Here is a 54,607-nt window from a genome sequence, read left to right on the forward strand (position 1 = left end):
AACGCAGCGAGAAGTCGATGGCGCTGCGCCTGGCAGGTGAGCTGCTGGAAGCTGCTGAAGGCCGTGGCGGCGCGATGAAGAAGCGCGACGAAGTGCACCGCATGGCCGAAGCCAACAAGGCGTTCTCGCACTTCCGCTTCTAAAGCGAGCGAAAACATTGTTGGTTGCCGGGCGGGCTGTGTTTTTACACATCTCGCCCGTTTGTGTTAGGGGCGCGGGCCATGAGATGCCGGCGCCTCACGGACGAATAGAGGATTAAAGTGGCTCGTAAGACTCCCATCGAGCGTTACCGCAACATCGGTATTTCGGCTCACATTGACGCGGGTAAAACCACCACGACCGAGCGCATCCTGTTCTACACCGGTGTGAACCACAAGATCGGTGAAGTGCACGACGGCGCCGCCACCATGGACTGGATGGAGCAGGAGCAGGAGCGTGGTATTACCATCACCTCCGCTGCCACCACCGCCTTCTGGAAGGGCATGGCCGGCAACTACCCCGAGCACCGCTTCAACATCATCGACACCCCGGGCCACGTGGACTTCACCATCGAGGTGGAGCGTTCCATGCGCGTGCTGGACGGCGCCTGCATGGTGTACTGCGCCGTGGGTGGCGTGCAGCCGCAGTCCGAAACCGTGTGGCGTCAGGCCAACAAGTACGGCGTGCCGCGTCTGGCGTTCGTCAACAAGATGGACCGTACCGGCGCCAACTTCTTCAAGGTCTACGACCAGCTGAAGACTCGCCTGAAGGCCAACCCGGTGCCCGTGGTGGTGCCGATCGGCGCGGAAGACGGCTTCCAGGGCGTCATCGACCTGCTGGAAATGAAGGCGATCATCTGGGACGAGGCCAGCCAGGGCGTGAAGTTCGAGTACAAGGACATCCCGGCCGAGCTGCAAGCCACCGCTGACGAATGGCGCGAGAAGATGGTCGAGTCCGCCGCCGAAGCCAGCGAAGAGCTGATGGAAAAGTACCTGGGCGGCGAAGAGCTGACCCGCGACGAGATCGTCAAGGCACTGCGTGACCGTACCATCGCCTGCGAAATCCAGCCGATGCTGTGCGGCACCGCGTTCAAGAACAAGGGCGTGCAGCGCATGCTCGACGCCGTGATCGACTTCCTGCCGTCGCCGGTCGATATCCCGCCGGTCAAGGGCGTGGACGAAAGCGACGACGAGAAGAAGCTCGAGCGCAAGGCTGACGACAACGAGAAGTTCTCGGCGCTGGCGTTCAAGATCATGACCGACCCGTTCGTCGGCCAGCTGATCTTCTTCCGCGTGTACTCGGGCAAGGTCAATTCGGGCGACACCGTGTACAACCCGGTGAAGCAGAAGAAGGAGCGTCTGGGCCGTATTCTGCAGATGCACGCCAACCAGCGCGAAGAAATCAAGGAAGTGCTGGCCGGCGACATCGCCGCCGCGGTGGGCCTGAAGGACGCCACCACCGGCGATACGCTGTGCGATCCGGCGGCCCCGATCGTGCTCGAGCGCATGGTGTTCCCGGAGCCGGTGATTTCGCAGGCGGTCGAGCCGAAGACCAAGGCCGACCAGGAAAAGATGGGCATCGCCCTGAACCGCCTGGCCGCCGAAGATCCGTCGTTCCGCGTGCGTACCGATGAAGAATCGGGCCAGACCATCATTTCGGGCATGGGCGAGCTCCACCTCGAAATTCTGGTCGACCGCATGAAGCGCGAATTCGGCGTGGAAGCCAACATCGGCGCGCCGCAGGTGGCCTACCGCGAAACCATCCGCAAGAAGGCCGAGGACGTCGAAGGCAAGTTCGTCAAGCAGTCGGGCGGCCGCGGCCAGTACGGTCACGCCGTGATCACGCTGGAACCGCAAGAGCAGGGCAAGGGCTTCGAGTTCATCGACGCCATCAAGGGCGGTGTGATTCCTCGCGAATACATCCCGGCGGTCGAAAAGGGTATCGTCGACACGCTGCAAGCCGGTATCCTGGCTGGCTTCCCGGTGGTGGACGTGAAGGTCACGCTGACGTTCGGTTCGTACCACGACGTGGACTCGAACGAAAACGCGTTCCGCATGGCCGGCTCGATGGCTTTCAAGGAAGCCATGCGCAAGGCCAGCCCGGTTCTGCTCGAGCCGATGATGGCCGTGGAAGTGGAAACGCCGGAAGACTACACCGGTACCGTGATGGGCGACCTGTCGTCCCGCCGCGGCATCGTGCAGGGCATGGACGACATGGTGGGCGGCGGCAAGATCATCAAGGCCGAAGTCCCGCTGTCGGAAATGTTCGGTTATTCGACCGCGCTGCGCTCGGCCACGCAAGGCCGCGCCACCTACACCATGGAATTCAAGCACTACGCCGAGGCGCCGAAGAACATCGCCGAAGCAGTGATGGCGGCCAAGGGCAAGTAAATAAGCTGTATGCCGCCGCGTTCACCGGAACGCGGCGGCGTGATGAATCGACAAGACTGCATTCCATTAGGAGCTGAAAAAAATGGCAAAGGAAAAGTTCGAGCGGACCAAGCCGCACGTGAACGTTGGTACGATTGGTCACGTTGACCATGGCAAGACCACGCTGACCGCAGCGATCGCCACGGTGCTGGCAGCGAAGTTCGGTGGTGCGGCCAAGAAGTACGACGAAATCGACGCAGCGCCGGAAGAGAAGGCGCGCGGTATTACCATCAATACCGCCCACGTCGAATACGAGACGGCCAACCGCCACTACGCGCACGTTGACTGCCCGGGCCACGCCGACTACGTGAAGAACATGATCACGGGTGCCGCCCAGATGGACGGCGCGATCCTGGTGTGCTCGGCCGCCGACGGCCCGATGCCGCAGACCCGCGAGCACATCCTGCTGGCCCGTCAGGTTGGCGTGCCGTACATCATCGTGTTCCTGAACAAGTGCGACATGGTGGACGACGCCGAACTGCTCGAGCTGGTCGAGATGGAAGTGCGCGAGCTGCTGAGCAAGTACGAATTCCCCGGCGACGACACCCCGATCATCAAGGGTTCGGCCAAGCTGGCGCTGGAAGGCGACAAGGGCGACCTTGGCGAAGAAGCCATCATGCGCCTGGCCGACGCGCTGGACACCTACATCCCGACGCCGGAGCGTGCCGTTGACGGTACCTTCCTGATGCCGGTGGAAGACGTGTTCTCGATCTCGGGTCGCGGCACCGTGGTGACCGGCCGTATCGAGCGCGGCGTGATCAAGGTCGGCGAGGAAATCGAAATCGTCGGTATCAAGCCGACCGTGAAGACCACCTGCACCGGCGTGGAAATGTTCCGCAAGCTGCTGGACCAGGGCCAGGCTGGCGACAACGTCGGTCTGCTGCTGCGCGGCACCAAGCGTGAAGACGTCGAGCGCGGCCAGGTGCTGTGCAAGCCGGGTTCGATCAAGCCGCACACCCACTTCACCGGCGAGGTGTACATCCTGTCGAAGGACGAAGGCGGCCGTCACACCCCGTTCTTCAACAACTACCGCCCGCAGTTCTACTTCCGTACCACCGACGTGACCGGCTCGATCGAGCTGCCGAAGGACAAGGAAATGGTCATGCCGGGTGACAACGTGTCGATCACCGTCAAGCTGATCGCCCCGATCGCCATGGAAGAAGGCCTGCGCTTCGCCATCCGCGAAGGTGGCCGTACCGTCGGCGCCGGCGTCGTGGCAAAGATCCTCGACTAAGCACTTCCTGGGACATGCCCGCGGGCGTGTCCCCATTCAACGGGCAGCTTTGCCCAATCGCTCTTTTAAGGAAATATCATGCAGAACCAGAAGATCCGTATCCGCCTGAAGGCTTTCGACTACCGCCTGATCGACCAGTCGGCCGCCGAAATCGTGGATACCGCCAAGCGTACCGGCGCGATCGTCAAGGGCCCGGTGCCCCTGCCGACCCGCATCCAGCGCTTCGACATCCTGCGTTCGCCGCACGTCAACAAGACCAGCCGCGATCAGTTCGAGATCCGCACCCACCAGCGCCTGATGGACATCGTCGACCCGACCGACAAGACCGTTGACGCGCTGATGAAGCTCGACCTGCCGGCAGGCGTGGACGTCGAGATCAAGGTGTAATCATGCTTCGGGCTGCTTGCGCAGCCTGCTGCAGCAAAACGGCGAACCTCGGTTCGCCGTTTTTGTTTTATGGCCTGGCATGAGCGGCCGCGCAGTTGCCCTGACCGGCTATCCCGCCCCGCGCCGCCGCAGCGTCTGCGCCGGACACTCCCCGAATACCCGCCGATACTCCGCGCTGAACCGCCCCAGGTGCGCAAAGCCCCAGCGCAACGCCGCTGCACTGACCGATGAAACCGATGCATCGTTCAGCAGATCCCGCCGTACCCGCTCCAGGCGCACCGCGCGCAGATAAGCCATCGGCCCGGTCCCGCGGTGCTCGCGGAAGCCGGCGAACAGGCTGCGCACGCTGACGCCGGCCACTTCCGCCAGCAGCGCCGGCGTCAGTTCCGCGCCGGCGTTGGCATGGATGTATTCCTCGACCACCTTCACATGGCGCGGCGCGAGCGGCTTGCCGTGCTCGCGCAGCGCGTCCGACAGGCTGTGCGGCTGTGCCGTCAGCAGCGTGCCGATCACCAGCTGCTCGAGCTGGCAGGCGGTGAGGGGATGGCGCGCGGTCTCCGGCGCCGCATCGAGCATCGCGGCGAGATATCGGATCAACTCATACCAGGCGCCGGTGCGCCACGCCATACCGAGTGCAAAGCGCAGGGCACGCTCGGGCCGGCGGCCCAGGTGGGCGGCGCAGATCCGGTCGAGCGCGCTGCGCTCGATGCGCACGATCAGCTGGTCGTTGTCCGCGCTCCAGCGCATCAGCAGCGGATCGCTGGGCGTCAGCACGGAAGCGCAGTCGGGTGTCGACACGATCTGCTGCCCGCCGCAGCGGATCTCCGCCTGCCCGCCGAGCGGCATCTGCACCAGCAGGAAGTCTCCGAGCGGACCCGGGTCGATGGTGACATCAGCCCCGTAGGCGAGCCGGTTCAGCGACACCGCGCCCAGCGGGGCGTGGTGCATGCGGGCCGACAGGCTGGTCCCGCGGATATCGAGCCGGTGTGGCTTGAAGACCCTGCCCACCGCCGCGCGCGTCTGCGCGAGGTCGGTCGAGGCGAACACCTGCCGCCCGGCATCGTGTAGCAGGGCATGCGCCAGCGGCGCCGGCGCGCGGGCAGTCGGGGGCAGCTGCAACATGGTCTCGCTCCTCTGGCGTGGCCGCGGCGCTGGCTGGCATCCACGGCGGCGGGCCGGGCGCCATGCGCGCAGCATGGTCCACGCAACCACTATAGCGGATCGACCCGCGCGACCCTGGCCCTGCGTTGACCGAAGCCGAACTTTCCTGCACTAATCGGATAGCCGCTGCAGCCAGCGGCTAGTTTGCTGCGGTGCGGAGCCACCATCATGGGATCCAGCACGGCAGCGCAACCCTCCACCAGCTGTCAGCCAACAGAGAACGACAAGGAGCGCAGGCCATGGGCCAGACTATCCAGATCCAGACCCCCGAAGGCAGTTTCAGCGGCTATCTCGCCACCCCGGCGGCGGGCAAGGGCCCCGGCATCGTGCTGTGCCAGGAGATCTTCGGCGTCAATGCCACCATGCGCCAGGTGGCCGACTATTACGCCGAAGAGGGCTATACGGTGCTGGTGCCAGACCTGTTCTGGCGCATCGCGCCCGGCATCGAACTGACCGACCGCGGCGAGGACTTCCAGCGCGCGCTCGGCCTGTATCAGCAGTTCGATGAAGCGAAGGGCGTGCAGGACGTGGGCGCGGCGCTGGAGACGTTGCGCGCGCGTCCGGAATGCGCCGGCCGGACCGGCGTGCTGGGCTTCTGCCTGGGCGGCAAGCTGGCCTACCTGGCGGCCTGCCGGCTGCCCGACGTCGCTTGCGCGGTGGCGTACTACGGCGTCGGCATCGAGCACGCGCTGGGCGAGGCCGCCAACGTGCGTGGCCGCCTGGTGCTGCATATCGCGGAGCAGGACGGCTTCTGCCCGCCGCAGGCGCAGGCCGCGATCCGCGAGGCGCTGGCCGGCCGGGACCACATCGAGACCTACGTCTATGCCGGCGTCGACCATGCCTTTGCGCGCGCCGGCGGCGAGCATTTCGACAAGCCTTCGGCGCTGATGGCGCACCAGCGCTCGATCGCCGCACTGCGACGCGAGATGGGGCCGCACTACGACTTCTCGGCGCTGTGGGACAAGCACTGCGAGTATGAATTCGCCACCCGCGATGTCGATGCAACCATGGCCACGATGGTGGCGCAGCCCTATGTGAACCATATCCCGACCATGACCGGCGGCGTAGGCCACACGCAACTGCGCCGCTTCTACCAGCACCACTTCGTGCACAGCAACCCGCCGGACACGACGCTGATCCCGCTGTCGCGCACGGTCGGCGCCACGCAGATCGTCGACGAGCTGCTGTTCTGCTTCACCCACACCCGCGAGATCGACTGGATGCTGCCTGGCGTGCCGCCCACCGGCAAGCGCGTGGAGATCCCGCTGATCGCCATCGTCAAGTTCCGCGGCGACAAGCTCTACCACGAGCATATCTACTGGGACCAGGCCAGCGTGCTGGTGCAGATCGGCAAGCTCGATCCGGCGGGTTTGCCGGTGGCGGGTGTCGAGACCGCGCGCAAGCTGCTGGACGAGACCCTGCCGTCGAACACGCTGATGGCGCGCTGGCAGCAGAGCGAAGGCAAGTAGGCCTGCTGCAGTGACCGGGAGCGGGCCCGCAGAGGCCCGCCCCGCACCAGAGACCGGTGACCAACAAGGAGACAACCATGAAGGGATTGCAGGACAAGGTGGCCATCGTCACCGGCGGCGCCACGCTGATCGGCGCGGCCGTGGCGCGGGCCTTCGTCGAGGCCGGCGCGCGCGTGGCGATTTTCGATATCGACGCCGCCAACGGCGAGCGCGTCGCCGCGGAGCTGGGCAAGGACGCGCTCTTCATCGCGGCCGACATCACGCGGGACGCGCAGGTCCGCGATGCGGTCGGCCAGGTCGCGCAGCGCTTCGGCGGCGTCGATTTCCTGGTCAACCTGGCCTGCACCTATCTCGATAATGGCTTCCGCTCGAACCGGGCCGACTGGCTGGCGGCGCTCGATGTCAACGTCGTCTCCGGCGTGATGCTGGCGCAGGCGGTGCATCCGCAGATGCGTGCCCGCGGCGGCGGCGCGATCGTCAACTTCACCAGCATCTCCGCCAGCGTGGCGCAGACCGGGCGCTGGCTTTATCCGGTGTCGAAGGCCGCGATCGCGCAGCTGACGCGCAGCATGGCGATGGACCTGGCGCCGGACCGCATCCGCGTCAATGCGGTGTCGCCCGGCTGGACCTGGTGCCGGCTGATGGACGAGGTCAGCGGCGGCAACCGCGCCCGCACCGATGCGGTGGCCGCGCCGTTCCATCTGCTCGGGCGCGTCGGCGAGCCCGACGAGGTCGCGCAGGTGGTGCTCTTCCTCTGCTCTGACCACGCCAGCTTCGTCACCGGCGCCGACTATGCCGTCGATGGGGGCTACTCCGCCATGGGTCCGGAACAGAACGTGCCCGCCATCGGCAAGCTGGCCGGCTGAACGCCCCGCAACCATCCTTCAGGAGACCACGTCATGCGCCAACGTATCGCCATCGTCGGAGCGGGCCAGTCGGGCCTGCAAATGGCCCTCGGGCTGCAGGCCCATGGCTACCGCGTCACGCTGCTGTCCAACCGCACCCCGGAACAGATCCGCGCCGGCAAGGTCATGTCCAGCCAGTGCATGTTCGATCGCGCGCTGCAGACCGAGCGCGAGCTTGGCCTGAACTGGTGGGACGATGCCTGTCCGCCGGTGCAGGGCATCGGCCTGGCCGTGCCGCATCCCGAGCAGCCCGGCGCCAGGGTGATCGACTGGGCCGCGCCGCTGGACCGGCCGGCGCAGGCGGTCGACCAGCGCCTGAAGATGCCGGCGTGGATGGAGGCCTTCGCTGCGCGCGGCGGCGACCTGCGCATCGTTGATGTCGGCGTCGACGAGCTGGAGGAACTGACCCGCGAACATGACCTGGTGCTGCTGGCCGCCGGCAAGGGCGAGATCGTCAGCCGCTTCGAGCGCGATGCGTCGCGCAGCCCGTTCGACCGGCCCCAGCGCGCGCTGGCGCTGACCTACGTGACCGGCATGCTGCCGCGCGAGCCGTTCTCGCGGGTCTGCTTCAACCTGATCCCTGGCGTGGGCGAGTACTTTGTGTTTCCAGCGCTGACGTTGTCGGGGCCGTGCGAGATCATGGTGTTCGAAGGCATCCCCGGCGGCCCGATGGACCGCTGGGCCGAGGCGCGCACGCCCGAACAGCACCTTGCCGAGAGCCTGCGCATCCTGCGCACCTATGTGCCCTGGGAAGCCGAGCGCTGCGAGCGCGTGGCGCTGACCGACGACCACGGCATCCTGTCGGGCCGCTTCGCGCCGACGGTGCGCAAGCCCGTGCTGACGCTGCCGTCCGGGCGGCTGGTATTCGGCATGGCCGATGCCGTGGTGGTCAACGACCCCATCACCGGGCAGGGCTCCAACAATGCCGCCAAATGCTGCAAGGTCTATCTCGATGCCATCCTCGGCCATGGCGAGCGGCCGTTCGACCGCGGCTGGATGGAGCAGACCTTCGCCGGCTACTGGCAATACGCCGCCGATGTGGTGGCGTGGACCAACTCGCTGCTGACCCCGCCACCGCCGCACATCCTGGCGCTGCTGGGCGCCGCGGGGCAAGCGCCGGCGCTGGCGGCCCGCATCGCCAACGGCTTTGACAATCCGCCGGACTACTTCCCCTGGTGGACGGATCCGCACGCCTGCCACCAGCTGATCGACCACCACCTGCCGCAGGCCGCCTGACATGGACACCACCCGCCATGCCGCCCCCGCGCTCGATCCGCGCGAATTGCGCCGGGTTTGCGGCCGCTACGCGACCGGCGTCGCGGTCATTGGTGCCTGTACGGCGCAGCGGCCGGTCGGCATCACCGTCAACTCGTTCGCGTCGCTGTCGCTGGCGCCGCCACTGATCCTGTGGAGCCTGGCCCGGCATTCGCCCAATGCCGGCCTGTTCGGAGCGGGCGCGCCGTTCGGCATCAGCATCCTGCGCGCGGGCCACGGCGAGCTGGCGCGCCGCTTTGCCACGCCGTCGCCGGACAAGTTCGCCGGCGTCGGCCATCGCCGCTGCGCGCACGGCGTGCCTTACCTGGACGAGGCGCTGGCGACGCTGTCGTGCCGGGTCGAGCGCGCCGACCCGGTGGGCGACCATCTGCTGATCGTCGGCGCCGTCGAAGCGTTCACGGCGGGGGAGGGCGAGCCGCTGGTATTCTATGGCGGCGATTTCGTCCGCATTGCCGCCTGACGCCCTGTTTTGCTGTGCCCGACCGGCCGCTCCGAGGCCAGTCCGTCGCCCCGACACCACAACCAGGCAGCGCAAGCGTCACTGCCGCGGCATTCCTGCCTACAGCATTGCAGGGAAATCCGCAATTCATATTGCCCTTTCCAAACTGCTGCGATATAGTGTAAGGCTACCCGTTTCCTCGGGTAGTGGGCTGGCCATTTTGGCCGCGCGCAGTCTTGTTTAGCGCAAGTCCATCCGCGCACAAGCGCAAGCACAGTTTTCGTGTATCAATCAGCCCCGGCCAATCGCAGCTGGGAATGGAGCAAACCATGAGCCTTGGCCTTGTAGGTCGCAAGGTTGGCATGACCCGTATTTTCACGGACGACGGTGAAGCGATTCCCGTGACCGTGGTCGAGGTCGGCGACAACCGCGTGACGCAAATCAAGACGGACGAGACCGACGGTTACACCGCGGTTCAAGTCACCTTCGGCGCACGACGCGCAAGCCGCGTCACCAAGCCGCTGGCGGGTCACCTCGCCAAAGCCGGCGTGGAAGCCGGCGAAATCATCCGCGAATTCCGTATCGACGCAGCCAAGGCTGCCGAACTGCAAGCTGGCGGTTCGCTGTCGGTCGACCTGTTCGAAGTCGGTCAGAAGATCGACGTGCAGGGCGTGACCATCGGTAAGGGCTACGCCGGTACCATCAAGCGCTACCACTTCGCCTCCGGCCGTGCCACCCACGGTAACTCGCGCTCGCACAACGTGCCGGGCTCGATCGGTATGGCGCAGGATCCGGGCCGCGTGTTCCCGGGCAAGCGCATGACCGGTCACCTGGGCGATGTCACCCGCACCGTGCAGAACCTGGAGATCGCCAAGATCGACGCAGAGCGCAAGCTGCTGCTGGTCAAGGGCGCCATTCCCGGCTCCAAGAACGGCAAGGTCATCGTTACCCCGGCCGTCAAGGCCAAAGCCAAAGCTTAAGGAGCGCATGTAATGGAACTCAAGCTCCTCCAGGACAATGGCCAAGTCGGTGCAGGCGTTGCTGCCTCGCCCGAAGTGTTCGGCCGTGACTACAACGAAGCCCTCGTTCACCAGATCGTCGTCGCTTACCAGGCCAACGCGCGCAGCGGTAACCGCAAGCAGAAGGATCGTGAAGAGGTCAAGCACACGACCAAGAAGCCGTGGCGCCAGAAGGGTACGGGCCGTGCTCGTGCCGGTATGTCTTCCTCGCCGCTGTGGCGCGGGGGCGGCCGTATCTTCCCGAATTCGCCGGAAGAGAACTTCAGCCAGAAGGTCAACAAGAAGATGTTCCGTGCCGGCATGCGCTCGATTTACTCGCAGCTCGCACGTGAAGGTCGTATCAACGTGGTGGACGGTTTCACTGTCGACGCGCCCAAGACCAAGCTCTTGGCCGACAAGTTCAAGGCCATGGGCCTGGACTCGGTGCTGATCATCACCGACAGCCTCGACGAAAACCTCTACCTGGCTTCGCGCAACCTGCCGCACGTGGCAGTTGTCGAGCCGCGCCAGGCTGACCCGCTGTCGCTCGTGCACTACAAGAAGGTGCTGGTGACCAAGGCGGCCGTCGCGCAGATCGAGGAGTTGCTGAAATGACGCAAGTAGCCAAGAACGATCATCGTTTGATGCAGGTGCTGCTCGCGCCGGTGGTTTCCGAAAAGGCAACCCTGGTCGCCGACAAGAACGAACAAGTCGTGTTCGAAGTGGCCCGCGATGCCAACAAGGCAGAAGTGAAGGCCGCCGTCGAACTGCTGTTCAAGGTCGAGGTGCAGTCCGTTCAGATCCTGAACCAGAAGGGCAAGCAGAAGCGCTTCGGCCGTTTCATGGGCCGTCGCAACCACGTGAAGAAGGCTTACGTGGCACTGAAGCCGGGTCAGGAAATCAATTTTGAAGCGGAGGCCAAGTAATCATGGCACTCGTCAAGACCAAGCCGACTTCCCCGGGTCGTCGCTCGATGGTGAAGGTGGTCAACAAGGACCTTCACAAGGGCACCCCGTACGCGCCGCTGCTGGAAAAGCAATTCCAGAAGTCGGGCCGTAACAACAATGGTCATATCACCACCCGCCACAAGGGCGGTGGTCATAAGCACCACTACCGCGTGGTCGACTTCAAGCGCAACGACAAGGACGGCATCCCCGCCCGCGTCGAGCGCCTGGAATACGATCCGAACCGCAGCGCCAACATCGCGCTGGTGGTGTTCGCCGACGGCGAGCGCCGCTACATCATCGCCACCAAAGGCATGGTCGCCGGCCAGCAGCTGCTGAACGGCTCGGAAGCGCCGATCAAGGCCGGTAACAACCTGCCGATCCGCAACATTCCGGTCGGTACCACGATCAACAACGTGGAAATGCTGCCGGGCAAGGGTGCCCAGATCGCACGCGCCGCAGGCGGCTCCGCCGTGCTGCTGGCCCGCGAAGGCCTGTACGCCCAGGTTCGCCTGCGCTCCGGCGAAGTGCGCCGCGTGCACATCGAGTGCCGCGCCACCGTCGGTGAAGTGGGCAACGAAGAGCACAGCCTGCGCGTCATCGGCAAGGCCGGTGCGACCCGCTGGCGCGGTATCCGCCCGACGGTCCGTGGTGTCGTGATGAACCCGGTCGACCACCCGCACGGTGGTGGCGAGGGCAAGACCGCTGCTGGTCGCGATCCGGTGTCGCCGTGGGGTACCCCGACCAAGGGTTACCGTACCCGCAGCAACAAGCGCACGGACAGCATGATCGTCCAGAAGCGCCACAAGCGTTAATCGGTAGGTAGGAGCTAAAGATATGACTCGTTCCGCTAAAAAGGGTCCGTTCTGCGACGCCCACCTGCTGAAGAAGGTGGAAGTTGCAAGCAGCGGCAAGGACAAGAAGCCCATCAAGACCTGGTCGCGCCGCTCGACCATTCTGCCGGAGTTCATCGGCCTGACGATCGCCGTCCACAACGGCCGTCAACACGTGCCGGTGTACGTTACGGAAAACATGGTTGGCCACAAGCTCGGCGAATTTGCGATCACCCGCACGTTCAAGGGCCATGCGGCTGACAAGAAAGCGAAGAGGTAAGGTGCCATCATGGAAGTGAAAGCGATTCATCGCGGTGCCCGCATCTCCGCCCAGAAGACGCGCCTGGTCGCTGACCAGATCCGTGGTCTGCCGATCGAGCGCGCGCTCAACGTCCTGACGTTCAGCCCGAAAAAGGCTGCCGGGATCGTGAAGAAGGTGGTCGAATCGGCCATCGCCAACGCCGAGCACAACGAAGGCGCCGACATCGACGAACTCAAGGTCAAATCGATCTACGTCGACAAGGCAACCTCGCTCAAGCGCTTCACGGCACGGGCAAAGGGCCGCGGCAACCGCATCGAGAAACAAACCTGTCACATCACTGTGACGCTCGGCAACTAAGGAGTCACGATGGGACAGAAGATTCATCCGACTGGCTTCCGTCTGGCTGTCAGCCGTAACTGGGCTTCGCGCTGGTACGCCAGCAACACGAAGTTCGCCGGCATGCTGAAGGAAGACATCGAAGTTCGCGACTTCCTGAAGAAGAAGCTCAAGAACGCATCGGTTGGCCGCGTCGTGATCGAGCGCCCCGCCCGCAATGCCCGCATCACCATTTACAGCTCGCGTCCGGGCGTGGTGATCGGCAAGAAGGGTGAGGACATCGAACTGCTGAAGGCCGAACTGCAGCGTCGCATGGGCGTGCCCGTGCACGTGAACATCGAGGAAATCCGCAAGCCGGAAACCGATGCTCAGCTGATCGCCGATTCGATCACCCAGCAGCTCGAGCGCCGCATCATGTTCCGCCGCGCCATGAAGCGCGCCATGCAGAACGCGATGCGCCTGGGCGCCCAGGGTATCAAGATCATGAGCGCCGGTCGTCTGAACGGTATCGAAATCGCCCGTACCGAGTGGTACCGCGAAGGCCGTGTGCCCCTGCACACCCTGCGCGCCGACATCGACTACGGCTTCTCCGAAGCAGAAACCACCTACGGCATCATCGGTGTCAAGGTGTGGGTCTACAAGGGGGATCACCTCGGCCGCAATGACGCGCCGGTGGTGGAAGAGCCGCAGGACGACCGTCGTCGTCGCCCGGGTCGTCCGGAAGGCCGCCGCCGTGAAGGCGAAGGCCGTCCGGGTGGCAACCGCCGCGGCGGTGCCGGTGCCGGTCGCCGCGCTGCGCCTGGCGCAGATGCGAAGAGTGGAGAATAACGATGCTGCAACCTAAGCGCAGAAAATACCGCAAGGAGCAGAAAGGCCGCAACACGGGTAAGGCTACCCGTGGTAACGCCGTGTCTTTCGGCGAATTCGGCCTGAAGGCCATGGGCCGTGGCCGCCTGACGGCTCGTCAGATCGAGTCGGCACGTCGTGCGATGACCCGCCACATCAAGCGTGGCGGCCGCATCTGGATCCGGATTTTCCCGGACAAGCCGATCTCGAAGAAGCCCGCCGAAGTCCGTATGGGTAACGGCAAGGGCAATCCGGAGTACTACGTGGCTGAAATCCAGCCGGGCAAGATGCTGTACGAAATGGATGGCGTGAGCGAAGACCTGGCACGTGAGGCGTTCCGCCTCGCCGCTGCCAAGCTGCCGATCGCCACCAATTTCGTGGTGCGCCAGGTCGGGACGTAAGGAGAGCAGGGATGAAAGCATCCGAACTTCGCGGCAAGGACGCCGCAGGCCTGAATCAGGAGCTCTCCGAGCTGCTGAAGGCCCAATTTAGCCTGCGCATGCAAAAGGCAACCCAACAGCTGCAGAACACCAGCCAGCTGAAGAAGGTTCGCAAGGACATCGCGCGCGTGCAAACCGTGCTGACTGAAAAGGCGAACGCGAAATGACTGAAGCTGCACAAACGGAAAAGTCGCTTCGCCGCACCCTGGTCGGCCGTGTCGTGAGCGACAAGATGGACAAGACCGTTACGGTCTTGGTGGAAAACCGCGTCAAGCATCCTCTGTACGGCAAGTACGTGCTGCGTTCCAAGAAGTACCACGCACACGACGAAGCCAACCAGTACAAGGAAGGCGACAAGGTCGAAATCCAGGAAGGCCGTCCGCTGTCGCGGACCAAGTCCTGGGTGGTTTCCCGGCTGGTAGAGGCTGCACGCGTCATCTAAGAACAACACGTTCTTAGCTTGACTTGCAAGTCCAGGATTATGTAGCTATAATCCTGGACTTCCGCTTTATTGCGTTCGCCTTAGCTGTACCACCCGGGCGGGCCTGTTGAGCGAGCCAGGGCCAGGCGGCTCCGATGTTTTTCAGTCGGAAATTGCCGGGCTCCTACCGACTTCAAAGTTGATCAACCCATACGGTGCTGGCGCAAGGCCGGAACCGACGGGACCAAGACTGACCGACGGGCGCTATCGCACCTGGCGGATTAAGTTGGGAAGACAAACACCATGATTCAGACAGAAAGCCGGCTCGAAGTGGCCGATAACACTGGTGCGCGCGAAGTGCTGTGCATCAAGGTGCTGGGTGGCTCCAAGCGCCGCTACGCAAGCGTTGGCGACATCATCAAGGTGACCGTCAAGGACGCAGCGCCGCGCGGTCGCGTCAAGAAGGGCGACATCTACAACGCCGTCGTCGTGCGTACCGCCAAGGGCGTGCGCCGCGCTGACGGTTCGCTGATCAAGTTCGACGGCAACGCCGCCGTCCTGCTGAACAACAAGCTCGAGCCGATCGGCACCCGTATCTTCGGGCCGGTGACTCGTGAACTCCGTACCGAGCGCTTCATGAAGATCGTGTCGCTCGCTCCGGAAGTGCTGTAAGGAGCCGCCATGAACAAGATTCGCAAAGGCGACGAAGTCATCGTGCTGACCGGCAAGGACAAGGGCAAGCGCGGTACCGTGCAAGCCGTCCTCGGCGACAAGGTTGCGGTGCAAGGCGTGAACATCGCCAAGAAGCATGCCCGCCCGAACCCGATGCTGGGCACGACCGGTGGTGTGGTCGACAAGGTCATGCCGCTGCATATTTCCAACGTTGCGCTCGTGGATGCCAATGGCAAGCCGTCGCGCGTCGGCATCAAGGTGGAAGACGGCAAGCGCGTGCGCGTGCTGAAGACCACCGGCGCCGTCGTGGCAGCTTGATTCTGGGCACGTATAGGAGTTGAGCATGGCAGCACGTCTGCAAGAGTTTTACAAAGAACAGGTTGTGCCGAAGCTGATCGAGCAGTTCGGCTACAAGTCGGTCATGGAAGTGCCGCGCATCACCAAGATCACCCTGAACATGGGCCTTGGCGAAGCCATCAATGACAAGAAGATCATTGAAAACGCCGTCGGCGACCTGACCAAGATCGCCGGTCAGAAGCCGGTCGTGACGAAGGCCAAGAAGGCCATCGCCGGCTTCAAGATCCGCCAGGGCTACCCCATCGGTGCGATGGTGACCCTGCGCGGCGAGCGCATGTTCGAATTCCTCGATCGTTTCGTCACCGTGGCCCTGCCGCGCGTGCGTGACTTCCGTGGTGTGTCGGGCCGTTCGTTCGACGGTCGTGGCAACTACAACATCGGTGTGAAAGAGCAGATCATTTTCCCCGAAATCGAGTACGACAAGATCGACGCACTGCGTGGTCTGAACATCAGCATCACGACGACGGCAAAGAACGACGAGGAAGCCAAGGCCCTCCTCGGTGCGTTCAAGTTCCCGTTCCGCAATTAAGGGGTAACCGTGGCTAAACTGGCTCTGATTGAACGTGAGAAGAAGCGCGCCAAGCTGGTGGCAAAGTATGCTGCCAAGCGCGCCAACCTCAAGGCCATTATCGACGACCAAGAGAAGTCGGAAGAAGAGCGTTACAGCGCGCGTCTCGAGCTGCAACAGCTCCCGCGCAACGCGAACCCGACCCGCCAGCGCAACCGCTGCGCGATCACCGGTCGTCCCCGCGGTACCTTCCGCAAGTTTGGCCTGGCGCGTAACAAGATCCGCGAAATCGCCTTCAAGGGCGAAATCCCGGGTCTGACGAAAGCCAGCTGGTAATTACGCACAGGCTACAGGAGAAACAGTATGAGCATGAGCGATCCTATCGCCGATATGCTGACGCGCATCCGCAACGCCCAGGGCGTGCAGAAGGCGTCGGTTGTCATGCCGTCGTCGAAGCTGAAAGTGGCAATCGCCAAGGTCCTGAAGGACGAAGGCTACATCGACGACTACGCCGTCCAGGAAGATGGCGGCAAGGCACAACTGACCATCGGTCTCAAGTACTACGCCGGCCGTCCGGTGATCGAGCGCATCGAACGCGTCTCGAAGCCCGGCCTGCGCGTGTACAAGGGCCGCAGCGACATTCCGCAAGTGATGAACGGCCTCGGTGTGGCGATCATCTCGACCCCGCAGGGTCTGATGACCGACCGCAAGGCTCGCGCCACCGGCGTGGGCGGCGAAGTTCTCTGCTACGTCGCTTAAGGAGAGAACCATGTCCCGTGTAGGTAAGGCTCCCATCGCGCTCCCCAAGGGCGCGGAAGTGAACGTGGCAGCTGGCGTGCTCTCCGTGAAGGGTCCGCTGGGTACGCTGTCGCAGCCGATTCACAGCCTGGTCAAGGTCAATGTCGAGAACGACACGCTGACCTTCTCGCCGGCTGACGAGTCGCGTGAAGCAAACGCCCTGCAAGGCACCATGCGCGCCCTGGCGGCGAACATGGTCAAGGGCGTGACCACCGGTTTCGAGCGCAAGCTGAACCTCGTCGGCGTGGGCTACCGTGCCCAGCTGCAAGGCACTGCGCTGAAGCTCCAGCTTGGTTTCTCGCACGACGTGATCCATGAGATGCCGGAAGGCGTGAAGGCTGAAACGCCGACGCAGACCGAGATCCTGATCAAGGGTGCGGACAAGCAGAAAGTCGGTCAGGTTGCCGCGGAAGTCCGCGCGTACCGTCCGCCCGAGCCCTACAAGGGCAAGGGTGTGCGTTACAGCGACGAGCGCGTCATCCTGAAGGAAACCAAGAAGAAGTAAGGGGTGCAATGATGAACAAGAAAGACGCTCGTTTGCGCCGTGCACGTCAGACCCGCGCCAAGATCGCGGAGCTGAAAGTCAATCGTCTGACCGTGTTCCGTACGAATTCGAACATTTACGCCCAGGTCTTCTCCGAGTGCGGCACCAAGGTGCTGGCGTCGGCTTCGACCGTCGAGGCAGAAGTGCGCAAGGAACTGGATGGCAAGGGCGCTACCGCCGCTGCCGCTACCGTCGTGGGCAAGCGCATCGCCGAGAAGGCGAAGGCTGCCGGCGTGGAAACCGTCGCGTTCGATCGCGCCGGCTTCCGTTTCCATGGCCGCGTGAAGGCCCTGGCAGACGCCGCCCGCGAAGCCGGCCTGAAGTTCTAAGCGCAGAGAGAGAGATACGTCATGGCAAAGATGCAAGCAAAAGTCCAACAGGACGAACGCGACGACGGCCTCCGCGAGAAGATGATCTCGGTCAACCGTGTCACCAAGGTGGTGAAGGGTGGCCGGATTCTCGGTTTCGCTGCGCTGACCGTGGTTGGTGACGGCGATGGCCGCATCGGCATGGGCAAGGGCAAGGCCAAGGAAGTGCCGGTTGCGGTTCAGAAGGCAATGGACGAAGCCCGTCGCAAGATGGTCAAGGTCGCGCTGAAGAACGGCACGCTGCAACACGAAGTCGTAGGCAAGCACGGCGCCGCCAAGGTGCTGATGATGCCCGCCAAGGAAGGTACCGGCGTGATCGCCGGCGGCCCGATGCGCGCGATCTTCGAAGTGATGGGTGTCACCAACGTGGTGACCAAGTCGCACGGCTCCACCAACCCGTACAACATGGTTCGCGCCACGCTGGACGGCCTTCAGAAGATGAGCACGCCGGGCGAAATCGCCGCCAAGCGTGGCAAGTCGGTCGAAGACATCCTGGGTTAAGGTGAACGCAATGTCGCAGAAAACCGTAAAAGTGCAACTCGTGCGCAGCCTGATCGGCACGCGCGAGGATCATCGCGCCACCGTTCGTGGCCTGGGCCTGCGCCGCATCAACTCGGTGTCGGAGCTGCAGGACACGCCCGCCGTGCGCGGCATGATCAACAAGGTCTCGTACCTGGTCAAGGTTCTGGCCTGATCGGGACTTGGAGAGCAAGATGCAACTGAACAACCTGAAACCGGCTGCCGGTTCGAAGCACGCCAAGCGTCGCGTCGGCCGCGGTATCGGCTCCGGCCTGGGCAAGACCGCCGGTCGCGGTCACAAGGGCCAGAAGTCGCGTTCGGGCGGCTTCCACAAGGTGGGTTTCGAAGGCGGCCAGATGCCGCTGTATCGTCGCCTGCCGAAGCGCGGCTTCACCTCGCTGACCAAGGCGTTCACCGCCGAAGTCACGCTGCGTGACATCGAGCGCCTGGAAGCGGCCGAAGTCGACCTGCTGGTCCTGAAGCAGGCTGGCCTGGTCGGCGACCTGGTCAAGAGCGCCAAGGTCATCAAGGCCGGCGAGCTGACCCGCAAGGTGACGATCAAGGGTCTGGGCGCCACCGCTGGCGCCAAGGCCGCGATCGAAGCCGCCGGCGGCCAGATCGCAGCCTGATACGGCAGCATTCATCGCAGCATAGGCAGTCATAGTCGGAGCATCGTTTGGCCACGGCGAAACCCAATGCAAGCGCGCAAGCCAGGAACACGGCGAAGTACGGCGACCTCAAGCGCCGGCTGATGTTCCTGGTGCTGGCCCTGATCGTGTACCGCATCGGCGCTCATATTCCGGTGCCCGGTATCGACCCGGAGCAGCTTGCGAAGCTTTTCCAGAGTCAGTCGGGTGGCATCCTCGGGATGTTCAACCTGTTCTCGGGCGGGGCGCTGTCGCGCTTTACCGTCTTCGCGCTCGGCATCATGCCGTACATCTCGGCGTCGATCATCATGCAGTTGCTGACGATCGTGCTGCCGCAGCTGGAGTCGCTGAAGAAGGAGGGGCAGGCAGGGCAGCGCAAGATCACGCAGTACACGCGCTACGGCACCGTGGTTCTGGCCACGTTCCAGGCGCTGTCGATCGCGGTCGCGCTGGAGTCGCAGCCCGGGCTGGTGCTGGATCCGGGCCTGATGTTCCGGGCCACGGCAGTGATCACGCTGGTGACCGGCACGATGTTCCTGATGTGGCTGGGTGAGCAGATCACCGAGCGCGGTCTGGGCAACGGCATCTCGATCATCATCTTCGGCGGTATCGCGGCGGGCCTGCCCAACGCGATCGGCGGACTGTTCGAACTGGTCCGCACGGGTTCCATGAGCATCATCGCGGCGATCTTCATCGTGGCGATCGTGATCGGTGTGACCTTCGCCGTGGTGTTCGTCGAGCGTGGCCAGCGCAAGATCCTGGTGAACTATGCCAAGCGTCAGGTCGGCAACAAGGTGTACGGCGGCCAGTCGTCGCACCTGCCGCTGAAGCTGAACATGGCAGGGGTGATTCCGCCGATCTTCGCATCGTCGATCATCCTGTTCCCGGCGACGATCGCGGGCTGGTTCACGTCTGACTCGACCGGTGCGGTCGGCCGGTTCATCAAGGACCTGGCTGCCACGCTGTCGCCGGGCCAGCCGGTCTACATCCTGCTGTACGCTGCTGCGATTGTATTTTTCTGCTTCTTCTACACGGCCCTGGTGTACAACAGCCGTGAAGTGGCAGACAACCTGAAGAAAAGCGGTGCCTTCATTCCGGGCATTCGTCCGGGCGAGCAGACGACGCGCTATATCGACAAGATCCTGGTGCGTCTGACGCTGGCTGGTGCGATCTACATCACACTGGTCTGCCTGTTGCCGGAATTCCTGGTGCTGCGCTGGAACGTTCCGTTCTATTTCGGCGGAACCTCCCTGCTGATCATCGTGGTCGTCACGATGGACTTCATGGCCCAGGTTCAGTCCTATGTCATGTCGCAGCAGTATGAGTCGCTGCTGAAGAAGGCGAATTTCAAGGGCAATCTGACCTTGCGCTGACTTCGGATCGGTACAGGCTAGGTATGGCTAAAGACGACGTCATCCAGATGCAGGGCGAGGTCCTGGAAAACCTGCCCAACGCGACGTTCCGAGTCAAGCTGGAGAATGGCCATGTAGTGCTGGGCCATATCTCCGGCAAGATGAGAATGAACTACATCCGGATTCTTCCGGGTGACAAGGTGACGGTCGAGCTGACCCCATATGATCTGTCGCGCGCACGAATCGTCTTCCGGACGAAGTGAGCGAACAGGAATTGAAGGAAGAGGAAAATTATGAAAGTGCTGGCTTCTGTTAAGCGCATTTGCCGCAACTGCAAAATCATCAAGCGCAACGGTGTCGTGCGCGTGATCTGCTCGTCGGATCCCCGCCACAAGCAACGCCAAGGCTAATCGGAAAGAGGATTGACGAATGGCACGTATCGCAGGGGTTAACATCCCGAACCACAAGCATACCGAAATCGGCCTGACGGCTATTTACGGTATCGGCCGCTCGCGCGCCCGCAAGATTTGCGAGGCCACCGGTGTACCGTTTGACAAGAAGGTCAAGGATCTGACCGACGCCGACCTGGAAAAGCTTCGTGACGAAGTGGGCAAGGTCACGGTCGAGGGTGACCTGCGTCGTGAAACCACGATGAACATCAAGCGTCTGATGGACCTTGGTTGCTATCGTGGCATGCGTCACCGCAAGGGCCTGCCGATGCGCGGCCAGCGTACGCGCACCAACGCCCGTACCCGCAAGGGTCCGCGCAAGGCCGGCGTGGCTCTGAAGAAGTAAAGCCGAAGGCAGAGGAAGAAACTAATGGCAAAAGGTCCGAATAACGCCGCTCGCGCGCGTAAAAAGGTCAAGAAGAACGTTGCCGACGGCATTGCGCACGTCCACGCTTCGTTCAACAACACCATCATCACGATCACCGATCGCCAGGGCAACGCCCTGTCGTGGGCGACCGCCGGTGGCCAGGGCTTCAAGGGTTCGCGCAAGTCGACCCCGTTCGCTGCCCAGGTTGCTGCCGAGAACGCCGGCCGCGTGGCGCAAGACCAGGGCATCAAGAACCTGGAAGTGCGCATCAAGGGCCCCGGCCCGGGTCGTGAATCGGCTGTCCGCGCGCTGAACGCGCTGGGCATCAAGATCGCGATCATCGAAGACGTCACGCCGATTCCGCACAACGGCTGCCGTCCGCCGAAGCGCCGCCGCATCTGATGCGTTGGCGTGTCCGCAGCCGGCGGGTTTACCTGCCGGTTTCGGATATGGTAGTATCGCGCGTTCACCTGCTGCATTTTAATGCGGCAGGTTTTCGTTTTGCGCCGGGGTAGTGTCTATCACTGCACATTGCAGTGCCGGCGTCTGTGTAAATGCTTGCAGCGACTCTCCGGTAACGGAGCGCGCTTAATAAGCCCACCGTCCGTCACGGTCTGGCGCGTGCCTCGCGGCACCGCGGCAGCACTGCGTTGGCGGACTCACGGCGCGTCCTGAAGGCGCCGTGATCGATCAAAGGAAGACAACGTGGCACGTTATACCGGCCCGAAGGCCAAACTTTCCCGCCGTGAAGGCACCGACCTGTTCCTGAAGAGCTCGCGCCGCTCGCTGGCCGACAAGTGCAAGCTGGACAGCAAGCCGGGCCAGCATGGCCGCACCTCGGGTGCTCGCACCTCCGACTACGGCAACCAGCTGCGCGAAAAGCAGAAGGTCAAGCGCATCTACGGCGTGCTCGAGCGCCAGTTCCGCCGCTACTTCGCCGAAGCCGACCGCCGCAAGGGCAACACCGGCGAAAACCTGCTGCAACTGCTGGAATCGCGCCTGGACAACGTGGTGTACCGCATGGGCTTCGGCTCGACCCGCGCTGAAGCGCGCCAGCTGGTGTCGCACAAGGCGATCCTGGTGAACGGCCAGACCCTGAACGTGCCGTCGGCGCAGATCAAGTCGGGCGACGTCATCACCATCCGCGAGCAGTCGAAGAAGCAGGTCCGTATCGCCGAGGCGCTGTCGCTGGCCGAGCAGTCGGGTTTCCCGACCTGGGTCGCCGTGGACGCCAAGAAGTTCGAAGGCACCTTCAAGCAAGTCCCGGATCGCGCCGATATCTCGGGCGACATCAACGAAAGCCTGATCGTCGAACTGTACTCGCGTTAATCCGCGAGCACCCGGCCCAGAGCTTGCGTTCGTCGCAAAGCTTCTCCTTCAGCCCGACGCGCTTCGCGCGCGTCGGGCTTCGCCCATCGTTACGATGGGATTTCCAGGTTCCAAACGTCAGCCTTATCGGTGTAACGAGCCGAGGGTATTGAAAAGGACAACCTAATGCAAACAGCACTCCTCAAGCCAAAAATCATCGCCGTCGAGCCTCTGGGCGACCATCACGCCAAAGTCGTGATGGAGCCGTTCGAGCGCGGCTACGGCCATACGCTCGGTAACGCCCTGCGTCGCGTGCTGCTGTCGTCGATGGTCGGTTATGCCCCGACCGAAGTCACGATCGCTGGGGTGGTCCACGAGTATTCCACCATCGACGGCGTGCAGGAAGACGTCGTCAACCTGCTGCTCAACCTGAAGGGCGTGGTGTTCAAGCTGCACAACCGCGACGAAGTCACGGTGTCGCTGCGCAAGGATGGCGAAGGCGTGGTCACGGCCGCCGATATCGAGCTGCCGCACGACGTCGAGATCATCAACCCGAACCACGTGATCGCCCATCTGTCGGCCGGCGGCAAGCTGGACATGCAGATCAAGGTCGAGCAGGGCCGCGGCTACGTGCCGGGCAACGTGCGCAAGTTCGGCGACGAATCCGGCAAGGTCATCGGCCGCATCGTGCTGGACGCTTCGTTCTCGCCGGTGCGCCGCGTCTCGTACGCGGTGGAATCCGCCCGCGTGGAGCAGCGTACCGACCTCGACAAGCTGGTGATGAACATCGAAACCGACGGCGTGATCTCGCCCGAGGAAGCGATCCGCCAGTCGGCCCGCATCCTGGTCGACCAGCTGTCGGTGTTCGCCGCGCTGGAAGGCACCGAGTCGGCCGCCGAGGCCGCTTCGAGCCGCACGCCGCAGATCGACCCGATCCTGCTGCGCCCGGTCGACGACCTGGAGCTGACGGTGCGTTCGGCCAACTGCCTGAAGGCCGAAAACATCTACTACATCGGCGACCTGATCCAGCGTACCGAGAACGAACTGCTCAAGACCCCGAACCTGGGTCGCAAGTCGCTCAACGAGATCAAGGAAGTCCTCGCCTCGCGTGGCCTGACCCTCGGCATGAAGCTCGAGAACTGGCCGCCCGCAGGTCTGGAGAAGTAATTGCGGCGCGGGGCATCCGTCCCGCATCGCAGCAACCGTCCCGGCTTCGGCCGGGGCATGTATGACTACCGGCCCGCGTCCAGCCGCATCGGACGATAGAAGAGCTGGTCAAACACTTAACTGAAAGGAATCATCATGCGTCACCGTCATGGTCTGCGGAAACTGAACCGCACCTCGTCGCACCGTCTCGCGATGCTGCGCAACATGTCCAACTCGCTGTTCCAGCACGAGCTGATCAAGACCACCGTGCCCAAGGCCAAGGAACTGCGCAAGGTCGTCGAGCCGCTGATCACGCTGGCCAAGAAGGACACCGTTGCCAACCGCCGCCTGGCCTTCGCCCGCCTGCGCGACCGCGACATGGTCACCAAGCTGTTCACCGAACTGGGCCCGCGCTACGCCACCCGTCCGGGCGGCTACACCCGCATCCTGAAGTTCGGCTTCCGTCAGGGCGACAACGCGCCGATGGCGCTGGTCGAGCTGGTGGATCGTCCGGAAATCACCGAAGCCCCGGCCGAAGAAGCCGCGGAATAAGTGCGTTTCCTGCCTGCGGCCGTCGCGCGACGGTTGCGGGTACACCGCTTACAATCGAGCCAGGCATGCGCCTGGCTCTTTTGTTTTGTGCGGGTCGGCGGCGGCCGGTCGAGGGAGAGTGTCGATGCAAAGCCATACTGAGCAGGGTGCCGGTCCGGACGAGGTGCTCGTCGTCGTCACCAATGCACCCGATGCCGATACCGCGGCGCGCTTGTCGCGGGCCGTGCTGCAGGCGCGCGCCGCGGCCTGCGTGAACCGTCTGGCGCCGGTCGAATCCGAGTACTGGTGGCAGGGCAAACTCGAGCAGGCGCAGGAATGGCCGCTGCTGATCAAGACCACGCGCGCACGCTACGCTGCGCTCGAGGCCGTGATCCGGCAACATCACCCCTATGACGTGCCGGAGCTGCTCGCGCTGCCGGCGTCGGCGGGCTACGGGCCTTACCTGGAATGGGTGCGCAGCGAGACCGCCGCGCCGGGCGGCGACGCCCGCGGCGCAGCACCGGGTACAGCAGCACCCCAGGATCCAAGCAAACAGGAATCGGCTTCATGAACATCGGGTTGGCACGGCGGGCGGACACGCCCGTGCAGAGATGGGCGCGGCATATTGCCGCAGCGCTGCTGGCGGCGCTGGCCTGGCTATGCCTGGCGGGCAGCCTCCACGCCGCCACCGAGGACGACTTCCTGCCGCCCGAGCAAGCCTTTCGCTTTGCCGCCAGCCAGCCCGACGACCAGACCATCGAGGTGCGCTTCGAGGTCGCGCCGGGCTACTACATGTACCGCGAGCGCTTCGCCTTTGCCGCGCAGCCGGCCGATGTGAAGCTGGGCGCGCCGGCCTATCCCCAGGGCAAGGTCAAGTTCGACGAGACCTTCGGCAAGGAGATGGAGACCTACCGCGACACCGTGGTCATCCGCATCCCGGTCGCGGCCGCGCCCGCCGACGGCAAATGGACGCTGACGGTGACTTCGCAGGGCTGTGCCGACAAGGGCCTGTGCTATCCGCCGATGGAAAGCGTCTACAAGGTGGGCGGCAGCGCACTGGCCGACCTGTTCGGCAAGCGCGGCCGCAGCGATGCAGCGGCGGCCGCGCCGGCGCCGGCACCCGCCCCGCAGGCCGCGCCGTCGGCATTGCGCGCAGACGATAGCGACCGCATCGCCGGCGCGCTGGCCAGCCGCAACTTGGGCCTGGTCGGCGCACTGTTCTTCGGACTGGGCCTGCTGCTGACCTTTACGCCGTGTGTGCTGCCGATGGTGCCGATCCTGTCGTCGATCGTGGTGGGCGAGCACGTCACGCGCGGCCGCGCACTGGTGGTCTCGCTGGCCTATGTGCTGGGCATGGCGGTGGTGTACACCGCGGTCGGCGTTGCCGCGGGGTTGCTGGGCGAAGGGCTGTCAGCCGCGTTGCAGACGCCGTGGGTGCTGGGCGCCTTCGCGGCGCTGATGGTGGCGCTGGCGCTGTCGATGTTCGGCCTGTACGAGCTGCAGCTGCCGCAGCGCTGGCAGACCCGGCTGACGGAATCGTCCAACCGCCGCCAGGGCGGCCAGGTGGCTGGCGCCGCGGCGATGGGGGCGATTTCCGCGCTGATCGTCGGGCCGTGCGTGACCGCGCCGCTGGCGGGCGCGCTGGCCTATATCGCGCAGAGCCGCGATGCCGTGATCGGCGGCGCGGCGCTGTTCGCGATGGCGCTGGGCATGGGCGTGCCGCTGGTGCTGGTGGGCGTGGGCGCGGGCAACCTGCTGCCGCGCGCCGGCCGCTGGATGGAGGTGACCAAGCGCTTCTTCGGTTTCCTGCTGCTGGGCGTGGCGCTGTGGATGCTGGCGCCGGTGCTGCCGGCGTGGACCACGATGCTGCTGCTGGCGGCGCTGCTGCTGGTGGCGGCGGTGTTTCTCGGCGCCTTCGACGGCCTGGGGCCGGATCCGCGCAACCTGGTGCGGGTGGGCAAGGGCGTGGGCGTGCTGTTTGCCATCGCCGCCGCGATCGTGCTGATCGGCGTGGCCTCGGGCGGGCGCGATCCGCTGCAGCCGCTGTCGCACCTGAGCGTGGCGCGCACTGGCGGCGAAGGCGCAGACGCTGCGCAGGCGGTGCGCTTCGAGCGCGTGAGCAGCGTGGCCGAGCTCGACGCGCGCGTGGCGCAGGCCGCCGCCGCGGGCAAGCCGGTGCTGCTGGATTTCTATGCCGACTGGTGCGTCAGCTGCAAGGAAATGGAGCGCATGACCTTCGTCGATCCGCGCGTGCGCGCGCGGCTGTCGGAGCTCGTGCTGCTGCAGGCGGACGTGACCGCCAACAATGCCGACGACAAGGCCTTGCTCAAGCGCTTCGGGCTGTTCGGGCCGCCCGGCATCATCCTGTTCGGGCCGGATGGGCGCGAGCGCCCGGTGCGCGTGATCGGCTACCAGTCGGCCAACCGCTTCTTGGAAAGCCTGGAGCGCGCGTTCGGCACGCGTACACGGACCTGAGGCGGACCTGAGGCGCACCTGAGGCGTACCCAGGGCTGCGGCTAGCGCTCCAGTTGCCGCGCCAGCGCCCACAGCGCCGCCAGTACCACCGCCACCGCGCCCATCAGGCCGATCGACCACCAGAAGCCCTGCGGCTCCTGCAGCCAGGGCATGCGCTCGAAGTTCATGCCGAAGACGCCGGTGATCAGCGTCAGCGGCATGAACAGCGCCGTGATCAGCGTCAGCGCGCGCATGGTGCGGTTGGTCCGGTGCGCCACCGCCGAGAAGTGGATCTGCACCGCCGATTCGATCGAGTCCTCCAGCCGCCGCGCGTGCGCCAGCACCCGCTGGATATGCTCCATTACGTCGTTGATGCGCACCAGTAGCACCTCGTCGCGCCCCGGCGCATTGGCCGCGCCGCCGGCCTGGTCGCTGCTGTAGCGGTTGTCGAGCAGGCTGTCGCGGAATTCCTGCAGCGCGTCGCGCTGCTCCTCGCTCAGGTGTTCCAGCTTGCGCAGCTGGATGCGCGCATCGAGCAGGCCCTCCCAGCTGGAGAAGCTGCGGCGCGAGTTCAGCAGCGCGCGCTGCCAGCGGTCGAGCTGGCGCGTCAGCGGCGCGCGCAGTTCCAGGTAGCGGTCGACCATGGCGTTGAGCAGCCGCAGCATCAGGTCTTCGGGCCGGCTCGGCGGACGGATGCCGTGCAGCAGCGACTGGCCGTTGCCACGCGCGGGCGCGGCTTGCGGGCGCGGGGCCTGGCACAGCTCGAGCAAACGCTGCCGCACCTGGTCGATGGTGCGCGACGGCCCCGAGCGCACCGTCACCAGCACGGTGTCGAACATGAAGAAGGTGACCGGCTGGGTGTCGATCTTTGCCAGCGCCGGCAGGAAGCCCGGCGCATAACGCTTCTGGCGGGCCGCTGCCTCGGCCGCGGCCGGCTTGGTGGTGCCGGCGGGGCCGGTGGTGCCGGCCGCGTCCTGCGGTTCGGCCTCGGCAATGGCGCGGCTGGTTTCGAAGGTCAGCTTGCGGAAGATCACCATGTCGTACGCATGGGTCGTATCGAAGTACGACGGATGCGCGGCGTTGGTGGCGTCGGCCAGGTGCAGGTCGAGGATGGGCGCGCCGGCAAGCTGGCGCACCTGCTCGCGCCATGCATCGGGCGCCGCGGTGACTTCGTCGGTGGAAAAATCCGCCCACACGAACAGCGACGCGGCATTGCCCGACAGAAAGCTGGCGGCCTCGGCGAGCGAGGCGAGCGGGTGTACCTGGCTGGCGGAGAACCCTAGCAATTCCATAGGCGCGCCATCCGTCGGCCGTCAGGCCTGCAGCAGCCGCGCGGCGTCGCGGGCGAAATAGGTCAGGATGCCGTCGGCACCGGCGCGGCGGAACGCCAGCAGCGACTCCATCATCACCTTGTCGTGGTCCAGCCAGCCGTTCTGCGCCGCGGCCTTGAGCATCGCGTACTCGCCGCTGACCTGGTACACGTAGGTCGGGAAGCGGAACTCGTCCTTGACCCGGCGCACGATGTCCAGGTACGGCATGCCGGGCTTGACCATCACCATGTCGGCGCCTTCGAGGATGTCCTGCGCCACTTCGCGCAGCGCTTCGTCGGTGTTGGCCGGATCCATCTGGTAGGTCATCTTGTTGCCCTTGCCCAGGTTGGCGGCCGAGCCCACCGCGTCGCGGAACGGGCCGTAGAACGCCGACGCGTACTTGGCCGAGTACGCCATGATGCGGGTATGGATGTGGCCGTTGTCTTCCAGCGCGGTGCGCACCGCGCCGATGCGGCCATCCATCATGTCGGACGGGGCCACGATGTCGACCCCGGCCTCGGCCTGCGCCAGCGCCTGGCGCACCAGGATCTCCACCGTCGCATCGTTGATCACGTAGCCGTTGTCGTCGAGCACGCCGTCCTGGCCATGGCTGGTGTACGGGTCGAGCGCCACGTCGCACAGCACGCCGAGTTCGGGGAAGCGGTCCTTGAGCGCGCGCACGGCGCGCGGCACCAGCCCGTCGGGGTTGGTGGCCTCGATGCCGTCGGGCGTCTTCAGCGACGGGTCGATCACCGGGAACAGCGCCAGCACGGGAATGCCGAGCTTGACGCAGTCCTCGGCCACCGGCATCAGCAGGTCGACCGAGACGCGCTCCACCCCCGGCATCGACGCCACGGCCTGGCGCTGGTTCTGGCCGTCGAGGATAAAGACCGGGTAGATCAGGTTGTCCGGGGACAGGCGATGCTCGCGCATCATGCGGCGGGAGAAATCATCGCGGCGCATGCGGCGCGGGCGGAACTCGGGGAAGGTGGACATGGCGGCTTCTTGACGGAAGAGGACGAGATGCAGGGCCGGCAAGCACGACGCGCGCGGCGTCAGGCGGCCGGCCGAAGAAAAACTAAACTTTTGTGCGTGCCCGCCATCATACTCGCGGACACTTTGCGTTGCGCGCTGCGTGGCGCGGTGTCCCCCGCTACTCCTCCCTGAGCGGGTACCCGCCGCACCGGCGGGAAAGTTTGTCCCCGTTGCTCGCGACGGGGCTTTTTTTTGCGCGCGCCGTTCGGGATCAAGCGGCCGGATCGGAAGCGGGAGGCACGGCGTTCGCGGCGGCGGGCTCGCGTTGCGCCTTCTGCGCTTCCGGCAGGTTCAGCCAGCTCGCGATCACGCCCTGCGCCTCCTCGATGCCGCGGCGCTTCAGGCTCGAGAACAGCTGCGCCGTCATCGGCACCGGCGTTTCCAGCTGCTCGGCATAGCCCTGCAGCATCTTGCGGGTTTCGCGCAGGGCCTTGGCGTTGTCGCTGTTGGTCAGCTTGTCGGCCTTGGTCAGCAGCACGTGGATCGGACGGCCGGTGGGCAGGAACCACTCGACCATCTGGCAATCGAGATCCGTGAACGGCCGGCGCGCGTCCATCATCAGGATCAGGCCGGCCAGCTGCTGGCGCGTCTGCACGTAATCGCTCAGCAGGCCCTGCCAGTGGTACTTGGCCGAGCCCGAGACCTCGGCATAGCCGTAGCCCGGCAGGTCGACCAGGAACGCGAGCGGGTCCGGCGCCTTGACCGGCGCCACCGAGAAATAGTTGATGTGCTGCGTGCGCCCGGGCGTGCGCGACGAGAACGCCAGCCGCTTCTGGTTGCACAGGATGTTGATGGCGGTGGACTTGCCGGCGTTGGAGCGGCCGGCGAACGCGACCTCGGGCACGGCCGTGGCAGGCAGGTCGCGCAGGTGGTTCACGGTGATGAAGAAGCGGGCCTGGTGAAGAAGGGACATGCGCTAGAGCGGTAGGGCGGGCCGCGGAGGCCGCGCAAGCGCGTGCCGGGGCCGGGGTCTCGCCAGGGTGGGATGGCTGCGGCCTGGGCCGCCCGCCGGGGTTGATCTGGCGCAGCCGCAAGCAGGCACGACAAGGCGCAAGGCATCAATCCGGCACTTAACTTATTGTACAATACGCCGGTTTACGGTCTCCTGAGCGGGTGACGCGTGGCATCCATGCCGCGTGCCTCGGCTGCCGTCGTCCGGGCGGGAAGCCTAGTGTGTCGTTCCATCGTGGGCAAGGCCTTGCCCCGCGTTGCGCGTTTGCACCGGACGGTGCGGCGGCCGCGGGAGCGGGCTGGCGGGGTCTGCCGCCACGGCCAGCGTTGCGCGGATCGGTCAGCCGCACGCGGGTCGCCACGATTCCCAGCCTTTTGCACCGGCGCGTCCTCACCGCCGGCAAAGCGCCGGAGCGGCACGCATCACGGTATCCAAAACAATTCAGAGAAGGTGTGCGAATGAACCGCATTGCGAAGATTCTGGGTGTCCTGGCTCTGGCCGTTCCTGCCGCCGCCCTTTCCGGTCTGGCATCTGCCGCAGAGCAGGCCGCCGCGAAGGCGGACCCGGCCAAGGGTGAAACGCTGTACACGCAAGGTGCCCCTGATCGCAATGTGCCCGCCTGCCTGAGCTGCCACGGTGCCGCCGGCAACAGCGCGGCCGCCGCCAACCCGAAGCTGGCCGCGCAGCATCCCGAGTACGTCCACAAGCAGCTGGCCGACTTCAAGGCCAAGACCCGCAACAATGCAATCATGGTGCCGATGGCGTCGGTGCTGACCGACGAGGAAATGCGCAACGTCGGCGCCTACCTGGCCAAGCAGTCGCTCAAGCCGGCCACCGCCAAGAACAAGGACAGCATCGAAGCCGGGCAGAAGATCTACCGCGCCGGCATCGCCGCCAAGGGCGTGCCGGCCTGTGCCGCCTGCCATGGCCCCGCCGGCGCAGGCATTCCGGCGCAGTATCCGCGCATCGGCGGCCAGTGGGCCGACTATACCGAGGCACAACTGGTGGCATTCCGCCAGGGCACCCGCAAGAACAACCCGGTCATGACGACCATCGCCGCCAAGATGTCGGATGCCGAGATCAAGGCGGTGGCGGACTACGTCGCCGGGGTTCGCTGACGATCCGGGATTCCGCGACGCTGGCGCCTGCGCGCGCCGGCGCACCGGTTGAGCGGCCGCCGCCGGATGGCGCGGCCAGGCATGCAACCGAACGCGCTTGTCACAATCGAAAAGGGTGGCCTGCTTGCCAAAGCATGTCCACCCTTTATTCATTTCCAGGCCGTACGCTGTTTTAGGTTTCACTGCACATGTCGACCGCTTCCACTTCAGGGCTGCACCTGAAGACCTCTCACCGCGTGCTGCGCGACGCGGTCGAATTGTTGTCCTCGATGCGCTTTGCGATCGCGCTGCTGACGGTGATCTCGATCGCCAGCGTGATCGGCACCGTGCTCAAGCAGAACGAGCCGTATCCGAACTACGTCAACCAGTTCGGCCCGTTCTGGGCCGAGGTGTTCCACACGCTGTCGCTGCAGAAGGTCTACGGTTCGTGGTGGTTCCTGCTGATCCTGGCCTTCCTGGTGGTGTCCACCAGCCTGTGCCTGGTGCGCAACGCGCCCAAGATGATCGCGGACATGCGCTCGTGGAAGGACCATGTGCGCGAGCGCAGCCTGCGCGCCTTCCATCATCGCGGCGAGTTCGACGGCGCCCGCCCGCGCGCCGAGGCCGTGGGCCGGCTGTCGGCGCTGCTGCGCAACCGCGGCTACCGCATCAAGGCGGTCGAGCATGACGGCGCCACGCTGCTGGCCGCCAAGGCCGGCGCCGCCAACAAGGTCGGCTATATCCTGGCGCACACCGCCATCGTGGTGATCTGCATCGGCGGCCTGCTCGACGGCGACCTGCTGATCCGCGCGCAGATGTGGCTGGGCGACAAGACCCCGCTGCGCGGCAACGCGGTGATCAGCGAGATCCCGCCGCAGCACCGGCTGTCGGTGAACAACCCGGGCTTCCGCGGCAACGCCTACGTGCCCGAGGGCTCGACCGTCTCCACCGCCATCCTCAACATTGCCGACGGGGCGCTGGTGCAGGACCTGCCGTTCGCGATCACGCTCAAGAAGTTCAAGGTCGATTTCTACGAGACCGGCATGCCCAAGCTGTTTGCCTCGGACGTGATCGTGACCGACCGCGCCACCGGCAAGCAGACCGAGGCCACCATCAAGGTGAACGAGCCGCTGATCGTCGACGGCATCGCCATCTACCAGTCCAGCTTCGAGGACGGCGGTTCGCGCCTGAAGTTCGTCGGCTATCCGATGCAGGGCAGCGGCCACGCCACCTTCACCCTCGACGGCGCGGTGGGCGGCAACAAGCCGCTGGCCGGCACCGGCACCAGCGCGGACAGCGACGGCCTGACGGTGGAGTTCAGCGACTTCCGGCTGATGAATATCGAGAACGTCACCGATGCCTCGGGCAAGCCCGATGCGCGCGGCGTGGCGCGCAAGTCGTTCAACGAAACGCTGGAAAAGCACCTTGGCGCCGCCGCCAGCACCGACCGCGCCAAGACCCTGCGCAATGTCGGCCCGTCGGTGCAGTACAAGCTGCGCGACCGCACCGGGCAGGCGCGCGAGTACAACAACTACATGGTGCCGGTGCAGATGGACGGCCAGTCGGTGTTCCTGGCCGGCATGCGCGAGTCGCCGAGCGAGCCGTTCCGCTACCTGCGCATTCCCGCCGACGACCAGAGCAGCGTGGCCGACTGGATGCGCCTGCGCGCCGCACTGCAGGACCGCGCCCTGCGCGGCGAGGCCGCGCGCCGCTTTGCGCTGGCATCGATGCCTGGCGACGACAAGGCCGAGCTGCGCCGGCAACTGGCCGAAAGCGCGCTGCGCGCGCTCGACCTGTTCGCGGGCGCGACGCGCCCCACGCCGGATTCGCCGCCGGGCGGCTTTACCGCCATCGCCGCCTTCCTGGAAAAATCGGTGCCGCCGGCCGAGCAGCAGAAGGCCGCCGACGTGCTGCTGAAGATCCTGAACGGTTCGATGTGGGAGCTGTGGCAGCTTGCGCGCGCGCAGGACCAGTTGCCGGTGGTGGCCAACAGTGCCCAGAGCGGCGCCTTCCTGCAGCAGGCCATCAATGCGCTGTCGGATAGTTTCTTCTACGGCGCACCGGTGTTCCTGCAGCTCGACGACTTCCAGGAAATCAAGGCCAGCGTGTTCCAGCTGACCCGTGCGCCGGGCAAGAACATCGTGTATCTTGGCTGTCTGCTGCTGGTGCTGGGCGTGTTCGCCATGTTCTATATCCGCGAACGCCGGGTCTGGGTCTGGGTGAAAGACCAGCCCGCCACGGGCGACACCGACGCCGCCAGCCATGTGCTGATGGCGATGTCGACCCAGCGCCGCACCATGGATTTCGAGAAGGAATTCACCGCGCTGCGCGATGACATCGGCCGCGCCGCCGGAGGCCGCAACGCCGCCCGCGAGCCCGCCGGCACTTCCCACTGAATCGAGCAGGTACGCTATGTCCTCAAACGTGAACCAGGCCGGTCCCGCCATGCGCGGCACCCCGCGCGCCGACACCGGCGCCGACGAGGCCTACCTCGAACCTTCCTTCCTGCGCCGCCTGAGCTGGGTGGACTGGCTGTTCGCGCTGGCGCTGGCCGCGGGTGCCGGCGTGGCGCTGTCGCAATACGGGCAATGGATGGATGGCTACGACAAGGCCGTGCTGATCGGCGCCGTGCCGACGTTTGCACTGCTCGGCTGGCACTGGAAGCCGGTGCGGCCGCTGATGGTGGCGCTGGCGGTGCTGTCGCTGTTCGCGATCCAGCTCTACCAGGGCCAGCTGGCGCGCGCCGACCAGGCCTTCTTCCTGAAGTACTTCCTGTCGAGCCAGTCGGCCATCCTGTGGATGAGCGCGCTGGTGTTCCTGTCCACGCTGTTCTACTGGGTCGGGCTGGCCACGCGCTCCGAGACCGGCTACAGCATCGGCAGCAAGCTGTGCTGGGGCGCGGTGGTGCTGGGCTTCACCGGCATGCTGGTGCGCTGGTACGAGTCGTACCTGATCGGCACCGATATCGGCCATATCCCCATCTCGAACCTGTATGAAGTGTTCGTGCTGTTCACGCTGATCACTTCGCTGTTCTACCTGTACTACGAAGGCCGCTATGCCACCCGCGCGCTGGGCCCGTTCGTGATGCTGGTGGTGTCGGCCGCGGTCGGCTTCCTGCTGTGGTACACGGTCAGCCGCAACGCGCAGGAAATCCAGCCGCTGGTGCCCGCGCTGCAAAGCTGGTGGATGAAGATCCATGTGCCGGCCAACTTTATCGGCTACGGCACCTTCGCGCTCGCGGCGATGGTCGCGGTGGCCTACCTGCTCAAGCAGCGCGGGGTCATGGCCGAGCGCCTGCCGTCGCTGGAACTGCTCGACGACGTGATGTACAAGGCGATCGCGGTCGGCTTTGCCTTCTTCACCATCGCCACCATCCTCGGCGCGCTGTGGGCGGCCGAGGCCTGGGGCGGCTACTGGAGCTGGGATCCCAAGGAGACCTGGGCGCTGATCGTCTGGCTCAATTACGCGGCCTGGCTGCATATGCGGCTGATGAAGGGCCTGCGCGGCACGGTGGCGGCCTGGTGGGCGCTGGTCGGCCTGCTGGTGACGACCTTTGCGTTCCTCGGCGTGAACATGTTCCTGTCGGGGCTGCACAGCTACGGCGAACTCTGACGCGCGCCTGCTGCGCAGCAAAAACCTGCCTTCGGGCAGGTTTTTTTTCGACTTTTTTCAAATTTTTCGGGCGCGGCGGGAATAAACAGATCACATCCGGTGTTTACTTGAGGGACGGTGCCGGCTGGCGGCACCGGTTTGCATGGAGAACAAGATCATGGCAAGTCTGCGTCGTAACGCTGCTGCATCCCTCGTTCGTCCCGGCGCGCTCGCGCTTGGCTGCGCGGCCGTCCTGCTCGCCGGTTGTGCCGGCATGGGCATGGGTGGCGGCAGCGCCGGCAATATGCCGCCCACGGTGAAGGTGACCAACGGCGTGCTGACCGATCCGCAGGGCCTGACGCTGTACACCTTTGACCGCGACACCGCCGGCAGCGGCAAGAGCGCCTGCAACGGCCCCTGCGCCACCAACTGGCCGCCGCTGATGGCCGCCCCGGGCACCAGTGGCTCGGGCCAGTACACCATCATCACGCGCGACGACGGCAGCAAGCAGTGGGCCTACCGCGGCCAGCCACTGTACCGCTTCGCCAAGGACGCCAAGCCGGGCGACCGCACCGGCGACAACGTCAACAACGTCTGGCACGTGGCCAAGCCCTGAGGCGGCGGCAGCCATCCCCATAGCCACCACAGTCCCGACAGCCACCGGCATGGATGGGTTTGACGGCCAGCTCGTTGCGCTGGCGCCGCGGTTGCGGCGCCATGCGCGCGGCCTTACCGGCGACGCGGCGCTGGCTGACGACCTGGTGCAGGACACGCTCGAGCGCGCGCTGCGCTACCGCTGGCGCTTCCGCCTGCGCCCCGGTGCCTGGTGGGGCGACGGCGCCGACGGCCTGCTGCCGTGGCTGCTGACACTGATGCACCGCCTGCGCCTGAACGCCTTGCGCAGGAAGGACCTGGTGGTGGCCACCGATACCCTGCCCGAGGTCAGCGCGCCCGCGGAAGACCCGGGACTGCGCCGCGACCTGTCGCAGGCGCTGGCGCAGCTGCCCGAGCCGCAGCGCGCGGTGCTGCTGCTGGTCAGCCTGGAACAATTGACATACGCCGAGGCCGCGCGCGTGCTCGACATCCCGCAAGGCACGGTGATGTCGCGGCTGGCGCGGGCGCGCGAACAGATGCGGCGGCTGCTTGACGGCGCGGCGCCGAACCGGACTGCCACGGCCGCCAATCCGCTGCAACGGGTGAAATGATGCCGGGCATCCACGAAGCCGATCTCCACGCCTACGCCGACGGCCAGCTGGCCGGCGCGCGCCGCGCCGCCGTTGAGGCCTACCTGGCGCAGCACCCGGACGCGGCGGCACAGGTGGCCGCCTGGCGCCGGCAGGCCGAGGCGCTGCACGGCGCGCTCGACCCCGTACTCAATGAGCCGGTGCCCCTGGCGGCCTTGCCGCCGGGTTTGCACGGCGATCGTGGCCGCCGCAGCGGCCGCGACGGCCGCCGCGATGGCGACCTTCCCTGGCCGCGCTGGACCATGGCGCTGGCGGCCACGTGCGTGTCGGTGGCGTTGCTGGCCGTGGGCGGCACGCTGGGCTGGCTGGCGCACGGCCGCCTCGGCGGCGGCACGCTGGTGCTGGCGCCCGGCGAGCGCTTTGCGCGCGAGGCGCTCGCCACGCACGCGGTCTACGCCCCGGAGATGCGCCACCCGGTAGAAGTCGCGGCGACCGAAGAGGCCCATCTTGTCGCCTGGCTGTCCAGGCGGCTGGGCACGGCACTGCAGGTGCCGGACCTGCGCGCGCAAGGCTTCCACCTGATCGGCGGACGGCTGGGCGTGGCCGAGGGCGGCCCGTCGGCGATCCTGATGTATGAAGCGGACGACGGCACGCGCCTGTCGCTGCAGCTGCGGCGCATGGCGCAGGGCACGCCCGATACCGGCTTTCGCGTCGAGCGCATGACGGGCGAGGGCGCGCGCCGGCGGGCGCCGGGCCGCGACCCGATGATGGCGTTCTACTGGATCGACCGCGACCTGGGCTTTGCGCTGGCAGGGCCGCTGGAACGCGCCCGGCTGCTGACGCTGGCGCAGGTGGTGTACCAGCAATACCAGGGCGGATAACGCACCCGCAGCGCGCTTGCGGCACATTGGCAGGCGCAGGCCTGCGTCATTTCGACGCCATCACAAAAAACTGTCAGGACTGGCCCGCACTCCACGACCAAGCCCGGAGTCCAATCCTGCAAGCACGCGGCGCCGCCGGCGCCGGCACGATCAGGCAATCGAGGAAAACCATGCTGATTCCTTCCCCCAAATGGCTGCGCGGCGACGACATTGCCGCCAGCGAGATCACGCCGCGCCATGTCTTCGAAGCGCGCCGCCGCATGCTGGCGCTCGCTGCCGCGGGTGCTGCCGGCGGCACGCTGGCACCGTGGTTCGCGCGCCAGGCCTTCGCGCAAGGCCAGCATGGCGCCAGGCTGCCCGCCACGCCGAACAACACCTACGTCATCACCGAGAAGCGCACGCCCTACGAAGAGGTGACCACCTACAACAACTTCTACGAGTTCGGCACCGACAAGTCCGACCCGGCGCGCCACGCCGGCACGCTGCGTCCGCGCCCGTGGCAGGTGGCGGTCGAAGGGCTGGTGAAGAAGCCCAAGGTCTATGACCTGGACGAGCTGACGAAGCTGGCGCCGATGGAGGAGCGCGTCTACCGGCTGCGCTGCGTCGAGGGCTGGTCGATGGTGATCCCGTGGATCGGCTATCCGCTGGCCGAACTGATCCGCCGCGTCGAGCCGCAGCCGGGCGCGAAGTACGTGCAGTTCATCACGCTGGCGGACAAGAAGCAGATGCCCGGCCTCAGCAGCGGCGTGCTCGACTGGCCGTACAGCGAGGGCCTGCGCATGGATGAAGCCATGCACCCGCTGGCGCTGCTGACCTTTGGCCTGTACGGCGAGGTGCTGCCCAACCAGAACGGCGCGCCGGTGCGCATGGTGGTGCCGTGGAAATACGGCTTCAAGAGCGCCAAGTCGATCGTGAAAATCCGCTTCGTCGACAAGCAGCCGCCGACTAGCTGGAACCTGGCGGCACCGCAGGAATACGGCTTTTACTCGAACGTGAACCCGGATGTCGACCATCCGCGCTGGAGCCAGGCGACCGAGCGCCGCATCGGCGAAGAGCGCGGCAGCGGCTTTGGCGCGCTGTTCGCGCCCAAGCGCAAGACCCTGCCGTTCAACGGCTATGGCCAGCAGGTGGCGGCGCTGTACCAGGGCATGGACCTGAAGAAGTTCTTCTGATGCAGGGCGAACGCATGGCCACCTCTTCTCCCGCCGCCGCGGCCGCCGCGCGCAAGCCGGCTGGCCTCGCCACGCTGGCGCCGCAGCGGGTGCGCGCGCTCAAGCTCGCGCTGTGGCTGCTGGCGCTGCTGCCGTTCGTGCGGCTGCTGTACCTGGGCGCGACCGGACAGTTCGGCGCCAATCCGCTGGAATTCGTCACGCGCTCGACCGGCACCTGGACGCTGGTGATGCTGTGCCTGACGCTGGCGATCACGCCGCTGCGCCGCCTGACCGGCTGGAACTGGCTGATCAAGCTGCGGCGCATGCTGGGGCTGTTCGCGTTCTTCTACGGCCTGCAGCACTTCCTGCTGTGGATCGGCGTGGATCGCGGCTTCGACCTGGCCTACATGATCAAGGACGTGTACAAGCGCCCCTTCATCACGGTCGGTTTCACCGCCTTCATGCTGATGGTGCCGCTGGCACTGACCTCGACCAACGGCATGGTGCGCCGCCTCGGCGGCAAGCGCTGGCAGGCGCTGCACCGGCTGGTCTATGCCATTGCGGTGCTGGCCATCCTGCACTACTGGTGGCACAAGGCGGGCAAGAACGACTTCGGCGAGGTCTCGATCTACGCCGCGGTGGTGTTCGTTCTGCTGGGGATGCGGGTGTGGTGGCGGCTGCGCAAGCCAGCCGCCGGGACGCGCCAGCCCGCCGCATAAGCAGCGGCGGACCGGGCTGTGGGAACTCAGTCCTGCAGCAGGCGCTCGTCGCGGAACAGGTCTTCGACCAGCTCGCGCTCGCGCACCAGGTGCACCTTGCCGCCGTCGACCATCACTTCGGCGGCGCGCGGGCGCGTGTTGTAGTTGGAGCTCATGGTGAAGCCGTAGGCGCCGGCCGACATCACCGCCAGCAGGTCGCCGGGCTGCACCGCCAGCGCGCGGTCGCGGCCGAGCCAGTCGCCCGATTCGCACACGGGGCCGACGATGTCGTAGGTCACCGCCGCGCCGTCGCGCAGCGCCACCGGCTCGATGCGGTGGTAGGCCTCGTACATGGCCGGGCGCGCCAGGTCGTTCATGGCGGCGTCGACGATGCAGAAGTTCTTGGCCGCGCCCGGCTTGAGGAACTCGACCTGCGTCAGCAGCACGCCGGCGTTGCCCACCAGCGAGCGGCCCGGCTCGAACAGCACCTCGCGGTGGCCATGGCCGCGTGCGGCGACGCGCTCCAGCAGCGTGGTGGCGAAGCCGGTGATGTCCGGCGGAGTCTCGTCGGTGTAGGTGATGCCGAGGCCGCCGCCCACGTCGATGTGTTCCAGGCTGATGCCTTCGCGCTCGAGCGCCTCGACCACGTCCAGCACTTTGTCCAGTGCTTCCAGGTAGGGCTCGACCTCGGTGATCTGCGAACCGATATGGCAGTCGATGCCGGTCACTTCCAGGTGCGGCAGCGCGGCCGCGGCGCGGTAGGTCGGCAGCACGTCTTCGAAGGCGATGCCGAACTTGTTGCCCTTGAGGCCGGTGGAGATATACGGGTGGGTCTTGGCATCGACGTCGGGATTGATGCGCAGCGACACGCGCGCACGCTTGCCGACGCGGCCCGCCACCTCGTTGAGGCGGTCCAGTTCGGGGATCGATTCGACGTTGAAGCAGCGCACGTCCTGCGCCAGCGCCAGCTCCATTTCGGCCGCGCTTTTGCCCACACCCGAGAACACCACCTTGCGCGGATCCCCGCCGGCGGCCAGCACGCGCTTGAGCTCCCCGCCCGAGACGATATCGAAGCCCGCGCCCAGCCGGGCGAATACCTGCAGCACCGCCAGGTTCGAATTCGCCTTCATCGCGTACTGCACCTGCGCCTTGCGGCCCGCGCAGGCGGCGGCATAGGCCTGGTACGCGGCGGTCAGCGCCGCGCGCGAATAGACGTAGGTAGGCGTGCCGAACTCGGCGGCGATGCGCGCCAGCGGCACTTGCTCGACGGCAAGCGCGCCGTCCTGGCGGTGGAAAAATGCGGTCATGGTTATCGGGTGGTGGGGGCGGCGGGGGACGATGCCGGGGCCGGCGCGGTCGGGGTGGCCGGCACGGCATCGGCACGGCCCAGCCCCGGATCCGGCACGGTCGGCGGAGTCGGCTCGGGCGGCACCTTGGGCAGGGTCAGCGGCCCGCGGATACCGCATCCGCCCAGCAGGGGCATCGCAAGGGCGGCGGCAAACGCCGATACAATCGCAACACGACGCAGCATCGGGTCGTCCTTTTGGCTGTTGGCAAGGCGTTGGATGACGCGGCGCGATGGCCAGGCATCCGAAGGATTCTTAACAAAAAAAGCCGTTCGCGCCACGTACGCCCGGTCCGGGCAGCGGCGGCAACGGCGGTCTCGGAGTTTAGCATGCCCCCCTTGAGCGAAAGCGAGTTCCTGGCCCTGGCCACGCGGGAGCTGGACCGCATCGAAGCCGCGGTCGAGGCGGCCGCCGATGCGGCCGATGCCGATATTGAAATCAGCCGCACCGGCAACGTGATGGAACTGGAATTCGAGAACGGTTCCAAGATCATCATCAACAGCCAGGCGCCGATGCAGGAACTGTGGGTGGCCGCGCGCGCGGGCGGCTTCCACTTCCGCCGCGAGGGCGAGCGCTGGGTCGATACGCGCAACGGCGGCGAGCTGTACGCGGCGCTGTCGGGCTATGTCAGCGAGCAGGCGGGCGCCAATCTCAGCCTGCAGTGACGCCAGCCTCCCGCGGCGTACACGGGAGCGCAAAAAGTAAAGCCGGCCTCGCGGCCGGCTTTCCGTTGTCTGGAGAGCGCGCTCAGGCGCCGCCGAACATCTCCAGGATCTTGCGTTTCTCGGTCTCGGTATCGACCGACGGGGTCGTCGATTCCTCCGGCTTGCCCGGCCACGGATCGCCCAGGCCCACCGACGCCACGCCGGCGCCGCCGGCGTTCTCTTCGAAGGTCCAGTCGCCGCCCACCATCAGCACGCCTTCGGGCGCCGGCCGCTCCGGCGACTCCGGCACGCCCTTGAGCGCCTTGCTCATGTAGCCGACCCAGATCGGCAGCGCCAGGCCGCCGCCGGTTTCGCGCACGCCCAGGCTCTTGGGCTGGTCGTAGCCCATCCAGGCGATTGCCACCAGGTTGGGGGTGTAGCCGGCGAACCAGGCATCGACCGCGTCGTTGGTGGTGCCGGTCTTGCCGGCCAGGTCGTTGCGGCCCAGGCGCTGCTTGGCGCTGTTGGCGGTGCCGTAGCGCACCACGTCGCGCAGCATGGTGTCGGCGATAAAGGCGGTGCGCGCGTCGAGCACGCGCACGGCATCGGTGCCGGCGCGCTGCGGGTGGGTTTCGGAGATCACGTTGCCGCGCGCGTCGACCACCTTCTGGATCAGGTACGGGTTGACGCGGTAGCCGCCGTTGGCGAATACCGAATAGGCGCCGGCCATCTGCAGCGGCGTCACCGCGCCCGAGCCCAGCGCCATCGGCAGGTAGGCGGGGTGCTTGTCGGCCTCGAAGCCGAAGCGGGTGATGTAGTCCTGCGCATATTGCGTGCCGATCGCGCGCAGGATCCGCACCGAGACCAGGTTCTTCGACTTGGCCAGCGCGCGGCGCATGGTCATCGGGCCCTCGAAGCGGCCGTCGTAGTTCTTCGGTTCCCACACCTGGCCGCCGGTATCGGGACCGATCGACAGCGGCGCATCGTTGATCACCGTGGCCGGCGAGAAGCCCTTTTCCAGCGCGGCCGAGTAGATGAACGGCTTGAAGCTGGAACCCGGCTGGCGCCAGGCCTGGGTCACGTGGTTGAACTTGTTGCGGTTGAAGTCGAAGCCGCCCACCATCGAGCGGATCTCGCCATCCTGCGGGTTGATCGACACGAACGCCGCCGCCACTTCCGGCAGCTGCGTCACCGACCAGTTGCCCTTCTCATCCTGCGTCACGCGGATCACCGCGCCGGGGCGCATCTTCATCTTGGGCTGGGCGTTGGCCGACAGCGACGGCGAGATAAAGCGCAGCGCCGAGCCCTCGATGGTCGCCACCTCGCCGGACAGCAGCGTCGCCTTGACCTGCTTGGACGACACGCTGGTGACCACCGCCGAGCGCAGGTCGCCGCTGCCCGGGTGCTCCACCAGCGCATCGTCGATGGCCTGCTCGCGCTCGGCCGGGTCCGAAGGCAGGTCGATGAAGGCCTCGGGACCGCGGTAGCCGTGCTTGCGCTCGTAGTTCATGATGCCGGTGCGCACGGCTTCATAGGCGGCGTCCTGGTCGGTCTTGGTCAGCGTGGTGTAGACCGTCAGGCCGCGCGTGTAGGTTTCCTCGCGGTACTGCGCATACATCAGCTGGCGCACGATCTCGGCCACGTATTCGGCGTGGGTCGAAAACTCGTTGCCCTCGGTGCGCACCTTCAGTTCGGCCTGCACGGCCTGGTCGTACTGCTCGGGGGTGATGTAGCGCAGGTCGCGCATGCGCTGCAGGATGTACTCCTGGCGCACCTTGGCGCGGCGCGGGTTGACCACCGGGTTGTATGCCGACGGTGCCTTGGGCAGCCCGGCCAGCATGGCGGCCTCGGCCGGCGTCACGTCGCGCACCGACTTGCCGAAGTACACGCGCGCGGCGCTGTCGAAGCCGTAGGCGCGCTGGCCCAGGTAGATCTGGTTCATGTACAGCTCGAGGATCTGGTCCTTGCTCAGGTTGGCCTCGATCTTGTACGCCAGCAGCATCTCGTAGATCTTGCGGGTGTAGGTCTTCTCGCTGGACAGGAAGAAGTTGCGCGCCACCTGCATGGTGATGGTGGAGGCGCCCTGCGACAGCCCGCCGCGCAGGTTGGCCAGGCCGGCTCGCATCACGCCGACGAAGTCGACGCCGCCGTGCTCGTAGAAGCGGTCGTCCTCGATCGCCAGTACTGCCTTTTTCATCACGTCCGGAATTTCGGCGATGGGCACGAAGTTGCGCCGCTCCTCGCCGAATTCGCCGATCAGCACATTGTCCGCGGTGTAGATCCGCAGCGGAATCTTGGGCCGGTAGTCGGTGATGGTGTCCAGCGACGGCAGGTTGGGCGCGGCCACCAGCAGTGCGTAGCCAAGCAGCAGCGCAATCACGACGGCACCGGCGACAACCAGTCCGACCGCCCAGAACATGAGCCGCGTCCAGATCGAACGGCGGGCAGGGTGGGGCGGCTTGTGTTGTGCTGTGGCCATAAGGGAAATACCTAGTCAGGGGTGCCCGCGATTATATCTTCCGGCATCGGCCCGCCCGGGCGCACAGTGGCGGGGGCGCCGCTATCGCGCTGTTACAAGATGTAAGGCCGCGGATGCCGGCGTGCAGGGCGACGTTGGCGGTGACTACGGGGGGAAGCGCGCGGCACAGGCAGGCATGGAAGGGAACCCGACGACCGTGGGGTTTTGGCAACGGATTGATGAGGGCCTTCTCAAAAACAAGTTCGGCCCAGTTCGGCACGTTGCCACCGATGCTGGTTTTTGTGAGAATCGGCCAACATAAAAAGCACACGTTTCATTCAAGAAACTAGGCTCGCCCGATTAGAGCGTTCAAGCCAGGGGCGAGTTCAAAAGTCAGGGGGTCACCTTGCGTCGGGGCATTTTGTCGGGGCTTCTGCGCCGGACTACGGTCGGCGTGGATATCGGGTCGTCCAGTGTCAAGGTAGTCGAGCTCTCCGTGGGGGGCAGCAGGCAAGACTACCGGCTGGAAAAATGCGCCAGCGAACTGCTGGACCGCAATGCCGTTGCCGATGGCAACGTCATCAACATCGAGGCAGTCGGGATCGCGCTCAGGCGTGCGCTCGGCAAGGCCGGCATCCGCTCCAAGGACGTGGTGCTGGGCGTTCCCTCCATGCTGACCGAATCGCAGACGGTCAGCCTGCCGGACAACCTGTCCGAAGACGAACTCTATTCCCAGGTCGAATCCGAGGCGCACCGCCTCTATCCGCCGTCGCAGGCGGTCAATTTCGACTTCGCCGTGATCGGCCCCAGCGAGACCGAAGGCGGCATCGGCGTGCGCGTGACCGCGGCCAACAGCGATCGCGTGCAGGAGCGCGTGACCGCGGCCGAAATGGCGGGCCTCAAGCCGCAGGTGATGGACGTCGAGGAATACGCGGTGCAGCGCTCGATCGTGCAGATGCTGGGCGTACCGCAGGAGATGTCCGAGGCCGACGCGCGCGCGCTGCCGGTGGTGGCGGTGGTGCACCTGGGCGGCAGCCGCTCCAAGGCGATCTTCTACCAGGGCTGGAAAGAACTCTACGAACAGCCGCTGAACAGCTACGGCGACCAGCTCACGCAGAGCGCGGCACGCATGTTCACGCTCGACGCGCTCAAGGCCGAGATCAAGAAGCGCAAGAACACGCTGCCCGAGGCCTGGCGCGCCCAGTTGCTCAAGCCGTCGCTCGACGCCCTCGCCATGGAGGTGCAGTCCGCGATCGGCAATTTCATCGCCAGTTCCAGCCTGGGCCGCGTCGACGAGATCCTGCTGTCCGGCGGGCATGCCTCGCTGTTCGGGGTGCAGGCGGCGATCCAGCACCAGACCAAGATCACCACCACGCTGGCGAATCCGTTCGCCAACATGGCGACCAACGCCAAGGTCAATGAGCGCTACCTGCAGCGCGACCTGCCGGCGTATATCGTCAGTGCCGGCCTGGCCCTGCGCGGCCTGCAATAACGCTCCGGAGGCAAGAGATGTCAACGAACACGCTGCCTTCGGTCAACCTGCTGCCCTACCATGAAGCCCGCAAGGCGGCGCGGCGCAAGAAGGTCTACACCATGCTGGGCGCTGCGGCCGCCGCCGGTGCCGCGGTGGTGCTGCTGGGCGGCCTCTACATCGACGGGCGCATCGCGTCCGTGGTGGCGCTCAACCAGGTGCTGAGCGCGGAAAACGCCAGGCTCGATGGACAGATCCGCGAGGTCAACAGCCTGAAGAAGGATATCGACGCGCTGCTGCAGCGCCAGAAGGCCGTCGAAAGCCTGCAGACCGAGCGCAACCGCCCGGTGCAGCTGCTCGAGGAACTGGTGCGGCAGGTGCCCGAAGGGGTCTACCTGACCAGCCTGAAGCAGGCCGGCGAGGCCTTCACCATCGCCGGCGTGGCGCAGTCCAACGAGCGCATTTCCGAGCTGCTGCGCAACCTGGGCGGAGTGGCCTGGCTGGACAAGGCCGAGCTGGTCGAGTCCAAGGCGGTCACCATGACCAACAACCTGCGCGAGCAGCGCCGGCTGTTCGATTTCTCGATGCGTTTCGCGTACCGCGCGCCCGAAGCCCCGGCCGACGGCAAGAAGGCTGCCGCGGGCGCGTCGGCGCCATCCGCGGCCCCCGCACCTGCACCCGCCCCTGCGGCCGGAAAGGCCTGACCATGGCGCTCAATACCGAAATCAACCTGGCTGACCTGACTAGCCAGTTCCGCGGGCTCAACCTGAACGAGCCCGAGACCTGGCCGGCCGCGCCGCGCGTGCTGTTCGCGATCCTGGCCGCGGCGGTGGTACTGCTGCTGGGCTGGCAGTTCTACTGGAGCGGCAAGTTCGATGAACTCGAGCGCCAGCGCCAGGAGCAGGAAAGCCTGAAGCAGGCGTACCAGACCAAGGTGGCGCAGGTGGCCAATCTCGACGCGCTGCGCGAGCAGAAAAAGCAGGTCGAGCAGCGCGTGGCACTGCTGGAGCGGCAGCTGCCCAACAAGACGGAAATGGACGCCCTGCTGGCCGACGTCAACCATGCCGGCGTGGCGCGCGGGCTGCAGTTCGAGCTGTTCAAGCCGCAGGCGGCGGTGATCAAGCCCTACTTTGCCGAGATCCCGGTGAACCTGCGGGTGACCGGGCGCTATCACGAGGTGGCGCAGTTCAACGCCGACGTCGCGGCGCTGTCGCGGATCGTGTCGATGCAGAACCTGCAGCTGGCCAATACCAAGGACGGCGGGCTGTCGATGGAAGCGGTGGCGATGGCCTACCGCGCGCTCGACGCTGAAGAACAGGCGGCGCAGCGCAAGGCTGCCGCGGCCGCTGCCGCCGCCAAGGCAGGAGGTGCGAAATGAGCCGCGCCGTTCGCACTCGCGCCCTGGCATGGGCCGCGTCCCGGCGAGCGCTGGCGGCGCTGGCGCTCGGCTTGCTGAGTGCCTGTGGCGCCAGCGATGAAGACGCGCTGCGCCAGTGGATGGAAGCCACCCGCAGCGCCCGCGCCAAGCCGCCCGAACCCGTGCCTGACGCCCGGCCCTACGTGCCGCGCGAATACGCCGCGGCCAGTGCGCCCGAGCCGTTCGCACAGGCCAAGATCGGCGAACTGAACAAGACGCTGGCGGATTCGCCCGAAGCCGGCCGGCGCCGCGAGCCGCTGGAGGACTACCCGCTCGAAAACTTCAAGATGCTCGGGATGATGAAGAAGCAGGGGGAAACCTTCGGCATCGTCCGTGTTGATAACAAGATCCACCATGTGAAGGTGGGTCAGTATCTCGGCCAGAGCTATGGCCGGGTGGTCCGCATCACCGATCAGGAGATCGTGCTGCGCGAATTGGTCCGGGAGGGGGTATCCGAGTGGAAAGAGAAAATGACCAGCCTGAAGCTGGACGCGGCGGCATGACCCCCGCGCGCTGGTACCGTGCGCGCGCGGGCGCCGTGATGAGGACCATGGCCACGGCGCTGGCGCTATGGCTTGCCATGGCCGCGCCGGCTGCCCTGGCGCAGAGCAACCGGATCAAGTCGGTGGACGTCAGCACGACCGGGGAGCAGACCGTGCTCGTGGTCGAACTGGAACGGCCGCTGGCGCAGAAGCCGGCGGATTTCACCACGCAGAACCCGGCACGGCTCGCGATCGATTTCTTCGATACCGGCTTTGCCGAGCGGCGCGCGCAATATGACTACGGCGGCAAGCTGGTCAAGGCCGCCAATGTGATGCAGATCGGCGACCGCACGCGCGTGATCCTCGACCTGACGCGCAACGCCACCTATCGGACCGACCAGCGCGGCAATGTCTTCGTGGTGTCGCTCGATAATGTTGCGCCGGCGGCCAAGAGCGCTGCGCCGACGTTCGCGCCGGCCGCGACGCCGCCCGGCGCTGCCGCGGGGCGGCCCTCGGTGCGCAATATCGACTTCCGCCGCGGGGCCGACGGCGCGGGACGCGTGGTGGTCGACCTGTCGTCGCGCGAGTCGGGCATCAATATCGCGCAGCAGGGCAAGAACGTGGTGGTCGATTTCCTCGGCACCACGCTGCCGGAAAACCTGCGGCGGCACTTCGACGTCAGCGACTATGGCTCGCCGGTGCAGGGCATGCGCGCCTCCGACGCCAACGGCAATGCGCGCCTGACCATCGAGCCGCGCGGCAACTGGGAATACAGCTCGTACCAGACCGACACCCAGTTCGTGGTCGAGGTCCGTCCGGTCAAGGAAGACCCGACCAAGCTGATCAGCGGCCCCGGCTATCGCGGCGAACGGCTGTCGCTGAACTTCCAGAACATCGACATCCGCTCGCTGCTGCAGGTGTTTGCCGACTTCACCAACCTGAACATCATCACCAGCGAAAGCGTGCAGGGCAACATCACGCTGCGCCTGAAGGACGTGCCGTGGGACCAGGCGCTGCAGATCGTGATGGATGCGAAGGGGCTGGCCTCGCGCCGCAACGGCAATGTGCTGTGGGTGGCGCCCAAGGCCGAGCTGCAGACCAAGGAGAAGCTGGAGCTGGAGTCGCAGCAGCAGATCAACGATCTGGAGCCGATCCGCAGCCAGGTGTTCCAGCTCAATTACCAGCGCGCCGAGGACGTGCGCCGGATGCTGCTGGGCATGGGCGCCGGCGGCGGCGCAGCCGCCCCCATCGGCGCCGCGGGGGCGGCCGGCGCCAGCACGCGCATGCTGTCCAAGCGCGGTTCGCTGACGGCCGATGCGCGTACCAACCAGCTCTTTGTGTCGGATATCGCCTCGAAGCTGGAAGAGGTGCAGAACTTTATCGGCAAGATCGACATCCCGGTGCGCCAGGTCATCATCGAGGCGCGCATCGTCGAGGCGACCGATACCTTCAGCCGCAACCTGGGCGTGAAGCTTGGCTTTGCCGGGCAGTACAACAATGCCCGCGTCGGCAACACCTACAACAACGTGCTGCCGGGCTCGACCTCGGACAACGGCCCGTTCCTGAGCCTGCCGGCCGGATCCATCAACGGCACCAACCCGGCCAATATCGCGGTGAGCCTGTTCAACAGCGCCGCCACGCGCTTCCTGGCGCTGGAGCTGTCGGCGCTGGAGGCCGACGGCAAGGGCAAGATCATCTCCAGTCCGCGCGTGGTCACGGCCAACAACATCAAGGCGCTGATCGAGCAGGGCACTGAATTGCCTTACCAGGCGGCCACTTCCAGCGGCGCCACCTCGGTGCAGTTCCGCAAGGCCAACCTGAAGCTTGAGGTGACGCCGCAGATCACGCCCGAAGGCAATGTGCTGCTGGACGTCGACGTGAACAAGGACAGCGTGGGCATCCAGACCACGTCCGGCTTTGCCATCGACACCAAGCACGTGCAGACCCAGGTGCTGGTCGAGAACGGCGGCACCGTGGTGATCGGCGGCATCTACACCCAGACCGAGTCCACCGATGTCGACAAGGTGCCGCTGCTGGGCGATATCCCGGTGCTCGGCTACCTGTTCAAGAACAACGCCAAGGTGCGCAACCGGACCGAGCTGCTGGTGTTCCTGACGCCGCGCATCCTGAACGAAAGCGTGTCGCTCAGGTAGGGCCGGGGCGCCGGATACAGTAGACTGGCAGGCCGCATCGACCGATGCGGCCTTTTTTTGCGCCGCGCGCCGCAGCGGCCGGGCCGGCAATGCCTGCGCCACGGCGAGAAATGCGGTCTATGCCGCATTCGGCACTTGCCGGCCGCGCCACAACATAAGAAGATGATGCAGTTCCCAACCGGGGAGGACGGCCCGCATGCCGCACTCCCGAACCACAGTCCCGTGACAGCCTCAGCGACAGGGCCGGCGGCGCAGCGCCAGGCGCCGGATCGGCGCGAAGCCGAACGATCCGGTGCCGAGCGCCCGGAATCCGATCGCCCCAACCTCTTTTTCGTCGGCCTGATGGGCGCCGGCAAGACCACCGTGGGCCGCACCGTGGCGCGGCGCCTGCACTATCCGTTTTTCGATTCCGACCACGAGCTGGAGGCGCACTGCGGCGTGCGCATCCCGGTGATCTTCGAACTCGAAGGCGAGGCCGGCTTCCGCGACCGCGAGGCCGCGATGATCCGCGAACTGGCGCAGCGCCAGGGCATCGTGCTGGCCACCGGCGGCGGCGCGGTGCTGCGCGCCGAAAACCGCGAGGTGCTGAAGGCCCGCGGCACGGTCGTGTACCTGCGCGCCAGCCCGCACGACCTGTGGCTGCGCACCCGGCACGACCGCAACCGGCCGCTGCTGCAGACCGAGGATCCCAAGGGCAAGCTCGAGGCGCTGTACGCCGAGCGCGATCCGCTGTACCGCGAAGTCGCCGACTTCATCATCGAAACCGGCAAGCCCTCGGTGGCGCAGCTTGCTAATATGGTGTTGATGCAACTTGAAATGGCCGGTTTCCGGATCGATCCCCCGCAGCCGGCGTCCCCGCCCGCGGGCGACGCCGGGCCGCCGGCGCAGGACCCCAATCCATGATTACCCTCGAAGTCGACCTGGGCGAGCGCAGCTACCCCATCCATATCGGCACCGGCCTGCTCGACAACGCCGAGCTGCTGCGCCCGCACGTGCGCGGCCAGCACGCCGTCATCGTCACCAACGAAACCGTCGGGCCGCTTTATGCGGCGCGCGTCGAGGCGGCGCTGGCCGCGCTGGGCAAGACCGTGCGCACCGTCACGCTGCCGGATGGCGAGGCCTTCAAGCACTGGGAAACGCTGAACCGGATCTTCGACGCCCTGCTGCAGGCGGGCGCCGACCGCAAGACTACGCTGGTGGCGCTGGGCGGCGGCGTGGTCGGCGACATGACCGGGTTTGCCGCCGCCTGCTACATGCGCGGCGTGCCGTTCATCCAGATGCCGACCACGCTGCTGGCGCAGGTGGATTCGTCGGTGGGCGGCAAGACCGGCATCAACCATCCGCTCGGCAAGAACATGATCGGCGCGTTCCACCAGCCCAACGCGGTGATCGCCGACATCGACACGCTGCGCACGCTGCCGCCGCGCGAACTGGCCGCCGGCATGGCCGAGGTCATCAAGCACGGCGCCATCGCCGACGCCGATTACTTTGGCTGGATCGAGCGCAACATCCAGGCGCTGAACGCCTGCGACCCGGAGCTGATGGCGGTCGCCGTGCAGCGCTCGTGCGAGATCAAGGCCGGCGTGGTGGCACAGGACGAGCGCGAGGGCGGGCTGCGCGCCATCCTCAATTTCGGCCATACCTTCGGCCACGCGATCGAGGCCGGCATGGGCTACGGCGCGTGGCTGCACGGCGAAGCCGTCGGCTGCGGCATGGTGATGGCCGCTGACCTGTCGCACCGGCTCGGCTTTATCGATATCGAGACGCTGGCCCGCGTGCGCACGCTGACGCAGGCGGCGATGCTGCCGGTGGTGGCGCCGGAACTGGGTGCCGACCGCTATATCGAACTGATGAAGGTCGACAAGAAGGCCGAGGCCGGCAGCATCAAGTTCATCCTGCTGAAGAAGCTCGGCGAGGCGTTCATCACCAGCGTGCCCGACGCGGATCTGCGCGCGACGCTGGCGCACGCCGTGCTGAAACCTCCCACCGAGGCGCCGGTCGCCTGACCGATCGGTTATGCCTCGCCACCCCGACCCAGCCACCGGACGCGCTGCATGACCGACTTTGAAAGCCACCTCGCCCCGTACGCCGCCCGCTCCGCGCAGACGCGCGGGCGGGTCCACGCCGAACCCGCGTCGCTGTCGCGCAGCGAATTCCAGCGCGACCGCGACCGCGTGATCCACAGCACGGCGTTCCGGCGGCTCGAGTACAAGACCCAGGTCTTCGTCAACCACGAGGGCGACCTGTTCCGCACGCGGCTGACGCACAGCCTGGAAGTCGCGCAGATCGCCCGCTCGATCGCCCGCAACCTGCGCCTGAACGAGGACCTGGTCGAGGCGATCTCGCTGGCGCACGACCTGGGCCACACGCCGTTCGGCCATGCCGGCCAGGACGCGCTGAACCAGTGCATGAAGAACCACGGTGGCTTCGAGCACAACCTGCAGAGCCTGCTGGTGGTGGACGAACTGGAAGAGCGCTACGGCGGCTTCAACGGCCTGAACCTGACCTTCGAGACGCGCGAGGGCATCCTCAAGCATTGCTCGCGCGTCAATGCCTCGGCGCTGGGCGAACTGGGCCGGCGCTTCCTGGAAGGCACGCAACCGTCGCTCGAGGCCCAGCTGGCCAACCTTGCCGACGAGATCGCCTACAACAACCACGATATCGACGACGGGCTGCGGTCAGGGCTGTTGACGCTGGAACAGCTCGACGAGGTGCCGATGTGGGGCCGCCACCGCGCCGAGGTGGCCGAGGCCTTTCCCGGCATCAATGGCCGGCGCGCCATCAACGAGACGGTCCGGCGCATGATCAACACGCTGATCGTCGACCTGATCGAAACCACCAGCCGCAATATCGCCGACACCAACCCGCGCAATATCGACGCAGTGCGTGCCGCCGGACCGCTGGTCGGCTTCAGCCCGCAGATCCACGAGGAAGCCGCCGCGCTCAAGCGCTTCCTGTTCCGGCACCTGTACCGGCATTACCTGGTGATGCGGATGTCGGCCAAAGCGCAGCGCATCGTCGGCGACCTGTTCCAGGCCTTCATGTCCGACTCGCGCCTGCTGCCGCCGCAGTACCAGGCCAGCCACGGCGGCGACCAGTCGCGGCTGATCGCCCATTACATCGCCGGCATGACCGACCGCTACGCCATCCGCGAGCATCGCCGCATCTTTGCCGTCAGCGAGGGAACTGCTCCCTGAAAAATAGGGACGGATCAGGCTATGATGCGGGCATCCCAGCCCGCACCACCTATCATGGCCCGCCTTCCCCGTTTTTCCCCCACCGGACTGCCCGCGCTGGTGTTGCAGCGCGGCAACAACCGCCAGCCCGTCTTCCTGGGCGCTGACGATTACCTGCATTACCTGGACTGCCTGCGCATGGCCGCGCGCGAGCACGACCTGGCCGTCCATGCCTATGCCCTGCGGCCCAACCATGTGCATCTGGTGGCGACGCCAAAAAGTGAGGACGCGCTTAGCCTCACCATGCAGGCGGTCGGACGCCGCTACGCGCGCTACTTCAACCGCGTGGCCGGGCGCACGGGCACGCTCTGGGAAGGCCGCTTTCGTTCCGCTGTATTCGATCCGGCGCAGTGGATGCTGCCGGCCATGCTCTATGTCGAGGGCAACGCGGTGCGCGCGGGCGAGGTCAACACCCCGGAGGCCGACCGCTGGAGCAGCTACCGCCATCACGCCGGCATCGAGGCCAGCCCTTTCATCAGCGATCACGCCGCGTACTGGGAACTGGGCAATACGCCGTTCGAGCGGCAGTCGAACTACCGCATGCTCAGCGCCGAAGGCCTCTCCGGCAAGACGCTGGACACGCTGCGCACACATGCGCATAGCGGCTGGCCGCTCGGGGACGACGCGTTCCTGGCGCAGCTGGAAAGACATGCCACACGCCGGGTCCAGCCGTTGCCAAAAGGGCGCCCCAAAAAGGTGCAAAGCCAGCCTAAAGGCGAGGCTAAATCGTCACAAAATTAATGTGTCCCTATTTAATTGATTCACCGAAACGGTGCGTCTTTTAATGTGTTCCGACCCCGTTTAATTTTTTTGCGAGCCGCAGGCGATTCCCATATAGTTGCTCCACCCACAGTCATTGTGCGGCGCGTCACGCTCGTGTACGCCGCTGCGGCCCGCAGACAGCTTCGTCCCCATTTCCCTTCCCGCCGGTCCACCGGTCCGGGTGGATTGATAGAAAGCGCGCGGTCCCCGTTCCGGTAGTCCAGCAGTTCGCGCAGCCTTCACCGGAATTCAGCCCGTGGACCAAATGAAGAACCTTTCGGCCCAAGCGCAGACCAGCGAGCACATCAGCGAGTCTTCCTCCGCCATCGACCTGCGTCCGCAGGCGCAAGGCATGTACGACCCGAGCAACGAGCACGACGCCTGCGGCGTCGGCATGGTCGCGCATATCAAGGGCAAGAAGTCGCACGAGATCATTTCCCAGGGCCTGAAGATCCTGGAGAACCTGGACCACCGCGGCGCGGTCGGCGCCGACCCGCTGATGGGCGACGGTGCCGGCATCCTGATCCAGATTCCGGACCAGTTCTACCGCGAGGAAATGGCCGCGCAGGGCGTGAGCCTGCCTCCCGCCGGCGAATATGGCGTCGGCATGATCTTCCTGCCGAAGGAACACGCCTCGCGCCTGGCCTGCGAGCAGGAACTGGAGCGCACGGTGCGCCTGGAAGGCCAGGTCGTGCTGGGCTGGCGCGACGTGCCGGTCGACGCGGCCATGCCGATGTCCCCCACGGTGCGCAAGACCGAGCCGGTGATCCGCCAGATCTTCATCGGTCGCGGCCGCGACATCATGACCACGGACGCGCTGGAACGTAAGCTCTACGTCATCCGCAAGACCGCCAGCCACGCCATCCAGGCGCTCAAGCTCAAGCACGGCAAGGAATACTTCGTGCCGTCGATGTCGGCCCGTACCGTGGTGTACAAGGGCCTGCTGCTGGCCAACCAGGTCGGCGAGTACTACCTGGACCTGCAGGACCCGCGCGCCGTATCGGCGCTGGCCCTGGTGCACCAGCGTTTCTCGACCAACACCTTCCCGGCCTGGGAACTGGCCCACCCGTACCGCATGGTCGCCCACAACGGCGAAATCAACACGGTCAAGGGCAACGTCAACTGGATCAACGCGCGTACCGGCGCGATCTCGTCGCCGGTGCTGGGCGACGACCTGCCCAAGCTGTGGCCGCTGATCTACCCGGGCCAGTCCGACACGGCATCGTTCGACAACTGCCTCGAACTGCTGACGATGGCTGGCTACCCGCTCGTCCACGCGATGATGATGATGATCCCGGAAGCTTGGGAGCAGCACACGCTGATGGACGACAACCGTCGTGCCTTCTACGAATACCACGCCGCCATGATGGAGCCGTGGGACGGCCCCGCCGCGATCTGCTTCACCGATGGCCGCCAGATCGGCGCCACGCTGGACCGCAACGGCCTGCGTCCGGCACGCTTCTACGTGACCGAGGACGACGTCGTGGTGCTGGCTTCGGAAGCCGGCGTGCTGCCGTTCCCCGAGTCGCGCGTGGTGCAGAAGTGGCGCCTGCAGCCGGGCAAGATGTTCCTGATCGACATGGAGCAGGGCCGCATCATCGACGACAAGGAGCTCAAGGACAACCTGGCCAACGCCAAGCCGTACAAGAGCTGGATCGACGCCGTGCGCATCAAGCTGGACGAGATCGACGCCAAGCCGGAAGACGTCGCCGCCGAGAAGAAGCCGGTGGCCAAGCTGCTGGACCGCCAGCAGGCCTTCGGCTACACCCAGGAAGACGTCAAGTTCCTGATGGCGCCGATGGCGATGTCGGGCGAGGAAGCTACCGGCTCGATGGGCAACGACTCGCCTCTGGCGATCCTGTCGTCCAAGAACAAGACCCTGTACCACTACTTCAAGCAGCTGTTCGCCCAGGTCACCAACCCGCCGATCGACCCGATCCGCGAGAACATGGTGATGTCGCTGGTGTCGTTCATCGGCCCCAAGCCGAACCTGCTCGAGCTGAACAACATCAACCCGCCGATGCGCCTCGAAGTGTCCCAGCCGGTGCTGGACTTCAAGGACATCGCCAAGATCCGCAACATCGAGCACTACACCGGCGGCAAGTTCCGTTCGTACGAGCTGAACATCTGCTACCCGACCGCGTGGGGCAAGGAAGGCATCGAAGCGCGCCTGGCCTCGCTGTGCGCCGAAGCCGTGGATGCGGTGCGCTCGGGCTACAACATCCTGATCGTGACCGACCGCCCGGTCGATGCCGACCATGTCGCCATCCCCGCGCTGCTGGCCACCTCCGCGATCCACCACCACCTGGTGGAGAAGGGCCTGCGCACGTCCACCGGCCTGGTGGTCGAGACCGGCACCGC

64 protein-coding genes (2 of these 64 running past the window's edge) are annotated in these 54,607 nt (G+C 65.9%); 57 read left to right on the forward strand and 7 right to left on the reverse strand.

Translation table 11 applies throughout. The annotated features are described in order from the left end of the window. The 4 genes from rpsG to rpsJ all read left to right on the forward strand — a co-directional run. On the forward strand, nt 1-143 hold the 3' end of the coding sequence (gene rpsG / locus LIN44_RS02375) for a 30S ribosomal protein S7 (RefSeq protein WP_012354147.1). The gene continues 328 nt to the left of window position 1, outside the view; only the last 143 of its 471 coding nucleotides appear in the window; the start codon falls outside the window, past its left edge; its stop codon occupies nt 141-143. 117 nt (nt 144-260) lie between these two features. Then, nucleotides 261-2,369: an elongation factor G gene (fusA, locus tag LIN44_RS02380; protein ID WP_227313379.1), complete on the forward strand. Its 2,109-nt coding sequence runs from the start codon at nt 261-263 to the stop codon at nt 2,367-2,369. A gap of 82 nt (nt 2,370-2,451) precedes the next feature. Continuing rightward, nucleotides 2,452-3,642, forward strand: a complete 1,191-nt coding sequence (gene tuf / locus LIN44_RS02385) for an elongation factor Tu (RefSeq protein ID WP_018004885.1) — start codon at nt 2,452-2,454, stop codon at nt 3,640-3,642. 78 nt (nt 3,643-3,720) lie between these two features. Next, nucleotides 3,721-4,029 (forward strand): 30S ribosomal protein S10, encoded by a 309-nt coding sequence (gene rpsJ / locus LIN44_RS02390; RefSeq protein WP_006160488.1) that lies wholly within the window; start codon nt 3,721-3,723, stop codon nt 4,027-4,029. A gap of 108 nt (nt 4,030-4,137) precedes the next feature. Here the strand turns inward: rpsJ and LIN44_RS02395 are convergent, their stop codons facing one another. After that, nucleotides 4,138-5,151, reverse strand: coding sequence for an AraC family transcriptional regulator (locus tag LIN44_RS02395; RefSeq protein ID WP_227313380.1), 1,014 nt, complete (start codon nt 5,149-5,151; stop codon nt 4,138-4,140). A gap of 278 nt (nt 5,152-5,429) precedes the next feature. On the opposite strand from LIN44_RS02395, the gene LIN44_RS02400 reads away from it, so the two are divergent. From LIN44_RS02400 to dsbD, 34 genes are all read left to right on the forward strand, one after another. After that, the gene (locus LIN44_RS02400; protein WP_227313381.1) at nt 5,430-6,659 is read left to right on the forward strand and encodes a dienelactone hydrolase family protein; all 1,230 of its coding nucleotides are present in this window, start codon (nt 5,430-5,432) and stop codon (nt 6,657-6,659) included. 77 nt (nt 6,660-6,736) lie between these two features. Continuing rightward, nucleotides 6,737-7,525: an SDR family oxidoreductase gene (locus LIN44_RS02405; RefSeq protein WP_227313382.1), complete on the forward strand. Its 789-nt coding sequence runs from the start codon at nt 6,737-6,739 to the stop codon at nt 7,523-7,525. A gap of 33 nt (nt 7,526-7,558) precedes the next feature. Beyond that, on the forward strand, nt 7,559-8,800 hold the full coding sequence (locus tag LIN44_RS02410) for a styrene monooxygenase/indole monooxygenase family protein (RefSeq protein WP_227313383.1): 1,242 nt from the start codon (nt 7,559-7,561) through the stop codon (nt 8,798-8,800). Between the two features lies 1 nt (nt 8,801). Further along, nucleotides 8,802-9,299, forward strand: coding sequence for a flavin reductase family protein (locus LIN44_RS02415; protein ID WP_227313384.1), 498 nt, complete (start codon nt 8,802-8,804; stop codon nt 9,297-9,299). 308 nt (nt 9,300-9,607) lie between these two features. After that, entirely contained in the window at nt 9,608-10,258 is a 651-nt protein-coding gene (rplC, locus tag LIN44_RS02420) for a 50S ribosomal protein L3 (RefSeq protein WP_010812397.1), read from the forward strand. Between the two features lie 12 nt (nt 10,259-10,270). Continuing rightward, the gene (gene rplD, locus LIN44_RS02425) at nt 10,271-10,891 is read left to right on the forward strand and encodes a 50S ribosomal protein L4 (RefSeq protein ID WP_011299311.1); all 621 of its coding nucleotides are present in this window, start codon (nt 10,271-10,273) and stop codon (nt 10,889-10,891) included. Continuing rightward, a complete protein-coding gene (gene rplW, locus LIN44_RS02430; protein ID WP_061956557.1) occupies nt 10,888-11,202 on the forward strand; it encodes a 50S ribosomal protein L23 in 315 nt (104 codons plus the stop codon). The genes rplD and rplW overlap by 4 nt, the downstream gene beginning before the upstream one ends. A gap of 2 nt (nt 11,203-11,204) precedes the next feature. After that, nucleotides 11,205-12,035 (forward strand): 50S ribosomal protein L2, encoded by an 831-nt coding sequence (gene rplB, locus LIN44_RS02435; protein ID WP_116357622.1) that lies wholly within the window; start codon nt 11,205-11,207, stop codon nt 12,033-12,035. Nucleotides 12,036-12,057: 22 nt separating this feature from the next. Beyond that, nucleotides 12,058-12,333, forward strand: coding sequence for a 30S ribosomal protein S19 (gene rpsS / locus LIN44_RS02440; protein WP_010812394.1), 276 nt, complete (start codon nt 12,058-12,060; stop codon nt 12,331-12,333). Nucleotides 12,334-12,342: 9 nt separating this feature from the next. Further along, nucleotides 12,343-12,672, forward strand: a complete 330-nt coding sequence (rplV, locus tag LIN44_RS02445; protein WP_003271370.1) for a 50S ribosomal protein L22 — start codon at nt 12,343-12,345, stop codon at nt 12,670-12,672. A gap of 9 nt (nt 12,673-12,681) precedes the next feature. Continuing rightward, the gene (rpsC, locus tag LIN44_RS02450; RefSeq protein ID WP_010812392.1) at nt 12,682-13,479 is read left to right on the forward strand and encodes a 30S ribosomal protein S3; all 798 of its coding nucleotides are present in this window, start codon (nt 12,682-12,684) and stop codon (nt 13,477-13,479) included. A gap of 2 nt (nt 13,480-13,481) precedes the next feature. Beyond that, nucleotides 13,482-13,898: a 50S ribosomal protein L16 gene (gene rplP / locus LIN44_RS02455; protein ID WP_010812391.1), complete on the forward strand. Its 417-nt coding sequence runs from the start codon at nt 13,482-13,484 to the stop codon at nt 13,896-13,898. Nucleotides 13,899-13,909: 11 nt separating this feature from the next. Then, nucleotides 13,910-14,104, forward strand: coding sequence for a 50S ribosomal protein L29 (gene rpmC / locus LIN44_RS02460; protein WP_008642937.1), 195 nt, complete (start codon nt 13,910-13,912; stop codon nt 14,102-14,104). Beyond that, a complete protein-coding gene (gene rpsQ, locus LIN44_RS02465) occupies nt 14,101-14,379 on the forward strand; it encodes a 30S ribosomal protein S17 (RefSeq protein WP_010812389.1) in 279 nt (92 codons plus the stop codon). The genes rpmC and rpsQ overlap by 4 nt, the downstream gene beginning before the upstream one ends. Nucleotides 14,380-14,661: 282 nt before the next feature. After that, nucleotides 14,662-15,030, forward strand: coding sequence for a 50S ribosomal protein L14 (rplN, locus tag LIN44_RS02470; protein WP_010812388.1), 369 nt, complete (start codon nt 14,662-14,664; stop codon nt 15,028-15,030). 9 nt (nt 15,031-15,039) lie between these two features. After that, nucleotides 15,040-15,348: a 50S ribosomal protein L24 gene (rplX, locus tag LIN44_RS02475; RefSeq protein WP_010812387.1), complete on the forward strand. Its 309-nt coding sequence runs from the start codon at nt 15,040-15,042 to the stop codon at nt 15,346-15,348. A 25-nt stretch (nt 15,349-15,373) separates the two neighbouring features. Continuing rightward, nucleotides 15,374-15,916, forward strand: a complete 543-nt coding sequence (gene rplE / locus LIN44_RS02480) for a 50S ribosomal protein L5 (protein ID WP_010812386.1) — start codon at nt 15,374-15,376, stop codon at nt 15,914-15,916. A gap of 9 nt (nt 15,917-15,925) precedes the next feature. Beyond that, nucleotides 15,926-16,231 carry a 30S ribosomal protein S14 gene (gene rpsN, locus LIN44_RS02485; RefSeq protein ID WP_010812385.1) on the forward strand — a complete coding sequence of 102 codons (306 nt, stop codon included), beginning with the start codon at nt 15,926-15,928 and terminating at the stop codon, nt 16,229-16,231. 27 nt (nt 16,232-16,258) lie between these two features. Further along, the gene (gene rpsH / locus LIN44_RS02490; protein ID WP_227313385.1) at nt 16,259-16,654 is read left to right on the forward strand and encodes a 30S ribosomal protein S8; all 396 of its coding nucleotides are present in this window, start codon (nt 16,259-16,261) and stop codon (nt 16,652-16,654) included. Nucleotides 16,655-16,664: 10 nt separating this feature from the next. Then, nucleotides 16,665-17,198 (forward strand): 50S ribosomal protein L6, encoded by a 534-nt coding sequence (gene rplF / locus LIN44_RS02495; RefSeq protein ID WP_062801964.1) that lies wholly within the window; start codon nt 16,665-16,667, stop codon nt 17,196-17,198. An 11-nt stretch (nt 17,199-17,209) separates the two neighbouring features. Further along, the gene (rplR, locus tag LIN44_RS02500; RefSeq protein ID WP_224081517.1) at nt 17,210-17,566 is read left to right on the forward strand and encodes a 50S ribosomal protein L18; all 357 of its coding nucleotides are present in this window, start codon (nt 17,210-17,212) and stop codon (nt 17,564-17,566) included. A gap of 21 nt (nt 17,567-17,587) precedes the next feature. After that, nucleotides 17,588-18,106, forward strand: coding sequence for a 30S ribosomal protein S5 (gene rpsE, locus LIN44_RS02505; RefSeq protein WP_227313386.1), 519 nt, complete (start codon nt 17,588-17,590; stop codon nt 18,104-18,106). A gap of 10 nt (nt 18,107-18,116) precedes the next feature. Next, the gene (gene rpmD, locus LIN44_RS02510) at nt 18,117-18,299 is read left to right on the forward strand and encodes a 50S ribosomal protein L30 (RefSeq protein ID WP_010812381.1); all 183 of its coding nucleotides are present in this window, start codon (nt 18,117-18,119) and stop codon (nt 18,297-18,299) included. 19 nt (nt 18,300-18,318) lie between these two features. Next, the gene (gene rplO / locus LIN44_RS02515; RefSeq protein WP_012354135.1) at nt 18,319-18,753 is read left to right on the forward strand and encodes a 50S ribosomal protein L15; all 435 of its coding nucleotides are present in this window, start codon (nt 18,319-18,321) and stop codon (nt 18,751-18,753) included. Between the two features lie 47 nt (nt 18,754-18,800). After that, on the forward strand, nt 18,801-20,144 hold the full coding sequence (gene secY / locus LIN44_RS02520; protein ID WP_012354134.1) for a preprotein translocase subunit SecY: 1,344 nt from the start codon (nt 18,801-18,803) through the stop codon (nt 20,142-20,144). A 23-nt stretch (nt 20,145-20,167) separates the two neighbouring features. Then, nucleotides 20,168-20,386 (forward strand): translation initiation factor IF-1, encoded by a 219-nt coding sequence (infA, locus tag LIN44_RS02525; protein WP_010812378.1) that lies wholly within the window; start codon nt 20,168-20,170, stop codon nt 20,384-20,386. Nucleotides 20,387-20,416: 30 nt separating this feature from the next. Further along, the gene (gene rpmJ, locus LIN44_RS02530) at nt 20,417-20,533 is read left to right on the forward strand and encodes a 50S ribosomal protein L36 (protein WP_008642959.1); all 117 of its coding nucleotides are present in this window, start codon (nt 20,417-20,419) and stop codon (nt 20,531-20,533) included. 19 nt (nt 20,534-20,552) lie between these two features. After that, nucleotides 20,553-20,918 carry a 30S ribosomal protein S13 gene (rpsM, locus tag LIN44_RS02535; RefSeq protein WP_008642961.1) on the forward strand — a complete coding sequence of 122 codons (366 nt, stop codon included), beginning with the start codon at nt 20,553-20,555 and terminating at the stop codon, nt 20,916-20,918. Nucleotides 20,919-20,942: 24 nt separating this feature from the next. Beyond that, nucleotides 20,943-21,341, forward strand: coding sequence for a 30S ribosomal protein S11 (gene rpsK, locus LIN44_RS02540; protein ID WP_010812376.1), 399 nt, complete (start codon nt 20,943-20,945; stop codon nt 21,339-21,341). A gap of 303 nt (nt 21,342-21,644) precedes the next feature. Continuing rightward, entirely contained in the window at nt 21,645-22,268 is a 624-nt protein-coding gene (gene rpsD / locus LIN44_RS02545; protein ID WP_012354133.1) for a 30S ribosomal protein S4, read from the forward strand. A 165-nt stretch (nt 22,269-22,433) separates the two neighbouring features. Next, nucleotides 22,434-23,414 carry a DNA-directed RNA polymerase subunit alpha gene (gene rpoA / locus LIN44_RS02550; protein ID WP_010812374.1) on the forward strand — a complete coding sequence of 327 codons (981 nt, stop codon included), beginning with the start codon at nt 22,434-22,436 and terminating at the stop codon, nt 23,412-23,414. A gap of 135 nt (nt 23,415-23,549) precedes the next feature. Continuing rightward, nucleotides 23,550-23,945, forward strand: coding sequence for a 50S ribosomal protein L17 (gene rplQ / locus LIN44_RS02555; RefSeq protein ID WP_010812373.1), 396 nt, complete (start codon nt 23,550-23,552; stop codon nt 23,943-23,945). A gap of 124 nt (nt 23,946-24,069) precedes the next feature. Continuing rightward, a complete protein-coding gene (cutA, locus tag LIN44_RS02560; protein ID WP_227313387.1) occupies nt 24,070-24,495 on the forward strand; it encodes a divalent-cation tolerance protein CutA in 426 nt (141 codons plus the stop codon). Then, nucleotides 24,492-26,399: a protein-disulfide reductase DsbD gene (gene dsbD, locus LIN44_RS02565; protein WP_227313388.1), complete on the forward strand. Its 1,908-nt coding sequence runs from the start codon at nt 24,492-24,494 to the stop codon at nt 26,397-26,399. Before cutA ends, dsbD begins: the two co-directional genes overlap by 4 nt. Nucleotides 26,400-26,440: 41 nt before the next feature. Here the strand turns inward: dsbD and LIN44_RS02570 are convergent, their stop codons facing one another. The 3 genes from LIN44_RS02570 to yihA all read right to left on the reverse strand — a co-directional run bounded on the left by LIN44_RS02570 (nt 26,441) and on the right by yihA (nt 29,636). After that, on the reverse strand, nt 26,441-27,670 hold the full coding sequence (locus LIN44_RS02570; RefSeq protein WP_227313389.1) for a magnesium transporter CorA family protein: 1,230 nt from the start codon (nt 27,668-27,670) through the stop codon (nt 26,441-26,443). Nucleotides 27,671-27,691: 21 nt separating this feature from the next. Further along, nucleotides 27,692-28,684, reverse strand: coding sequence for a porphobilinogen synthase (gene hemB / locus LIN44_RS02575; RefSeq protein ID WP_012354129.1), 993 nt, complete (start codon nt 28,682-28,684; stop codon nt 27,692-27,694). A gap of 250 nt (nt 28,685-28,934) precedes the next feature. Next, nucleotides 28,935-29,636 (reverse strand): ribosome biogenesis GTP-binding protein YihA/YsxC, encoded by a 702-nt coding sequence (yihA, locus tag LIN44_RS02580; RefSeq protein ID WP_227313390.1) that lies wholly within the window; start codon nt 29,634-29,636, stop codon nt 28,935-28,937. Between the two features lie 497 nt (nt 29,637-30,133). Between yihA and LIN44_RS02585 the strand changes: the two genes are divergently transcribed. The 8 genes from LIN44_RS02585 (at nt 30,134) to msrQ (ending at nt 38,298) form a co-directional block, all read left to right on the forward strand. Next, on the forward strand, nt 30,134-30,793 hold the full coding sequence (locus tag LIN44_RS02585) for a c-type cytochrome (RefSeq protein WP_018004898.1): 660 nt from the start codon (nt 30,134-30,136) through the stop codon (nt 30,791-30,793). A gap of 188 nt (nt 30,794-30,981) precedes the next feature. Next, a complete protein-coding gene (locus tag LIN44_RS02590) occupies nt 30,982-33,168 on the forward strand; it encodes a cytochrome c biogenesis protein ResB (protein WP_227313391.1) in 2,187 nt (728 codons plus the stop codon). 49 nt (nt 33,169-33,217) lie between these two features. Then, nucleotides 33,218-34,384: a c-type cytochrome biogenesis protein CcsB gene (gene ccsB / locus LIN44_RS02595; protein WP_227314322.1), complete on the forward strand. Its 1,167-nt coding sequence runs from the start codon at nt 33,218-33,220 to the stop codon at nt 34,382-34,384. Nucleotides 34,385-34,541: 157 nt separating this feature from the next. Then, nucleotides 34,542-34,979 (forward strand): hypothetical protein, encoded by a 438-nt coding sequence (locus LIN44_RS02600; RefSeq protein ID WP_227313392.1) that lies wholly within the window; start codon nt 34,542-34,544, stop codon nt 34,977-34,979. A gap of 49 nt (nt 34,980-35,028) precedes the next feature. Next, entirely contained in the window at nt 35,029-35,568 is a 540-nt protein-coding gene (locus tag LIN44_RS02605) for an RNA polymerase sigma factor (protein WP_227313393.1), read from the forward strand. Next, nucleotides 35,565-36,428, forward strand: coding sequence for an anti-sigma factor (locus tag LIN44_RS02610; protein ID WP_227313394.1), 864 nt, complete (start codon nt 35,565-35,567; stop codon nt 36,426-36,428). The genes LIN44_RS02605 and LIN44_RS02610 overlap by 4 nt, the downstream gene beginning before the upstream one ends. Before the next feature lie 170 nt (nt 36,429-36,598). After that, nucleotides 36,599-37,600: a protein-methionine-sulfoxide reductase catalytic subunit MsrP gene (msrP, locus tag LIN44_RS02615; protein ID WP_227313395.1), complete on the forward strand. Its 1,002-nt coding sequence runs from the start codon at nt 36,599-36,601 to the stop codon at nt 37,598-37,600. Further along, nucleotides 37,600-38,298, forward strand: a complete 699-nt coding sequence (gene msrQ, locus LIN44_RS02620) for a protein-methionine-sulfoxide reductase heme-binding subunit MsrQ (protein WP_227313396.1) — start codon at nt 37,600-37,602, stop codon at nt 38,296-38,298. Before msrP ends, msrQ begins: the two co-directional genes overlap by 1 nt. A 26-nt stretch (nt 38,299-38,324) precedes the next feature. Here the strand turns inward: msrQ and lysA are convergent, their stop codons facing one another. Next, nucleotides 38,325-39,584: a diaminopimelate decarboxylase gene (gene lysA / locus LIN44_RS02625; RefSeq protein WP_227313397.1), complete on the reverse strand. Its 1,260-nt coding sequence runs from the start codon at nt 39,582-39,584 to the stop codon at nt 38,325-38,327. A gap of 2 nt (nt 39,585-39,586) precedes the next feature. Next, nucleotides 39,587-39,808: a hypothetical protein gene (locus LIN44_RS02630; protein ID WP_227313398.1), complete on the reverse strand. Its 222-nt coding sequence runs from the start codon at nt 39,806-39,808 to the stop codon at nt 39,587-39,589. A gap of 144 nt (nt 39,809-39,952) precedes the next feature. Between LIN44_RS02630 and cyaY the strand changes: the two genes are divergently transcribed. Further along, entirely contained in the window at nt 39,953-40,288 is a 336-nt protein-coding gene (gene cyaY, locus LIN44_RS02635) for an iron donor protein CyaY (RefSeq protein WP_227313399.1), read from the forward strand. An 82-nt stretch (nt 40,289-40,370) separates the two neighbouring features. On the opposite strand, the gene LIN44_RS02640 is transcribed toward cyaY, so the two are convergent. Beyond that, complete coding sequence (locus LIN44_RS02640; protein ID WP_227313400.1) at nt 40,371-42,746, reverse strand: penicillin-binding protein 1A; 2,376 nt, start codon at nt 42,744-42,746, stop codon at nt 40,371-40,373. A 400-nt stretch (nt 42,747-43,146) separates the two neighbouring features. Between LIN44_RS02640 and pilM the strand changes: the two genes are divergently transcribed. From pilM to LIN44_RS02690, 10 genes are all read left to right on the forward strand, one after another. Further along, nucleotides 43,147-44,217 (forward strand): type IV pilus assembly protein PilM, encoded by a 1,071-nt coding sequence (gene pilM / locus LIN44_RS02645; RefSeq protein WP_172581788.1) that lies wholly within the window; start codon nt 43,147-43,149, stop codon nt 44,215-44,217. 17 nt (nt 44,218-44,234) lie between these two features. Continuing rightward, the gene (locus tag LIN44_RS02650; protein WP_227313401.1) at nt 44,235-44,900 is read left to right on the forward strand and encodes a PilN domain-containing protein; all 666 of its coding nucleotides are present in this window, start codon (nt 44,235-44,237) and stop codon (nt 44,898-44,900) included. A gap of 2 nt (nt 44,901-44,902) precedes the next feature. Further along, entirely contained in the window at nt 44,903-45,574 is a 672-nt protein-coding gene (locus LIN44_RS02655) for a type 4a pilus biogenesis protein PilO (protein WP_227313402.1), read from the forward strand. Further along, nucleotides 45,571-46,116 (forward strand): pilus assembly protein PilP, encoded by a 546-nt coding sequence (locus LIN44_RS02660; protein ID WP_227313403.1) that lies wholly within the window; start codon nt 45,571-45,573, stop codon nt 46,114-46,116. Before LIN44_RS02655 ends, LIN44_RS02660 begins: the two co-directional genes overlap by 4 nt. Then, on the forward strand, nt 46,113-48,248 hold the full coding sequence (pilQ, locus tag LIN44_RS02665) for a type IV pilus secretin PilQ (protein WP_227313404.1): 2,136 nt from the start codon (nt 46,113-46,115) through the stop codon (nt 48,246-48,248). The genes LIN44_RS02660 and pilQ overlap by 4 nt, the downstream gene beginning before the upstream one ends. 222 nt (nt 48,249-48,470) lie before the next feature. Further along, complete coding sequence (locus LIN44_RS02670) at nt 48,471-49,151, forward strand: shikimate kinase (protein WP_370641606.1); 681 nt, start codon at nt 48,471-48,473, stop codon at nt 49,149-49,151. Further along, on the forward strand, nt 49,148-50,254 hold the full coding sequence (aroB, locus tag LIN44_RS02675; protein ID WP_112776701.1) for a 3-dehydroquinate synthase: 1,107 nt from the start codon (nt 49,148-49,150) through the stop codon (nt 50,252-50,254). The genes LIN44_RS02670 and aroB overlap by 4 nt, the downstream gene beginning before the upstream one ends. A gap of 48 nt (nt 50,255-50,302) precedes the next feature. Further along, on the forward strand, nt 50,303-51,445 hold the full coding sequence (locus LIN44_RS02680; RefSeq protein WP_227313405.1) for a deoxyguanosinetriphosphate triphosphohydrolase: 1,143 nt from the start codon (nt 50,303-50,305) through the stop codon (nt 51,443-51,445). A 54-nt stretch (nt 51,446-51,499) separates the two neighbouring features. Continuing rightward, nucleotides 51,500-52,225, forward strand: a complete 726-nt coding sequence (locus LIN44_RS02685; protein ID WP_227313406.1) for a transposase — start codon at nt 51,500-51,502, stop codon at nt 52,223-52,225. A gap of 373 nt (nt 52,226-52,598) precedes the next feature. Beyond that, nucleotides 52,599-54,607, forward strand: the 5' end (the start) of a protein-coding gene (locus tag LIN44_RS02690) for a glutamate synthase-related protein (RefSeq protein ID WP_227314324.1). 2,701 nt of this gene lie beyond the right edge of the window; 2,009 of the gene's 4,710 nt are visible here — the first part of the coding sequence; the start codon lies at nt 52,599-52,601; the stop codon falls past the right edge of the window.

The organism is Cupriavidus sp. MP-37, from assembly GCF_020618415.1.
In the GTDB taxonomy this organism is placed as follows: domain Bacteria; phylum Pseudomonadota; class Gammaproteobacteria; order Burkholderiales; family Burkholderiaceae; genus Cupriavidus.

Bases quoted from the DNA above. Each gene is read 5' to 3' on its own strand.
- rplV (WP_003271370.1), top strand. From the start codon at position 12,343: ATGGAAGTGAAAGCGATTCATCGCGGTGCCCGCATCTCCGCCCAGAAG.
- rplE (WP_010812386.1), top strand. From the start codon at position 15,374: ATGGCAGCACGTCTGCAAGAGTTTTACAAAGAACAGGTTGTGCCGAAG.
- ccsB (WP_227314322.1), top strand. From the start codon at position 33,218: ATGCGCGGCACCCCGCGCGCCGACACCGGCGCCGACGAGGCCTACCTC.
- LIN44_RS02685 (WP_227313406.1), top strand. From the start codon at position 51,500: ATGGCCCGCCTTCCCCGTTTTTCCCCCACCGGACTGCCCGCGCTGGTG.
- LIN44_RS02600 (WP_227313392.1), top strand. From the start codon at position 34,542: ATGGCAAGTCTGCGTCGTAACGCTGCTGCATCCCTCGTTCGTCCCGGC.
- cyaY (WP_227313399.1), top strand. From the start codon at position 39,953: ATGCCCCCCTTGAGCGAAAGCGAGTTCCTGGCCCTGGCCACGCGGGAG.
- rplB (WP_116357622.1), top strand. From the start codon at position 11,205: ATGGCACTCGTCAAGACCAAGCCGACTTCCCCGGGTCGTCGCTCGATG.
- infA (WP_010812378.1), top strand. From the start codon at position 20,168: ATGGCTAAAGACGACGTCATCCAGATGCAGGGCGAGGTCCTGGAAAAC.
- LIN44_RS02590 (WP_227313391.1), top strand. From the start codon at position 30,982: ATGTCGACCGCTTCCACTTCAGGGCTGCACCTGAAGACCTCTCACCGC.
- LIN44_RS02610 (WP_227313394.1), top strand. From the start codon at position 35,565: ATGATGCCGGGCATCCACGAAGCCGATCTCCACGCCTACGCCGACGGC.
- rplQ (WP_010812373.1), top strand. From the start codon at position 23,550: ATGCGTCACCGTCATGGTCTGCGGAAACTGAACCGCACCTCGTCGCAC.
- rpsC (WP_010812392.1), top strand. From the start codon at position 12,682: ATGGGACAGAAGATTCATCCGACTGGCTTCCGTCTGGCTGTCAGCCGT.
- rplR (WP_224081517.1), top strand. From the start codon at position 17,210: ATGAACAAGAAAGACGCTCGTTTGCGCCGTGCACGTCAGACCCGCGCC.
- msrP (WP_227313395.1), top strand. From the start codon at position 36,599: ATGCTGATTCCTTCCCCCAAATGGCTGCGCGGCGACGACATTGCCGCC.
- LIN44_RS02640 (WP_227313400.1), bottom strand. From the start codon at position 42,746: ATGGCCACAGCACAACACAAGCCGCCCCACCCTGCCCGCCGTTCGATC.
- rpmC (WP_008642937.1), top strand. From the start codon at position 13,910: ATGAAAGCATCCGAACTTCGCGGCAAGGACGCCGCAGGCCTGAATCAG.
- rpsH (WP_227313385.1), top strand. From the start codon at position 16,259: ATGAGCATGAGCGATCCTATCGCCGATATGCTGACGCGCATCCGCAAC.
- rplP (WP_010812391.1), top strand. From the start codon at position 13,482: ATGCTGCAACCTAAGCGCAGAAAATACCGCAAGGAGCAGAAAGGCCGC.
- LIN44_RS02655 (WP_227313402.1), top strand. From the start codon at position 44,903: ATGGCGCTCAATACCGAAATCAACCTGGCTGACCTGACTAGCCAGTTC.
- rplO (WP_012354135.1), top strand. From the start codon at position 18,319: ATGCAACTGAACAACCTGAAACCGGCTGCCGGTTCGAAGCACGCCAAG.
- rplX (WP_010812387.1), top strand. From the start codon at position 15,040: ATGAACAAGATTCGCAAAGGCGACGAAGTCATCGTGCTGACCGGCAAG.
- rpmD (WP_010812381.1), top strand. From the start codon at position 18,117: ATGTCGCAGAAAACCGTAAAAGTGCAACTCGTGCGCAGCCTGATCGGC.
- yihA (WP_227313390.1), bottom strand. From the start codon at position 29,636: ATGTCCCTTCTTCACCAGGCCCGCTTCTTCATCACCGTGAACCACCTG.
- hemB (WP_012354129.1), bottom strand. From the start codon at position 28,684: ATGTCCACCTTCCCCGAGTTCCGCCCGCGCCGCATGCGCCGCGATGAT.
- rpsE (WP_227313386.1), top strand. From the start codon at position 17,588: ATGGCAAAGATGCAAGCAAAAGTCCAACAGGACGAACGCGACGACGGC.
- rpsK (WP_010812376.1), top strand. From the start codon at position 20,943: ATGGCAAAAGGTCCGAATAACGCCGCTCGCGCGCGTAAAAAGGTCAAG.
- rpoA (WP_010812374.1), top strand. From the start codon at position 22,434: ATGCAAACAGCACTCCTCAAGCCAAAAATCATCGCCGTCGAGCCTCTG.
- rplF (WP_062801964.1), top strand. From the start codon at position 16,665: ATGTCCCGTGTAGGTAAGGCTCCCATCGCGCTCCCCAAGGGCGCGGAA.
- lysA (WP_227313397.1), bottom strand. From the start codon at position 39,584: ATGACCGCATTTTTCCACCGCCAGGACGGCGCGCTTGCCGTCGAGCAA.
- rpsM (WP_008642961.1), top strand. From the start codon at position 20,553: ATGGCACGTATCGCAGGGGTTAACATCCCGAACCACAAGCATACCGAA.
- rpsS (WP_010812394.1), top strand. From the start codon at position 12,058: ATGACTCGTTCCGCTAAAAAGGGTCCGTTCTGCGACGCCCACCTGCTG.
- rplC (WP_010812397.1), top strand. From the start codon at position 9,608: ATGAGCCTTGGCCTTGTAGGTCGCAAGGTTGGCATGACCCGTATTTTC.
- rpsQ (WP_010812389.1), top strand. From the start codon at position 14,101: ATGACTGAAGCTGCACAAACGGAAAAGTCGCTTCGCCGCACCCTGGTC.
- rplN (WP_010812388.1), top strand. From the start codon at position 14,662: ATGATTCAGACAGAAAGCCGGCTCGAAGTGGCCGATAACACTGGTGCG.
- LIN44_RS02405 (WP_227313382.1), top strand. From the start codon at position 6,737: ATGAAGGGATTGCAGGACAAGGTGGCCATCGTCACCGGCGGCGCCACG.
- pilQ (WP_227313404.1), top strand. From the start codon at position 46,113: ATGACCCCCGCGCGCTGGTACCGTGCGCGCGCGGGCGCCGTGATGAGG.
- LIN44_RS02605 (WP_227313393.1), top strand. From the start codon at position 35,029: ATGGATGGGTTTGACGGCCAGCTCGTTGCGCTGGCGCCGCGGTTGCGG.
- dsbD (WP_227313388.1), top strand. From the start codon at position 24,492: ATGAACATCGGGTTGGCACGGCGGGCGGACACGCCCGTGCAGAGATGG.
- LIN44_RS02395 (WP_227313380.1), bottom strand. From the start codon at position 5,151: ATGTTGCAGCTGCCCCCGACTGCCCGCGCGCCGGCGCCGCTGGCGCAT.
- LIN44_RS02410 (WP_227313383.1), top strand. From the start codon at position 7,559: ATGCGCCAACGTATCGCCATCGTCGGAGCGGGCCAGTCGGGCCTGCAA.
- LIN44_RS02570 (WP_227313389.1), bottom strand. From the start codon at position 27,670: ATGGAATTGCTAGGGTTCTCCGCCAGCCAGGTACACCCGCTCGCCTCG.
- LIN44_RS02400 (WP_227313381.1), top strand. From the start codon at position 5,430: ATGGGCCAGACTATCCAGATCCAGACCCCCGAAGGCAGTTTCAGCGGC.
- msrQ (WP_227313396.1), top strand. From the start codon at position 37,600: ATGCAGGGCGAACGCATGGCCACCTCTTCTCCCGCCGCCGCGGCCGCC.
- LIN44_RS02630 (WP_227313398.1), bottom strand. From the start codon at position 39,808: ATGCTGCGTCGTGTTGCGATTGTATCGGCGTTTGCCGCCGCCCTTGCG.
- LIN44_RS02415 (WP_227313384.1), top strand. From the start codon at position 8,802: ATGGACACCACCCGCCATGCCGCCCCCGCGCTCGATCCGCGCGAATTG.
- rpsJ (WP_006160488.1), top strand. From the start codon at position 3,721: ATGCAGAACCAGAAGATCCGTATCCGCCTGAAGGCTTTCGACTACCGC.
- aroB (WP_112776701.1), top strand. From the start codon at position 49,148: ATGATTACCCTCGAAGTCGACCTGGGCGAGCGCAGCTACCCCATCCAT.
- rplW (WP_061956557.1), top strand. From the start codon at position 10,888: ATGACGCAAGTAGCCAAGAACGATCATCGTTTGATGCAGGTGCTGCTC.
- LIN44_RS02650 (WP_227313401.1), top strand. From the start codon at position 44,235: ATGTCAACGAACACGCTGCCTTCGGTCAACCTGCTGCCCTACCATGAA.
- cutA (WP_227313387.1), top strand. From the start codon at position 24,070: ATGCAAAGCCATACTGAGCAGGGTGCCGGTCCGGACGAGGTGCTCGTC.
- rplD (WP_011299311.1), top strand. From the start codon at position 10,271: ATGGAACTCAAGCTCCTCCAGGACAATGGCCAAGTCGGTGCAGGCGTT.
- tuf (WP_018004885.1), top strand. From the start codon at position 2,452: ATGGCAAAGGAAAAGTTCGAGCGGACCAAGCCGCACGTGAACGTTGGT.
- LIN44_RS02585 (WP_018004898.1), top strand. From the start codon at position 30,134: ATGAACCGCATTGCGAAGATTCTGGGTGTCCTGGCTCTGGCCGTTCCT.
- LIN44_RS02680 (WP_227313405.1), top strand. From the start codon at position 50,303: ATGACCGACTTTGAAAGCCACCTCGCCCCGTACGCCGCCCGCTCCGCG.
- LIN44_RS02660 (WP_227313403.1), top strand. From the start codon at position 45,571: ATGAGCCGCGCCGTTCGCACTCGCGCCCTGGCATGGGCCGCGTCCCGG.
- rpmJ (WP_008642959.1), top strand. From the start codon at position 20,417: ATGAAAGTGCTGGCTTCTGTTAAGCGCATTTGCCGCAACTGCAAAATC.